The sequence below is a fragment of the Streptomyces sp. SUK 48 genome (assembly GCF_009650765.1).
Classification (GTDB): Bacteria; Actinomycetota; Actinomycetes; order Streptomycetales; family Streptomycetaceae; genus Streptomyces.
This window is the reverse complement of record NZ_CP045740.1, coordinates 2,810,612-2,868,004: the sequence shown is the minus strand read 5'-3', so window position 1 is coordinate 2,868,004 and position 57,393 is coordinate 2,810,612. Positions and strand designations below refer to the sequence as shown.

General features: G+C 68.9%; 52 protein-coding genes, 2 tRNA genes and 1 pseudogene (2 of these 55 only partly in view). 41 read left to right on the top strand and 14 right to left on the bottom strand.

Going from position 1 to position 57,393, the window contains the following annotated elements:
• The 9 genes from GHR20_RS12020 to GHR20_RS11980 all read left to right on the top strand — a co-directional run.
• Positions 1-165 carry the end of an MFS transporter gene (locus GHR20_RS12020; protein ID WP_153813165.1) on the top strand. The gene continues 1,074 nt to the left of window position 1, outside the view, so only the last 165 of its 1,239 coding nucleotides appear in the window; its start codon lies off the left edge, out of view; its stop codon occupies positions 163-165.
• Positions 166-213: 48 nt separating this feature from the next.
• Positions 214-1,290 (top strand): thioesterase domain-containing protein, encoded by a 1,077-nt coding sequence (locus GHR20_RS12015; protein WP_153813164.1) that lies wholly within the window; start codon positions 214-216, stop codon positions 1,288-1,290.
• A gap of 26 nt (positions 1,291-1,316) precedes the next feature.
• Complete coding sequence (locus GHR20_RS12010) at positions 1,317-1,811, top strand: SAM-dependent methyltransferase (RefSeq protein ID WP_111584678.1); 495 nt, start codon at positions 1,317-1,319, stop codon at positions 1,809-1,811.
• A gap of 81 nt (positions 1,812-1,892) precedes the next feature.
• Positions 1,893-3,359, top strand: a complete 1,467-nt coding sequence (locus GHR20_RS12005; protein ID WP_111584677.1) for a radical SAM protein — start codon at positions 1,893-1,895, stop codon at positions 3,357-3,359.
• Between the two features lie 2 nt (positions 3,360-3,361).
• On the top strand, positions 3,362-4,423 hold the full coding sequence (locus GHR20_RS12000; protein ID WP_243878331.1) for a PLP-dependent transferase: 1,062 nt from the start codon (positions 3,362-3,364) through the stop codon (positions 4,421-4,423).
• Positions 4,417-5,469, top strand: a complete 1,053-nt coding sequence (locus tag GHR20_RS11995) for a hypothetical protein (RefSeq protein ID WP_153813162.1) — start codon at positions 4,417-4,419, stop codon at positions 5,467-5,469. The genes GHR20_RS12000 and GHR20_RS11995 overlap by 7 nt, the downstream gene beginning before the upstream one ends.
• Positions 5,459-6,223: a class I SAM-dependent methyltransferase gene (locus tag GHR20_RS11990; RefSeq protein WP_111584674.1), complete on the top strand. Its 765-nt coding sequence runs from the start codon at positions 5,459-5,461 to the stop codon at positions 6,221-6,223. Before GHR20_RS11995 ends, GHR20_RS11990 begins: the two co-directional genes overlap by 11 nt.
• A gap of 11 nt (positions 6,224-6,234) precedes the next feature.
• On the top strand, positions 6,235-7,560 hold the full coding sequence (locus tag GHR20_RS11985) for an ATP-grasp domain-containing protein (RefSeq protein WP_153813161.1): 1,326 nt from the start codon (positions 6,235-6,237) through the stop codon (positions 7,558-7,560).
• A gap of 16 nt (positions 7,561-7,576) precedes the next feature.
• Complete coding sequence (locus tag GHR20_RS11980; protein WP_153813160.1) at positions 7,577-8,059, top strand: SAM-dependent methyltransferase; 483 nt, start codon at positions 7,577-7,579, stop codon at positions 8,057-8,059.
• Positions 8,060-8,087: 28 nt separating this feature from the next.
• Here GHR20_RS11980 and GHR20_RS11975 read toward each other — a convergent pair whose 3' ends face one another.
• Positions 8,088-9,818 carry an aminotransferase class I/II-fold pyridoxal phosphate-dependent enzyme gene (locus GHR20_RS11975; RefSeq protein ID WP_153813159.1) on the bottom strand — a complete coding sequence of 577 codons (1,731 nt, stop codon included), beginning with the start codon at positions 9,816-9,818 and terminating at the stop codon, positions 8,088-8,090.
• Positions 9,819-10,375: 557 nt separating this feature from the next.
• Here GHR20_RS11975 and GHR20_RS37480 point away from each other — a divergent pair.
• Positions 10,376-10,504 (top strand): annotated as a pseudogene (locus GHR20_RS37480) (TerD family protein); the annotation flags it as partial.
• A 340-nt stretch (positions 10,505-10,844) separates the two neighbouring features.
• Here GHR20_RS37480 and GHR20_RS11970 read toward each other — a convergent pair.
• The 6 genes from GHR20_RS11970 to GHR20_RS11945 form a co-directional block, all read right to left on the bottom strand.
• Positions 10,845-10,903 (bottom strand) — tRNA-Ser (locus GHR20_RS11970).
• A 228-nt stretch (positions 10,904-11,131) separates the two neighbouring features.
• Positions 11,132-14,248, bottom strand: coding sequence for a type I restriction endonuclease subunit R (locus GHR20_RS11965; RefSeq protein WP_153813158.1), 3,117 nt, complete (start codon positions 14,246-14,248; stop codon positions 11,132-11,134).
• The gene (locus GHR20_RS11960) at positions 14,245-15,417 is read right to left on the bottom strand and encodes a restriction endonuclease subunit S (RefSeq protein WP_208446846.1); all 1,173 of its coding nucleotides are present in this window, start codon (positions 15,415-15,417) and stop codon (positions 14,245-14,247) included. Before GHR20_RS11960 ends, GHR20_RS11965 begins: the two co-directional genes overlap by 4 nt.
• Positions 15,414-16,223 carry a hypothetical protein gene (locus GHR20_RS11955; RefSeq protein WP_153813157.1) on the bottom strand — a complete coding sequence of 270 codons (810 nt, stop codon included), beginning with the start codon at positions 16,221-16,223 and terminating at the stop codon, positions 15,414-15,416. Before GHR20_RS11955 ends, GHR20_RS11960 begins: the two co-directional genes overlap by 4 nt.
• The gene (locus tag GHR20_RS11950) at positions 16,210-17,790 is read right to left on the bottom strand and encodes a type I restriction-modification system subunit M (protein WP_153813156.1); all 1,581 of its coding nucleotides are present in this window, start codon (positions 17,788-17,790) and stop codon (positions 16,210-16,212) included. Before GHR20_RS11950 ends, GHR20_RS11955 begins: the two co-directional genes overlap by 14 nt.
• A 181-nt stretch (positions 17,791-17,971) precedes the next feature.
• Entirely contained in the window at positions 17,972-18,520 is a 549-nt protein-coding gene (locus GHR20_RS11945; protein ID WP_153813155.1) for a hypothetical protein, read from the bottom strand.
• A gap of 145 nt (positions 18,521-18,665) precedes the next feature.
• Here GHR20_RS11945 and GHR20_RS11940 point away from each other — a divergent pair, with 145 nt between their 5' ends.
• On the top strand, positions 18,666-19,904 hold the full coding sequence (locus GHR20_RS11940; protein ID WP_153815939.1) for an IS701 family transposase: 1,239 nt from the start codon (positions 18,666-18,668) through the stop codon (positions 19,902-19,904).
• 21 nt (positions 19,905-19,925) lie between these two features.
• Here the strand turns inward: GHR20_RS11940 and GHR20_RS11935 are convergent, their stop codons facing one another.
• The 3 genes from GHR20_RS11935 to GHR20_RS11925 all read right to left on the bottom strand — a co-directional run bounded on the left by GHR20_RS11935 (position 19,926) and on the right by GHR20_RS11925 (position 21,028).
• Positions 19,926-20,264, bottom strand: coding sequence for a type II toxin-antitoxin system PemK/MazF family toxin (locus GHR20_RS11935; RefSeq protein WP_153813154.1), 339 nt, complete (start codon positions 20,262-20,264; stop codon positions 19,926-19,928).
• Positions 20,258-20,587 (bottom strand): hypothetical protein, encoded by a 330-nt coding sequence (locus GHR20_RS37110; RefSeq protein WP_243878007.1) that lies wholly within the window; start codon positions 20,585-20,587, stop codon positions 20,258-20,260. The genes GHR20_RS11935 and GHR20_RS37110 overlap by 7 nt, the downstream gene beginning before the upstream one ends.
• Before the next feature lie 369 nt (positions 20,588-20,956).
• A tRNA-Arg gene (locus GHR20_RS11925) sits at positions 20,957-21,028 on the bottom strand.
• 156 nt (positions 21,029-21,184) lie between these two features.
• Here GHR20_RS11925 and GHR20_RS11920 point away from each other — a divergent pair.
• From GHR20_RS11920 to GHR20_RS11800, 25 genes are all read left to right on the top strand, one after another.
• Complete coding sequence (locus GHR20_RS11920; RefSeq protein ID WP_243878006.1) at positions 21,185-21,685, top strand: response regulator; 501 nt, start codon at positions 21,185-21,187, stop codon at positions 21,683-21,685.
• 225 nt (positions 21,686-21,910) lie between these two features.
• A complete protein-coding gene (gene nrtL / locus GHR20_RS11915; RefSeq protein WP_153813151.1) occupies positions 21,911-23,149 on the top strand; it encodes an ArgS-related anticodon-binding protein NrtL in 1,239 nt (412 codons plus the stop codon).
• A gap of 57 nt (positions 23,150-23,206) precedes the next feature.
• Positions 23,207-24,598 (top strand): diaminopimelate decarboxylase, encoded by a 1,392-nt coding sequence (lysA, locus tag GHR20_RS11910; protein WP_111584664.1) that lies wholly within the window; start codon positions 23,207-23,209, stop codon positions 24,596-24,598.
• 161 nt (positions 24,599-24,759) lie between these two features.
• Entirely contained in the window at positions 24,760-26,049 is a 1,290-nt protein-coding gene (locus GHR20_RS11905) for a homoserine dehydrogenase (RefSeq protein ID WP_111584852.1), read from the top strand.
• A gap of 6 nt (positions 26,050-26,055) precedes the next feature.
• On the top strand, positions 26,056-27,114 hold the full coding sequence (thrC, locus tag GHR20_RS11900; RefSeq protein WP_148023570.1) for a threonine synthase: 1,059 nt from the start codon (positions 26,056-26,058) through the stop codon (positions 27,112-27,114).
• Positions 27,115-27,395: 281 nt separating this feature from the next.
• Positions 27,396-28,313, top strand: coding sequence for a homoserine kinase (thrB, locus tag GHR20_RS11895; protein ID WP_148023571.1), 918 nt, complete (start codon positions 27,396-27,398; stop codon positions 28,311-28,313).
• Positions 28,314-28,717: 404 nt separating this feature from the next.
• Entirely contained in the window at positions 28,718-30,763 is a 2,046-nt protein-coding gene (gene rho / locus GHR20_RS11890; protein WP_153813150.1) for a transcription termination factor Rho, read from the top strand.
• A 321-nt stretch (positions 30,764-31,084) separates the two neighbouring features.
• Positions 31,085-32,215 carry an LCP family protein gene (locus GHR20_RS11885; protein ID WP_111584660.1) on the top strand — a complete coding sequence of 377 codons (1,131 nt, stop codon included), beginning with the start codon at positions 31,085-31,087 and terminating at the stop codon, positions 32,213-32,215.
• A gap of 218 nt (positions 32,216-32,433) precedes the next feature.
• Positions 32,434-32,655: a 50S ribosomal protein L31 gene (gene rpmE / locus GHR20_RS11880; RefSeq protein WP_030042685.1), complete on the top strand. Its 222-nt coding sequence runs from the start codon at positions 32,434-32,436 to the stop codon at positions 32,653-32,655.
• 109 nt (positions 32,656-32,764) lie between these two features.
• A complete protein-coding gene (gene prfA / locus GHR20_RS11875; protein WP_085566571.1) occupies positions 32,765-33,832 on the top strand; it encodes a peptide chain release factor 1 in 1,068 nt (355 codons plus the stop codon).
• 37 nt (positions 33,833-33,869) lie between these two features.
• A complete protein-coding gene (prmC, locus tag GHR20_RS11870) occupies positions 33,870-34,715 on the top strand; it encodes a peptide chain release factor N(5)-glutamine methyltransferase (RefSeq protein WP_153813149.1) in 846 nt (281 codons plus the stop codon).
• Positions 34,716-34,765: 50 nt separating this feature from the next.
• A complete protein-coding gene (locus GHR20_RS11865) occupies positions 34,766-35,413 on the top strand; it encodes an L-threonylcarbamoyladenylate synthase (RefSeq protein ID WP_153813148.1) in 648 nt (215 codons plus the stop codon).
• The gene (locus tag GHR20_RS11860; RefSeq protein ID WP_111584657.1) at positions 35,410-36,087 is read left to right on the top strand and encodes a protein-tyrosine-phosphatase; all 678 of its coding nucleotides are present in this window, start codon (positions 35,410-35,412) and stop codon (positions 36,085-36,087) included. The genes GHR20_RS11865 and GHR20_RS11860 overlap by 4 nt, the downstream gene beginning before the upstream one ends.
• 93 nt (positions 36,088-36,180) lie before the next feature.
• The gene (glyA, locus tag GHR20_RS11855) at positions 36,181-37,419 is read left to right on the top strand and encodes a serine hydroxymethyltransferase (RefSeq protein ID WP_153813147.1); all 1,239 of its coding nucleotides are present in this window, start codon (positions 36,181-36,183) and stop codon (positions 37,417-37,419) included.
• Positions 37,420-37,605: 186 nt separating this feature from the next.
• Complete coding sequence (locus GHR20_RS11850) at positions 37,606-38,934, top strand: MraY family glycosyltransferase (RefSeq protein WP_153813146.1); 1,329 nt, start codon at positions 37,606-37,608, stop codon at positions 38,932-38,934.
• 301 nt (positions 38,935-39,235) lie between these two features.
• Positions 39,236-39,676: a hypothetical protein gene (locus tag GHR20_RS11845; RefSeq protein ID WP_111584654.1), complete on the top strand. Its 441-nt coding sequence runs from the start codon at positions 39,236-39,238 to the stop codon at positions 39,674-39,676.
• A 210-nt stretch (positions 39,677-39,886) separates the two neighbouring features.
• Positions 39,887-40,726 carry a F0F1 ATP synthase subunit A gene (gene atpB / locus GHR20_RS11840; protein WP_153813145.1) on the top strand — a complete coding sequence of 280 codons (840 nt, stop codon included), beginning with the start codon at positions 39,887-39,889 and terminating at the stop codon, positions 40,724-40,726.
• Positions 40,727-40,801: 75 nt separating this feature from the next.
• Positions 40,802-41,029, top strand: coding sequence for an ATP synthase F0 subunit C (atpE, locus tag GHR20_RS11835; RefSeq protein ID WP_037656501.1), 228 nt, complete (start codon positions 40,802-40,804; stop codon positions 41,027-41,029).
• 41 nt (positions 41,030-41,070) lie between these two features.
• Entirely contained in the window at positions 41,071-41,616 is a 546-nt protein-coding gene (locus GHR20_RS11830) for a F0F1 ATP synthase subunit B (protein WP_037656500.1), read from the top strand.
• Positions 41,613-42,428 (top strand): F0F1 ATP synthase subunit delta, encoded by an 816-nt coding sequence (locus GHR20_RS11825; RefSeq protein WP_153813144.1) that lies wholly within the window; start codon positions 41,613-41,615, stop codon positions 42,426-42,428. The genes GHR20_RS11830 and GHR20_RS11825 overlap by 4 nt, the downstream gene beginning before the upstream one ends.
• Positions 42,429-42,587: 159 nt before the next feature.
• A complete protein-coding gene (gene atpA / locus GHR20_RS11820; RefSeq protein WP_111584650.1) occupies positions 42,588-44,180 on the top strand; it encodes a F0F1 ATP synthase subunit alpha in 1,593 nt (530 codons plus the stop codon).
• A gap of 21 nt (positions 44,181-44,201) precedes the next feature.
• The gene (locus GHR20_RS11815) at positions 44,202-45,119 is read left to right on the top strand and encodes a F0F1 ATP synthase subunit gamma (RefSeq protein ID WP_153813143.1); all 918 of its coding nucleotides are present in this window, start codon (positions 44,202-44,204) and stop codon (positions 45,117-45,119) included.
• Positions 45,120-46,556, top strand: a complete 1,437-nt coding sequence (gene atpD / locus GHR20_RS11810) for a F0F1 ATP synthase subunit beta (protein WP_153813142.1) — start codon at positions 45,120-45,122, stop codon at positions 46,554-46,556. It abuts the gene before it with no gap.
• 110 nt (positions 46,557-46,666) lie between these two features.
• Entirely contained in the window at positions 46,667-47,041 is a 375-nt protein-coding gene (locus tag GHR20_RS11805) for a F0F1 ATP synthase subunit epsilon (protein ID WP_037656493.1), read from the top strand.
• 153 nt (positions 47,042-47,194) lie between these two features.
• On the top strand, positions 47,195-47,641 hold the full coding sequence (locus tag GHR20_RS11800) for a DUF2550 domain-containing protein (RefSeq protein ID WP_111584647.1): 447 nt from the start codon (positions 47,195-47,197) through the stop codon (positions 47,639-47,641).
• A 40-nt stretch (positions 47,642-47,681) separates the two neighbouring features.
• On the opposite strand, the gene GHR20_RS11795 is transcribed toward GHR20_RS11800, so the two are convergent.
• The gene (locus tag GHR20_RS11795) at positions 47,682-49,517 is read right to left on the bottom strand and encodes a glycoside hydrolase family 18 chitinase (RefSeq protein ID WP_111584646.1); all 1,836 of its coding nucleotides are present in this window, start codon (positions 49,515-49,517) and stop codon (positions 47,682-47,684) included.
• Positions 49,518-49,747: 230 nt separating this feature from the next.
• On the opposite strand from GHR20_RS11795, the gene GHR20_RS11790 reads away from it, so the two are divergent.
• Positions 49,748-50,476: a DUF4097 family beta strand repeat-containing protein gene (locus GHR20_RS11790; RefSeq protein ID WP_153813141.1), complete on the top strand. Its 729-nt coding sequence runs from the start codon at positions 49,748-49,750 to the stop codon at positions 50,474-50,476.
• Here the strand turns inward: GHR20_RS11790 and GHR20_RS11785 are convergent.
• The 3 genes from GHR20_RS11785 to GHR20_RS11775 are packed head-to-tail and all read right to left on the bottom strand — an operon-like array spanning position 50,473 to position 52,613.
• Positions 50,473-51,045, bottom strand: a complete 573-nt coding sequence (locus tag GHR20_RS11785) for a cob(I)yrinic acid a,c-diamide adenosyltransferase (RefSeq protein WP_148023579.1) — start codon at positions 51,043-51,045, stop codon at positions 50,473-50,475. The genes GHR20_RS11790 and GHR20_RS11785 overlap by 4 nt on opposite strands.
• 13 nt (positions 51,046-51,058) lie before the next feature.
• Complete coding sequence (locus GHR20_RS11780; protein WP_153813140.1) at positions 51,059-51,808, bottom strand: ABC transporter permease; 750 nt, start codon at positions 51,806-51,808, stop codon at positions 51,059-51,061.
• 19 nt (positions 51,809-51,827) lie between these two features.
• A complete protein-coding gene (locus tag GHR20_RS11775) occupies positions 51,828-52,613 on the bottom strand; it encodes an ATP-binding cassette domain-containing protein (protein ID WP_153813139.1) in 786 nt (261 codons plus the stop codon).
• Between the two features lie 81 nt (positions 52,614-52,694).
• Here GHR20_RS11775 and GHR20_RS11770 point away from each other — a divergent pair, with 81 nt between their 5' ends.
• The 4 genes from GHR20_RS11770 to GHR20_RS11755 all read left to right on the top strand — a co-directional run.
• Positions 52,695-53,330 (top strand): TetR/AcrR family transcriptional regulator, encoded by a 636-nt coding sequence (locus GHR20_RS11770; RefSeq protein WP_111584851.1) that lies wholly within the window; start codon positions 52,695-52,697, stop codon positions 53,328-53,330.
• Between the two features lie 267 nt (positions 53,331-53,597).
• Positions 53,598-54,446: a 3-hydroxyacyl-CoA dehydrogenase family protein gene (locus GHR20_RS11765; protein ID WP_153813138.1), complete on the top strand. Its 849-nt coding sequence runs from the start codon at positions 53,598-53,600 to the stop codon at positions 54,444-54,446.
• Between the two features lie 170 nt (positions 54,447-54,616).
• Positions 54,617-54,940 (top strand): STAS domain-containing protein, encoded by a 324-nt coding sequence (locus GHR20_RS11760; protein ID WP_148023583.1) that lies wholly within the window; start codon positions 54,617-54,619, stop codon positions 54,938-54,940.
• Positions 54,941-55,186: 246 nt separating this feature from the next.
• Positions 55,187-57,393: the 5' portion of an ATP-binding protein gene (locus GHR20_RS11755; protein WP_153813137.1), read on the top strand. 235 nt of this gene lie beyond the right edge of the window; 2,207 of the gene's 2,442 nt are visible here — the first part of the coding sequence; it begins with the start codon at positions 55,187-55,189; the stop codon falls past the right edge of the window.

Below are 57,393 nucleotides of genomic sequence, written 5' to 3'. Positions count from 1 at the left end.
GTCTCCCTGACCCTGCTCCTCATCGACTGGGGCACCCCCGGCTGGCTGACCCTGGGCGCGGTCTTCCTCGCCGGCGGACTGGCCATGGCACCGGCCGTGCGCTGGGCCGAGCGCCGCCGGGCCGGGTCCGCGGCAGCCGCCCCCGCGCCGGCCACCGCCGCCTGACCGCCCTCCCGCATCACATCCCCTACGACACACCGGACGAGGGAGACGATGACTCACCCCCACCCGACCACGGACCCCGGGCGCGACGGAGTGGAACTTCAACTGGCCGATGTGTGGCGCCGGTTGCTGGGCCGCGACGACGTCGGCATCCACGACGACTTCTTCTCGCTCGGCGGCCACTCGCTGCTCGCCATCAAGCTGACCGTCGAGGTGCGCAGGCTCTTCCAGGTCGACCTGACCGCCGCCGACCTGCTCGCCGCGGCCACCGTCGCCGAGCTCGCGGAGATCGTCCGCCGGGGCACGGCCGACCGGCAGGGCCAGCTGGTCCGCATCCAGCAGGGCACGGGCGGCAGCCCGGTGTACGCCCTGCCGCCGGTGTCCGGAACCGTGCTGCTCTACCCGCCCATCGCCCGCGCCATGGGCCTCGACCAGCCCTTCTGGGCCGTCCAGTCGCTCGGACTGCTGCCCGGCGAGGAGCCGCTCACCTCGATCGAGGAGATCTGCGAGCACGTCATCGAGCAGCTGCGCGCCGTCCACCCCGAGGGCGCCGAGTGGAACCTGATGGGCTACTCGATGGGCGGACTGCTCGCCTACGAGACCGCCCGCCGCCTCAGGGAACGCGGCGAACGCGTCGGGCTCGTCGGCCTGCTCGACACCCGCATCACCGTCGAGCCCAGCGCCGACCCGGACTTCGCGCTGCGCGCCCTGCTGTGGCGCGGACTCAAACTGGAGCTGGACATCGACTGGCTGCGCGGCCTTGGCCCGGACGCCCGGGCGAAGGCCCTGGTGGAACGGGCCGTCGAGGCCGGCACCATGCCCGCCGACTTCGACGCGGACCGGCTGCGCCGCATGATCGACATGTACCAGTTCAACCTGGACGCCCTCGCGGCCTACGAGATCGAGCCGTACGACGGCCCGGTCACCGTCTTCCGCGTCACCGACCGCTCGATGGAGGGCGGGACGCTCCCCGAGGACCTGGGCTGGAGCGAGGTCGCCGAGCGCGCCGTCGTCGTCGACGTCCCCGGCGACCACTTCACGATGGTCGAGCCCGGCCAGGTCGAGGTCCTCGGCCGCCGACTGCGCGAACAGCTCGACCTGGCGTCCGCGCCCGCCGTCGCCTCCTGACCCCCGCGACCCGCAGAGGAGTACCCGTGCAGGAGCCGAACGGCACCGCACCCTCGTACGTCTTCCAGCCCATCGGCGTCGTCCGCTCGCCCCGCCGGGTGCCCGAGCACGACCACTGGGGCGAGGTCACCTCCGTCATCGAGCTGGACCCGGAGCGGCTGCGGCCCGAGGCCGTGACCGGCCTGGAGCGGTTCTCGCACCTGGAGATCGTCTTCCACTTCCATCTGATCCCCGAGACGGCGGCCGTCACCGGCGACCGCCACCCCCGGGACCGCACGGACCTGCCCCGCCTCGGCATCCTCGCCCAGCGGCTGAAGGAACGCCCGAACCGGCTCGGCGTCTCGCGCTGCGAACTGGTCCGGGTCGACGGCCTGACCCTGCACGTCCGGGCGCTCGACGCGCTGGACGGCACCCCGGTCCTCGACGTCAAGCCGTACCAGAAGCTCTTCGCGCCGCCGCCGGAGACGGTCCGCGAACCGGACTGGCTGCACGAGGCCATGTCCCGGTACTACGCCCCCTGACGCACAGCACGCTCCTCGCGCCCTTTCGCACCGCCCGGCGCGGTCACAAGCCACCCGGGCCCCCAACAGCCAAGGAGTCCCATGTCTGTCACCACCACCGACGGCACCCCGGTCGATCTGGAGCTCAACCTCGGCCGCCTCCTCGACCGCAACCCCCAGCTCCAGATCCCCCGCGACGAGTACAACATCAACGTCACCTCGAACGAGGGCGACCGGCTCGGCGCCGACGAACTCGCCGCCGAGTACGGCCGGTTCCCGGGCGCCGGACACCCGGCCCACCTGTACTTCCACCTCCCGCTGTGCAACTACATCTGTCACTTCTGCAACTACGTCAAGCGCCTGGTGCCGCGCGGCAAGGAGGACGGCGCCCTGCGGCTGTGGTCCGACCTCCTCATCGAGGAGTCCCGCCGCTACCTGGAGCGCTACGACTGGATACCCCGGGCCCGCATCGAGTCGTTCTACATCGGCGGCGGCACCGCGGCCCTGCTGCTCAACAGCCCCGAGTACATCCGGCCGCTGGTCGAGCACGTCCGGGAGAACTACGAGCTCTCCGACGAGATCGAGTTCAACATCGAGGGCAACCCGGAGAACTTCCAGGAGCACCACCTGGAGACCGCGCGGGAGCTGGGCTTCAACCGGTTCAGCCTCGGCGTGCAGTCGCTCCAGGACGAGGTGAACGACTTCACCAAGCGCCGCCACTCCACGGCCCAGTCGATCGAGGCCATCAAGAACCTGCTCGCGACCGGCTGCCCCTTCAACGTCGACATGATGTTCGGACTGCCGTACCAGACCCCGGAGTCGGTGCGCCGCGACATGGAGATCCTCACCGGTCTCGGCGTCCCCACCATCACCATCTACCGGCTGCGCAACGCCGACCGCGAGGAGATGGGCATCGGCAACCGCGCGGTCTGGAACAACCCCGCGGTGCGCGAACGGCTCATCAGCGAGGGCCGGTTCCCCGAGCTGGACTCGACCTACGCGATGCGCCAGGAGGCCGTGGAGGTCCTGCTGGAGCAGGGCTACTACCCGAGCCCCTGCGGCTGGTGGAGCCGGCCCGGCACCTACGAGGGCGGCAACATCCCGCAGACCTCGAAGAACAAGTGGGAGCACTACAACACCATGATCGCGTACGGTCCCGGTGCCTACGGCTGGCTCACCGGCGACCAGGAGGAGTTCCTCCAGACGCACAACATCACCGACATCAGCAAGTACGTGTCGTTCATGCAGAACAACGAGGGCCTGCCGCTCAACTTCGGCCGCCGGCTCAGCGGCCACAAGGCCATCGGCACCGCCCTCGGCTTCAACTTCAAGGCCAACCAGCCGATCGACCTCGCCCGCTACCAGGAGCGCTTCGGCGCCGATCTGCTGGAGACGGAGCCCTTCGCCTCCGCCTTCGGCGAGCTGATCGAGCGCGGACTGGTCGAGAAGGTCAACGACGGCGCCGCCCTCAAGCCGACCCTGGACGGCGAGGCGCTGCACGAGGAGATCATCTTCCACTACTTCCACCAGCGCATCGGCCTGTCCGACGCGCCCGTGTGCCGGCGGTGACCATGCGCCCCTTCGCACCCCCGACCGCCGCCGCGACGGCGTCCCCGGCCCCGGCCCACGCGCCGGCCCGCCGCGTCGAGGACGCCTTCGCCGCCCTGCACGGCGCCGACACCGCGCTGCTGGTGCCCGGCGTGGTCGCCGCCACCACGGCCACGCTGCTCGCGCTCACCAACCCGGGCGGCCACATCGTCGCCTCCGACCAGACCCCCGACCCGCTGCGCGGCGTCCTCACCCAGGAACTCGCCGGGCTCGGCCGCACGGTGAGCTTCGTCGACAGCACCGACGCGGACGCCGTCCTGGCCGCCGTACGGCCCGAGACCCAGGTCGTCCACACGCAGTCCCTCAGCGACCCGCTGATGCGCCCGGCCCCGCTCAACGAGATCGCCATCCACGCCCAGATGAACGACCTGCTGCTCGTGGTGGACAACACCGCGCTGTCCCCGGCCGAACTGCGGCCCCTGGAGACCGGCGCCGTGATCGTCGTCGAGGACACGGCGCCCTACCTCGACGGCTGGGGCGACGTCGGCGCCGCCCTCGTCACCGGCCTGGACCGGTACCTGCCGAGGATCGCCGAGCAATGCGCACGGCTCGGCGGCGAGGTGCCCGACTGGTCCGCGCATCTGCTCGAACGCGCCCTGTCCACCCTCCCGTTGCGGCTGACCGCGCAGCGCGACGGCGCCGAACGGGTCGCCGGGATGCTGCGCGCCCACCCCGCCGTACGGGCCGTACACCGGCCGACGTTCGACGAGGCGCCCTGGGCGCTGGAGACCCACCGGGGCTTCGGCGGCCTGCTGTCCTTCGAGGTCGTACCGGAGATCCACGACCTCACCGGCATCCTGGCCGCCTGCGACGACGGCCGCACCCCCCTCGGCAGCACCGCCCGGCTGCCCGCCCGCACCAGCCACGCCCACCTCAGCGAACGGGTCCGCCGGGAGCGGGGCATCACCCGCCACCTGGTCCGCCTCGCGGTGGGCGTCACCGGCGCGGACGCCCTGTCCGGCCGGCTCCGGCGGGCCCTGGACACCGCCCTCGCACAGGGCGACGGAGGTGACGAGTCATGCTGAACGGCGTCGACCTGCGCGCCCGGCACTCCCTCGCCGAGCAGATCGGGGAGGACTCCTGGGAGGCCCAGCTGAGCATCGGCGTGGCGGCCCAGCCGGCGGCGGCCGGCCGCTGCCGGGTACGCACCGAACCGATGCGCCTCGGCTCCACCCGTGTGGCCCGCGCCTTCGGCATCGACCAGCGGTTCGGGCCCGGCGCCGCCGACTGCCTCGACCCGGTCGGCTCCCTGCTGGTGGCGCTCGGCGCCTCCGTCGCGGACAGCGTCGTCACCGAGCTGTCCGGCGCGGGCTGCGGCCCGGCGCTCCTGGAGGTGCTGCCGTGCGCCGAGTTCGCGGCGGACGGCGCCGCCAGGCTCTCGTACGAGATACGGCTCGACGGCGAGGTCCCGGCCGAGCAGGCCCGGCGGGCGGTGGCCGCGGCCCGCGCCCGGGGCAACGCCCACCGCACCCTGGAGGAGCCCAACGAGATCAAGGCCGTGGTGCAGAGCGCGAAGGACGTGCACCTCGCCAGCCCGCCCGCCGCCCGCGCCACCGCGGAGCTGACCGTCGCCGGACGGCGCACGGCCCGGGTGATGTGGGAGATCGGCACCCATGTCCTCGCCGAGGTCGACGGCGTGCGCGCCGAGTCCGACCAGCCCAAGCAGCTGTTCGGCGCCGACCTCGCGCCGAGCGCCCAGGAGTACTTCCTGGCCGCGCTCGCCGCCGAGGCCCTCGGCTTCGCCGACCCGCGCGCCGCCGCACCCGGCGAACCGGCCGTCTCCGTGCACGCCTCCGGCCGGATCGACCTGCGCGGCCCCTACTCCACCCAGGACGCCCCCGCCGGCCTGCGCAACATCCTCGTCCAGCTGCTGCCCGCCGACCCGACCCGGTCGGGCGAGGCCGCACCGGACGCCGTACGCCGCTGGTTCGCCGAGGGCGACGCCCTGCGGCTGGTGCGGGACCCGCACCCGATCGAGGTCCGGCTGGTCCTCGACGGCACCCCGGTCCCCGTACCGCACCCCGAGAACGACCGCTCCACCGACACGAAGGAACCTCACCGTGCCCCGTGAATGGGACGCCAAGACGTACGACTCGCTGCCCCTGCCGCACCAGCAGTGGGGCAAGCGCACCCTCGGCAGGCTGAACCTCAAGGGCGGCGAGACCGTCCTGGACGCCGGCTGCGGCACCGGCCGGGACACCGCCGCGCTGCTCGACCTGGTCCCCGACGGCCGGGTGATCGGCGTCGACGGCTCCAGCCGGATGCTCGACCAGCTGCGCGCCAAGCTGGCCGGCCGGCTGGACCGGCTGGAGATCGTCCAGGCCGACCTGACCAAGCCGCTGCCGGTCTCCGGCCAGGTCGACGCGATCACCAGCGTGGCCACCTTCCACTGGATCACCGACCACGCGGCGCTCTTCGCCAACCTGGCCGGACAGCTGCGGCCCGGCGGCCAGTTCGTCGCCGAGTGCGGCGGCCAGGGCAATGTGGCCCTGATCAACGCGGCCGTCGGCGAGGTGCTCGGCAAGAAGTCCGAGGACGAGCCCGAGGGCAAGGACAAGGTCTGGTACTTCGCCGGCGTCGAGGAGACCACCGAGCGGCTGCGGGCCGCCGGGTTCACCGACATCGACGTCGACCTGCTGCCCGACCCGGCGCGGCTGGAGCCCGGCGAGCAGCTGTGGAGCTACCTGGCCACCGTGGTCCTCGGCTCCCACCTCGACAAGCTCCCCGAGTCCGACCACGAGGAGTTCGTGCGCGCGGTCGCCGCCCGCCTGCCCGAACCCGTCGTCGACTACGTCCGGCTCAACATCACCGCCCGCCGGGCCTGACGGAGGAACCCATGGCACACTCCGCGCTCCCCGCCCTCCTGGTCGTCCACGACCGGGGCTCCGCCACCGCCTGGCGCATCGTCTCGGCGGCCCGCGGACTGTGCCGGGTGATCTTCCTGTGCGAGCCGGAGAACCCGGCGTACCAGGCCGAGTTGGCGCAGATCGGGAAGCACGCCGAGATCGCCGACCTCACCGGGCTCGGGGAGGCGGAGGTGTGCCGGCTCGCCGAGAGCCTCGATCCCGCGGGCGTCCTCACCTTCAGCGAGCACCGGCTGCGCCTGACGGCGGCGATCGCCGAGCACTGCGGACTGCGCTTCCACTCCCGCGCCACCGCGGCGGCCCTCACCGACAAGTACCGGCAACGGCGGGCCCTTTCGCAGGCGGGCGTCCAGCACACCGGATGCGTCCTGGTCCGCGACCCGGACCAGGCGGCCGCCGCGCTCGCCCGGGTGGGCACCCCCGCGGTCCTCAAACCGCGGCACGGCGCCGGCAGCGTGGACACCTGCCTGATCACCTCCGCGGCCGAACTCCGCGCCCGCCTGGCGGAGTTCGCCGCCGGAGCCGACCGCGATTTCGTCCTGGAGGAGTTCCTGCCCGCGGACCCCACCCGGACCGGCCCCGGCTGGGCCGACTTCGTCTCCGTGGAGTCCCTGGTCGTCGACGGCGAACCGCGCACCGCCGCGATCAACGGAAAACCGCCGCTGGTCCCGCCGTTCCGCGAGACCGGCCATGTGCTGCCGGCCCCGGTGACGGCCGACGTCGCCGCCGAGGTCGAACGGCTGGCCGAGGCGGCGGTGCGGGCCCTCGGCATCCGGCACGGCATCACCCACACCGAGGTCAAGTTCACTCCGCGGGGCCCGAGGGTCATCGAGGTCAACGGGCGGCTCGGCGGGTTCATCGCGGAGATCGTGCAGCGCCGCACCGGTTACGACATGGTGGCCGCCGCCCTGCGCCTCGCCCTGGGCCTGCCCGTCACCGCACCGGACCCCGCCCGGCTGCACGGCGACCGGGTGACCTTCCAGTACCTGCTGCTGCCGCCCACCGGTCCGCTGCGGCCCGGCCCGCGCTCGCTCCTCGACGACCTCGGGGACCTGCCCGGCGTCGACCTGGTCGACGTCTCCCCGCCCGCCGACTGGCACACCGACTGGCGCCGGGGCACCATCGGCGCGATCGGCACGGTCTACGGATCGGCCGCCGACCACACCGAGCTGAGGGCGCTGATCAGCCAACTCACCGACCGCGTGGACCAGTTCTGGAGCGATCCGGACCTCCCGCGTACCGGCGCGCCGCAGCTGATCGATACGGTGGACCACTCGATCGACGTATCGACTCTTTGAACGAAAGGCGCTACTCATGCCCGAGAACAGCACTCCCGCCGAGGTGGTCTTGGTCCCGGTGGGCCGGGTGGTAGGCGGGCGCGCGGAGGTCCGCGACGACGACTGGGGCAGCGAGACGGCGGTCATCCGCCTGGACGCCGGCCAGTACGGCGCCGACGCGGTGGCCGGCCTGGACTCCTTCTCCCACCTGGAGATCGTCTTCCACTTCGACCGCGTGCCCGTGGCGAAGATCGAGACCGGGGCCCGGCACCCGCGCGGCAACACCGGCTGGCCGCGCGTCGGCATCTTCGCCCAGCGCGGCAAGAACCGCCCGAACCGGATCGGCGTCTCCCGCTGCCGCCTGCTCAAGACCGACGGCCTCGACCTCCACGTCGAGGGCCTGGACGCCGTCGACGGCACCCCGGTCCTCGACATCAAGCCCTACATGAGCGAGTTCGGCCCCCAGGGCGACACCACTCAGCCCGAGTGGGCCACCACCATCATGCGCGACTACTACTGACCGGTACCACCGACCGTACGGCGGCCTCCTACAAGGGCTGGAGGCCGAGCGCGACGCGGGTGAGTTCCGCCTTGTTGCCGATACCGAACTTGGATCGCACCCGCTTCACGTACGTGTCCACGGTGTGCTGGCTGATGCCGATGCGCCGGGCCACCTGGCCATGGGTCATCCCCGACGCGATGAACCGGAGCACCTGCTCCTCGCGCGGCGACAGCCCGGCCGGCGCCCGGTCGCCCGCGGCGGCGGGCGCCCGCCGCTCCACGGCCTCACGCACCTGCCGCAGCACCTGGTCCGGGGTCGCGTCGGCCCGCACCACGACGACGTCCGGCGCGCTCCCGCACCACAGCGCCCGCTCCGGCACGTCCTGCGCGAGGGTGTCCTCGACCAGCAGCACATCGATCCCGGGCCCGGGCTCCGGGAAGCCGTCGGCCGAGGCGAAGACGACCTCGCAGGGCGACTGCGTGGTCAGCAGATGCGTGAGTCCCACGAGCACGAGCGGCCGCACCCCGCAGATCGCCGTTCTCGTCCCCTGACCGTCGCCCGTCACCGTCGCTTGCGGGCGTTCGAGCGTGACCGTCTCAGTGCTCATCGGCGCCTTCCCCGTAGACCTTGTTGATGCGTTGAATCGCCTCGGCCACCCGCTGCGGTGGCGCGGCGGTGAAGCAGAGGCGGGCCCAACCGCCGCAGTGCGCGCCGAAGTCCCGCCCCGGCGCCAGACCGACACCGTGCTCGGCGCACCGCCGCACGAACCGCTCGCCGTCCCCCAGGCCCGCAGATCGAGAAACGTGTACAGGCCGCCGGACACCTCCGTGTGCGGCACCTCCAGCGTCGAGTCCGCGAGCCACCAGGCCGCCGCGGCACGGTCCCGGCGCCGGTCCAGCTCCGCACGCGGGGTGCGCAGCGCCTCGTACGCGGCGAACTGCGCCGCGGTGGGCACGGCCCCACCCGTGTACCGCGCCCAGGAGACCGCCGTCGCCGCCGCCCCGGGCGGGCAGACCAGATACCCCACCCGGTTCCCGGGCATCGCGTACGTCGTCCCACAGCCGTGCACCGAGAACGTCCGCTCCGCCGCCGCGCCGATCCCCGCGATGTCCGAAAACCCCTCCCGGGTGAAGTCGTACCCGTCGTAGGTGTTGTCGGCGATGAGCCACAGATCGTGCCGCTCGGCCAGCTCCACGAGCAGTGCGAGCCGCCGCCGATCGAGCCGGTACCCGGTCGGATTGTTGGGACTGTTGAAGTAGACGGCCCGCGTCCTGCGGGTCACCGCCCCTTCCAAGGCCCCCACCAGGTCGAATCCAAAACCGCCGGCCCCGAGCCCCAGGAAGACCGGCACCTCCCGCACCACCCCGCCCACGGCCCGGACCACCCCGGTGACCTCCGGCCAGTGCGGCGAGAGCACCAGCACCTCGTCGCCCGCGCGGAGTACGGCACGTAACGCGAGGGAGAGGGCGTGCGTGGCCCCACCGGTGACCAGCACCCGCTCGGCCGGCACGTGCCCACCCCGCCGGCCACTCGCCTCCTTGGCGAACGCCGCCCGCAGCTCGGCCACCCCACCGACCGGCGCCTCCTCGTCCGGCCCGGCCCCGAACTCCCCCTCGCCCCACTCCCGAGGCCGCGCACAGGCACCGAACACGGTCCTGCCCCGATGCAACGGAACGCTCTCCCCGTCCCCGGAACCACGCAGCAACGCGTCGACCCGATCGCCGTACTCGCCGCGGGAACCGCCGAGTTCACCGAGAGCGCGGGGGAGGGAGGGCATGGGAGAGGGGCTCCTGACGGTGGCGTCGAAAGGGTGCGGGGGGCGATGAGTCAGCTACTGCTACTGCTACTGCTACTGCTGTCGCCGAGGGAAACCGGAACACTGTCGTGAACGGCACCCCAGTGGGTGTCCCCGGGCTCCGCGCCGACGACGGCGGCCGGAGCGATGCCCCAGTGCGTGTCCCCGGGCGCAGCCGCGGCGACGACGACCGGGGTCCCACCCCAGTGCGTATCCCCGGGCTCGGCCGCGACGGCCCGCGCCGACCCCCCGACCACCAACACGGCCACCAGCCCCACCACGGACCGTCCCACACCCTTAGCCTTGACCATCACTGTCTCCCCCGTCCCCAGAACACCCCTCCGCCGGGGCCACCCCCCGAACAACCCCCATCCCACCCCGACCCCCTTTCGAACGCCCTTCCATCCCCCAACCTGCCTGCCGGCAGCATCGAAAGCAGATCAGAAGAAAACGAGAAGGAGTGCCTGCCGGTGTGCGGCCGGGACAACACCCCGAGGTCATCGCCATGGATGGCACATAAATTCCGCACCGACTCCTTTATGTGCGAAATAGACATGGGCTCGAATGTGTCTCTTGCGGCTCTGAGCGAGAACGCCGATTCGGTGATCGTCCGTCTGGGCTGGGAAAGCCCGGCCGGCGAAGGGGACGCCGATGTGTCCGTACTGCTGTCGGCGCCGCATGCCGAACCATTCGAAGCGCACCCCCGATGGCCGCCACGCGAGGGTCCGTGATGGTCTTTGCCCTCGCCGCGTTGCATCTGGGCCGGGCGCTTCACTGACTGGGTTGCTCCCGTGGGCAGCCAGCTGGGCCGTCATCTTCGCTGCGGTCACCTGGTACACGCGGTGGTTCTACAGTGACTCGCCGAAGGTTCTCATGCTGCGGGCGAGGGCCTAGGCGAAAACTCCAGCGCCGGCGGCCAGTGAGTCCTGCGCGACACGCCCATGAGCGCGAAGACCCCGTCATCAGCGTCTCCACTAATGGCGGGGCCTTCGGGCACCAAATACAAGGTGCCCCCGGCAGGATTCGAACCTGCGCACACGGCTCCGGAGGCCGCTCCGGTCCCTGGCGTATGCACAGGTCAGCGCTACCACGCAGCGCGGTGGGTCGGAACTCGTCCACAGATAGTCCACGATCTCTGGATGCGGACGAGTTTGACGACAAGTGCAGCTGTCATGTGTTGGGTGCGCCTGAAGAGGTAAAAGCCAACGGTTTGCCCCTTGATCGCGACGGTCTGGCCAGAGGACATGAACTTGTCGCGGCTCTTCTGCCCCTGCTCGACGAAGAGGAAAGAACCGTTACTGGTAGTCGTTTCCTCCAGCACCCAGCCCAAAGAACCGCTCGAAGAACCGTGTCAATGTTTCGATCACGCGCTTCTTCTTGTCGCTGTGGCCGCCATCGCGACTGAAACGAGAGACGGGGCGAAGGATCTTCGTAATCTCCGTACCAGTCGTACGGATCTGCCCGTCCTGGAACGCGGTCGTGATGAACGCCCGGGTCTGCTCGGGCTTGAGTTTTTGCTCTTCGATGATCGCCGAGAGTTCAGCATCTCGCTTCGCCTCCACGTACGCCTGCCACTGTTCATCGACAGGGCCGTGTACAGACAGCGAGTTCACGAACTCTTCAACTAGGTCGCGCTTGCTCCGCAGGCTCGGGCTAGCGTCGACCGCACGCGAGATCTGGGCGCGAATCTCCTTGTCCTCACCGTCCCCGCGCTCGGCCCGCATCTTCTCAACGAGCATCAAAATGTAGTCGACGTTGATCTCGACCTGCTTGACCAGTTCGATCTCGAAGACGACATCCTCGTTTATGCGCTCCTTCTCCGTGGCGGTCTCTGCACGGAACTCGGCGTACAAGTTGAGGTAGACACTGCGGTAGTCCTGGTGCTGGCGTTCTGTCAACAGGTCCTGGCCGGCGAAGTCGTCAAACTCGGTCAGAATGTTGTGCAGCCGCAGTACGGCACCGAAAAGGTTGATGAACGCCTTCTGGGCCTGCTCCCCGATGATAGGGGCGCCAAGCGGGAAGGTCTGTAGCAGCTCGGTGACCTTCTCTACGTACTCGCTGTAGTACTCGCTGTAGGACGGCACGATGACGATGCCCTTGGCGTCCTTGTTCCCGAACAGCTCGAGCGCCGCGTTCGTCTCCTGTTCAAGGTCACGGAAGACGACGATATTCCCGTGGCGTTTGACTGAATTGAGGATCCGATTGGTGCGCGAGTATGCCTGGATCAAACCATGCATCTTTAGGTTCTTGTCGACGAACAGTGTGTTCAGCGTGGTCGCGTCGAAGCCGGTGAGGAACATATTCACCACGATGACCAAGTCGATCTCGCGGTTCTTCATTCGCTGCGACAGGTCCCTGTAATAGTTCTGGAACTTGTCGGCGCTGGTGTCGTAGCTGGTGCCGAACATCGCGTTGTAGTCCCGGATCGCATCTTCCAGGAACGTGCGCGCGTCTCCGCTCAGGGCGTCGGTGTCGAACGCCTCGTCGTCAAGAATCCCGTCATCGGTGGCCTCGTTCGCGCCGTAGGAGAAGATGATGCCCACCTTCAGCCGCTGATCCGAGGTGAGCGCCTCCTGCTGATGCTTGAACTGCAAGTAATAGCGCTGCGCTGCCTCGATTGAGGCGGTGGCGAGCAGGGCGTTGAAGCCGCGGACTCGCTTCTTCTCACAAAGCGCCTCTACCTGACGCCTCGTCCGGGTCGATTCCACAACATTTGCGACAACCGCGTGCTCATAGCTCGTCTGCCGCTTCGTCTTTTGATCGAATTGGGCCAGGATGTACGTCGTGATCTCGCGGAGTCGGCGCACATCCAACAGGGCGCGCTCCCGATCGATCGCCGAGACCTGCTTATCGTCTGGGTTGCCGACCTTGACCGTGTTGATGTAGTCGATTCGGAACGGCAGGACATTCCTGTCCGTGATCGCGTCTATGATCGTGTACGTGTGCAGCTTGTCGCCGAAAGCCTGCTCAGTGGTCTTCAGCAGCGGGTTACCGCCGCTCGAGGAGTTGACCGGGAAGATCGGGGTACCGGTGAATCCGAACAGGTTGTACCGCTTGAAGGCTCGCGTGATGTCGGTGTGCATGTCGCCGAACTGCGACCGGTGACACTCGTCGAAGATGATCACAGAGTGACCCGAGAACACCTCGTGTCCTCGGTTCGCCTTGATGAACGTCGACAGCTTCTGGATCGTCGTGATGATGATGCTTGCGTTCGGATCCTCCAGCTGCTTCTTCAAGATCGCCGTGGACGCGTTCGAGTTGGCGGCGCCTTTCTCGAAGCGGTCGTACTCGCGCATCGTCTGGTAGTCGAGGTCCTTGCGGTCGACGACGAACAACACCTTCGCGACATCGGGTAGCTTCGATGCCAGCTGCGCAGCCTTGAACGACGTCAGCGTCTTGCCCGACCCGGTCGTATGCCAGACGTACCCGCCCGCCTCGACGGTGCCGAGCGTCCTGCGGTTCGTCGAGCACTCGATCTTCCGCAAGATCCGCTCCGTCGCCACGATCTGGTACGGCCGCATCACCAGCAGGTCACGGTCGGCTGTCAGCACGCAGTATTTCGTCAGCACGTTCAACAGTGAGTGCTTGGCGAAAAACGTCTTGACGAACGCGGTCAGCTCCGCGATCGGCTTGTTCTGCGCGTCCGCCCACCACGACGTGAACTCGAACGAGTTGCTTGACTTCTTGCCCTTACCCGCGCCGGCAGCCTTCTGGTTGTCCTTGAGGTGCTTCGAGCGGGTGCTGTTGGAATAGTACTTCGTCAGCGTGCCGTTGCTGATCACGAACAACTGCACATACTCGAACAACCCAGAGCCTGCCCAGAAGCTATCGCGCTGGTACCGGTTGATCTGGTTGAACGCCTCACGGATGTCCACCCCACGGCGCTTGAGCTCGATATGCACCATCGGTAGACCGTTGACTAGCACCGTCACGTCGTACCGGTTCGCGAAGCTCGTACCGCCCTCGCCTCGGTCAACCTCGTATTGGTTGATGACCTGCAGACGATTGTTGTGGACGTTCTTCTTGTCGATGAGATTGATGTTTTTCGTCGAACCATCGTCACGCTTGAGAATCTGAACGTGGTCTTCCTGGACCCGCACCGTTTTCTCGACTATGCCCTCGTTCTGTCCGGCAATCCTAGTAGAGAAGAACGACTCCCACTCGGAATCCGAGAACGACACGTGGTTCAGCGCCTCAAGCTGGACCCGCAGGTTAGCGACAAGCTGCACCTCCGATGTGATTGGAAGGTACTCATATGCCTGCGATTCCAGCAGGCGGATCATCTCCCGTTCAAGTGCCGCCTCCGATTGGTATGCCGCGGCTCCAGAGGCATCGGGGACGTACTCAGCAACGACGGTACTTTCAGCCGAGACGGCGACCGGATCGTACCTACGTGCCTGCGCTTCCCTCATGCCGCGGCCTCCTTGAACGTCAACAGCCGATCGCGGTAGTGCTCATACTGCTTGCGGCGCAATGAGATCTCAGCGGGTAGCCCGAAATTGCTGTCATTGACGAGAGCATCAAAATTTCCGAGCGTCTCGACGATCCTCTCCTGAACAGTCAGATTCGGGACTGGGATCTTGATATCGGCGAGCCCAGCCGCTGAGAGCCTCTTCACCTTGGCCCGCGACACATGGCGTTCCTTTTGGCGATGAAACTCCTTTGTCTGCACCGCATAAGCAACATACTTAGGGTTCAGTGGGGAGGTGAAAACAAATGTATCGTCGTGCGTCGCCACTGGCTCGTTTCCTAGCCATGCAACAGCTTTACCCACGTCTGCAACCGTCTCGCCAACACCGGCGAATACTACGCTTCCAGGCTGCGCATATCGGAGTTGATCGCGAAGCTCTGCACGGACCTGCCTAACGGCCTCGTTAGTGAAGGTTCCGTATTCGGTATAAATCTCACCGTAGTGAATACTTGGAATTCCAGAATCGACCACATCGTCCTTGGTGAAACGACGTCCACGTACAAAGGAACCAACGTCACCGAGGCGAAGATACTCCGCCCCGATAGCCTCGCTCACCAGCTTGTCTCGGTAGTACTGATACTGGTGGTGGCGCGCCTCCAGCTCCGCCTCCAGTTCAACCTCCAGCTGACTGAAATGATCCAGCACTCTCACGATCTCCCGCTGAACCTCGAGAGGCGGCACGGGGATATGGAAATGGGAGTACTTTCCAATCCAGTGCCGGGCGTGGTCTTGAGGCTCGTATCTAATGCACTGCATCGCAAAGTAGACATAGCGAAGGAGTGCGGGAGCATTGGATCTAGTGGTCAGCATCTTCATCGCCGACGACTTCGCTTTAAATGGGAAGTCAACCCACCGGAACGCTGTCGTGAAGTCGTCAAAGATCAGGACCGGATGCTCAGTGGAAGCTGGATAGATGCCGTCCACTTCGTTTGTGTATCCAAGAATGAACGTCTGACCTGCCGTCAGTACCGGCGTCTCGTGGTCATTTTGATAGTCAGTCGAGGAGACCAGGTACTTTCCTGGCTGCTCGTAGTCGAGCAGCCCCCCAAGAGCCATCGTGGCGACCCCGTCCGGGCACAGCTCCTGAAGCATTTCATCGATACGACTCACGCGACGCCCCCTCCTGTGATCTCACTAATATTCTCGACGTTCCAGCCCAACTCTTCGATCGCTCGCGCGTATTCGTTGTCGCGACTTACTTCGTCAACGACACCTAGGACCAACTGGAGGCAGGGCTTGTATTTCTGGAGCGCCTCTTCTTCGCTTGACTCGCCATGGATAATATTGCTGAGCTCACGAAATAGTTGATATCCATCACTTGAGAAGCGTCGCGGGATAATATTGCGAACTTCATTCACTTGCTGGAGCACCAGAGCAAAGGGCTGATTATTCCCGTTATTCTTCTTTGTCTCGATCTCGGCAATCTCGGCCACTCCGAACGTGACGAGCTCGAAGATTTTGCGAAGGTAGACGATCGATCCGGCACCAAGTTGGTTCTCATATGCGAGCTGCGCTCGCTTGACCAGATCCGAGAACGGCCCACGATGACTGTCAATCCGGTCAGCGCGGTCGCGAAGGTTCTCTGTGTAGCGCTCGATACGCACTTCTGGTGCGACACCAGAAATATCACCATTGCTGCCGATGAGGAACCATATCTCCACGGATGACTGGCATTCGATACATTGCAGCGTGGCATCGATACTGATTTGATTGTCGCCGAGGCCCAAACATGACAGCTCATCTCCAGACACGAAGGTTCGCTGAGTGTCACAGGTGCGGCACTGAAAATTGCGGAGGACCTTCCCTACTTTGATCCTCTTGTGCTTGCCCCACTTTAATGCGCGCCCATCGAGAAAACCATCCACTTGCATGGTTGCCGCTGCTGGAGCATCGGAGAGGAGTTTAGACAGGCGCATTTCCCCCCGCTTCCAGATCGGAAACGATCGCGTTGATCGACGTGCGCAGCTCCGCCTGCCGCGCCACGATGCGGGCGATCTCGACGTTCAACTTGACGATGTCGACCTCCGTGCGAATGTCCTCTGACTCTACATAAGAGGACACAGCGATGTTGTAGTCGTTCGTCGCGATGTCCTCGATTCCGACAAGCGTAGCGAAGTGATCTTCCGGCTCACGCGTGGTGAATGCATTAAGGATCCTCGCCTGGTGCTCCTTGAGCAGCATGTTCTTGGTTCCGACACGCTTGTACTCGGCTGAAGCGTCGATAAAGAGTACATCGCTGGTTTTTTTTGACCTCTTCAGCACGAGGATGCACGTGGCGATCGTGGTTCCGAAGAACAGGTCGGCAGGCAACTGGATGACCGCGTCGACGTAGTTGTTGTCGATCAGGTACTTCCGGATCTTTTTTTCCGCACCCCCGCGGTATAGCACCCCAGGGAACTCTACGATTGCGGCCGTGCCGTTGACGGCGAGCCAGCTGAGCATGTGCATCGTGAAGGCCAGGTCGGCCTTCGACTTCGGCGCCAGCACGCCCGCCGGCGCAAACCGTTCATCGTTGATCAGTAGCGGGTTCGCGTCACCTTCCCACTTGATCGAGTAGGGCGGGTTGGAGACGATCGCCTCGAACGGTTCATCGTCCCAGTGCGCCGGGTCGATGAGAGTGTCGCCGTGCGCGAGGTTGAAGTCGGAGTAGTTCACGTCGTGTAGGAACATATTGATCCGGGCAAGGTTGTACGTGGTCAGATTGATCTCCTGACCGTAGAAACCCCGGCGAACATTGTTCTTGCCGAGTACCTTGTCGAATTTCAGCAGCAGCGAGCCCGACCCGACCGCCGGGTCGTAGACCTTGTTAACCTGCTTCTTGCCGACGACTGTGATGCGCGCCAGCAGTTCAGAGACCTCCTGCGGCGTGTAGTACTCGCCACCGGACTTGCCCGCGTTGGCCGCGTACATCTGCATCAGGTATTCGTAGGCATCGCCGAACAGGTCGATCGAGTTGTTCTCAAACCGCCCCAGCGGCAGATCGCCGATGGCGTCAAGCAGCTTCACGAGTTTCTGGTTGCGCTTGGCGACCGTTCCTCCGAGCTTGTTGCTGTTGACGTCAAGATCGTCAAACAGTCCCTTTAGAGCGTCCTCGCTGTCGGTTCCCAGCGCCGAGCCCTCGATGTTCTTGAAGACCCGAGCGAGCGTTTCGTTGAGGTTCTCGTCCCGCGCGGCACGCTCGCGGACGTTGGCGAACAGTTCCGACGGAAGAATGTAGAAGCCCTTCTCTGCCACGACCTCCTCACGAGCGAACTCGGCCTGCGCGTCGGGAAGCACCTTGTAGTCGAACGACTCATCTCCAGCTTCATGTTCGCCGCGGTTGATGTATGCCGTCAGATTCTCGGAGATGAAGCGGTAGAAGAGCATGCCAAGCACGTAGCTCTTGAAGTCCCAGCCGTCGACACTGCCGCGCAGGTCGTTCGCGATACGCCAGATCGTCTTGTGCAGCTCTGCCCGCTGGCCTTCTTTGGTGGTCGGTGCCATGTTGCAGTTATTCTCCTCCGCGCCACGGCGCGATCACGTTGCCTCGAAGTGCGCACCTAGGATACCGGCGACACAGTCACGGCAGCTGTGGTTCCGATCATGATGGGGGTGCCCTGCAGTTACGGGTGACAGGTTCGGGGGCCTAGTACTCCAGCTGTAGATCACTCTTGGCTGATGGCGCCTATGTTCTGCGCGGTTTGCGTGGCCTGCTCCAGCTGCCGTGCGGCCGGTTTCGTTCCTGGGCCAGCGTCGCGGCGTCGAACTGGGCCTTGCTGGTCACTTCTCGTGGTTGAGGCACGAGCGTGGTCGCAGTCGATCGCCACGGGATGGCCGAGGCCCACCCGACCAGGGGCATGGTCTCCTCGTAGTGCGGAGCGAACTGCGCGACGGTGATGGTGGGCATCCGGTAGTTCAGGCTGCGGACGTGTTCGATGAACGCGTCGGGCAGCGAAACATGGTGCGTTTCCACGTAGTGCGGGAAGTCCTGGCGCCACAGCCAGGAACCGTCGGTCATCAGGGAAGAGCATCCCGGAGAGTGCCGGTGGGCGCTCCCGGTGATGACATCATGTCCGCCTTCCATGACGTCAATGAGGACGTGGCCGGCGTCCAGGTACGCCACCAGGTCCATCTCATCCGGCTCGCCAGCAGGCTGGACGGCATCGTGTATTGATCCGCTCGGCTGGCCGGAGCAGTTGTCCAGTTCGTCGTAGAAGCCCAGCAGTCCCAGCACGGCGTCTCCTTCAACGAGCCTTTCCACACTGGCACTCGTAGACGCGGCCACCGTTGATCATCGGTGTGTGAAGACAAACGATCACGCGGTGGCCGCCGGGCACAGCGTAGACGCTACCCACTGGCAGGAAGCGTTCGAGGGTCTGATGGACCGCATCGCAGGCAGGTTCGCCCGGGTCGAACCCCGTCGCCGAATACGGCACCTGGTGCTGGGAGTGCTCGCGGACCTGCCGCGGAAGAACTGCTGGACCATCGCCGAATGGGCCGGGGAGGCGACCCCCGACGCCATGCAGCACCTGCTGAGCCGTGCCAAGTGGGACGCCGATGCTGTGCGTGACGACCTGCGCGTCTACGTGGTCGAGCACCTGCACGACGAACAGGCAGTACTCGTGGTCGACGAGGCCGGCGACGTGAAAAAGGGCAGCCACACCGTCGGCGTCCAGCGCCAGTACACCGGTACCGCGGGCCGGATCGAGAACTCCCAGGTCGCCGTCTACCTCGCCTACGCAGGCCAGCGCGGACACGCCGCACTGGACCGCGAGCTGTACCTCCCGCGCTCGTGGACCGACCAGCCCGACCGCTGCCAGGCGGCCGGGCTCAACCCGGACACCGCGTTCGCCACCAAGCCCGAACTGGCCGTCCGCATGATCACCCACTTCCTGGACTCCGGCCACTACGCCCCCTGGGTGGCCGGAGACGAGGTCTACGGCGGCAACCCCGCACTGCGCGCCGCCCTGGAGGAGCGCGCCACCGGATACGTCCTCGCGGTGGCCCGCACCCACGAGGTCACCACCGGGGCCGGGAAATTCCGCGCGGACACCTTGGTCAACAAGCTCCCCAAGCGCGCCTGGCAGAAGCTGTCCGCCGGAGCCGGAGCCGAGGGGCACCGCTTCTACGACTGGGCCCACATCGACTTGCCCAGCACCGCATCCGGCCACCGCCACCTGCTGATCCGCCGCAACCGCACCACTGGCGAACTCGCCTACTACCGTTGCTACTCACCCCAACCGGTACCCCTGGCAGCCCTGGTGCGGGTCGCGGGATCCAGATGGAGGGTCGAAGAGACGTTCCAGTCCGGAAAGGGCCTGGCCGGCCTGGACGAGCACCAGCTCCGCCGCTATACGTCCTGGTCCCGCTGGGTCACCCTCGCCATGCTCGCCCATGCCTTCTTGGCCGTCGTCCGCGCCGACGAGCACCGACTCCGCCCCGGGCCTGACGACCTGATACCGCTGACGTGCAACGAAATTCAGCGACTCTTCATAGCTCTCGTCGCCGGACCCGTCCACGAGGCCGGCCACTGGCTTCACTGGTCCCACTGGAGGCGTCGTCATCAAGCCCGTTCCCAGCTCAGCCACTACAAACGCCAAGCGGCGGCCCAAGCATGATCGTGATCTACAGCTGGAGTACTAGGACAGTCCTAGGATCACGCGGACGCGGTCTTCAAGGTGCTTCATCTCGGCCGGATCTAGCAGTCCGAGACGCTTCCGGAGCCTGGACTTGTCGACTGTGTGCAGGTCGGTGCAGTTGACGTAGGACTCGTCGTACTTGGTGACGCCGCATTCAGGACCAATGGGCACGTGAGTAGCGGCCGGTCCAGACGTTCCCGTGACTACGGCAACCGTCACTGCTGACAGGGGCTCGGCAATGCGATTGACCGTGAGAACGACTACGGGATGTGCGCCAATAGGGTTTGGTAGAACACATCCCCAGACCTCGCCACGCAATGCAGAGCCGGGGTTCACCATTCGATTTCGTCCCCTGCTGCCAGCTCCTCAGCAGTGGCAGGCAGCACACCGGCGGGAGCCGGCGCAGTAGCTCCCTGGTAGAAGGATCGAATCTCCTCAGAGGCTGCCAACTCTGCTGCCTCACGCGAGAGCAAGCGGAGTCCTTCGCGAAGTGCATCCGAGACCGACGCCAGATTGAGAGACTGCATCACCAGCCGTAGGTCTGCCATCTCATCAGGCCTGAGGCGGACTTGAGCCACTTCAGTAGAGCGGGAATAGCTGCCTTGTTGGAGCAGGCCACGGTACTGATCAGACTTCGTTGTTTTCGTGGTCTTGCTGATCACAGGGGTCCTTGTGGTCCTGCTACGCGTAACGCTCGCCTCGCCTCGCTTCGTGCGGGATGAGGCTGGCTCGACCTTCTTACCTCGGGTTTTAGGGGTCATCGTTCCTCCTTCCCTAGCTGCGTAGTACAGATGTCATACACCAAGTGTCAGGGGTGCGACCCGGCTGGTCAAGGCAACATGGTTGGACTGGTCAGCGGTGCTGGTGGCGTCCTGCCTGAAGCGTGTCGGGGGTGTGTCGCGTGTATCGCAGATGGTGCGTGAACAGTGAGAGACAACGAGAAAGAGCGGGAGTCAGTGAGACTGACTCCCGCTCTCTCATGTCGGCATCCGCCCAGCTCAGCGCGTGATTCTTGCTGGCTGTGTGGCGAGTGCCCCCGGCAGGATTCGAACCTGCGCACACGGCTCCGGAGGCCGTTGCTCTATCCCCTGAGCTACGGGGGCGTGTCGGTTGCGGAGCGTTGTGCTCGCGGCGACGGGTAGAACACTAGCAGGTCCGGTGGGGTGATCAGGAACCCGTTTGTGGGGTGGGGTCCCCTGTACGGGGCGGAAGTGGGGAAAACCCGGACGCGGTGGCCCGGGCGGTCCTACTCTCGAGTTGTGGCGGGCGCGTCGGGCCGGGTGCTTGTTGTCGACGACAACAAGGTCATCCGGCAGCTGATCAGGGTCAATCTCGAGCTGGAAGGGCTCGAGGTCGTGACCGCGGCCGATGGTGCCGAGTGTCTGGACGTGGTGCACCAAGTGCGGCCCGATCTCGTGACGCTCGACGTCGTCATGCCGCGGCTGGACGGGCTGCGCACCGCCGCCCGGCTCCGTGCCGACCCCCGTACGACCCATCTGCCCCTCGCCATCATCAGCGCCTGCACCCAGTACGAGATCGAGACCGGTCTCGATGTCGGTGTCGACGCCTTCCTCTCCAAGCCCTTCGAACCCGCCGAACTCGTGCGCCTCGTCAAGCAGCTGCTCCAGGGCCGCGCCGGGCGTGGGGGAGTGGGCGGTGGAGAAGGAGGGGGAGAGGGAGGGGGCGGAGGGGACGGCGGTGGTGATGACGATGATGACGGGCTCGCGGACGGGGTGGCCGGTGGAGTCTCCATCGGGTGAGGCGGGCGCCTCTGCGTTCGACCGCTCCGACGGTTCCGACGGTTCCGGCTGATCCGACCGGTCCGGTGGGTCCCACAGGACCAGCGGGTCTGACCAGTCCGGCGGATCCGAGGGGACCGGTTCGTAGAGTTTCCCGGTTCGCAGGCGGCGAAGGATGCGGCCTTCCCCGTCTCACCAGGGAAACCGGCTCGCCCTCCCACCCCCCTCCTCCCCTACCCTTGTCCCGTGACCCCCGTCGAGCTCTCCCGCACCGTGCTGCACGCGGTGCGTCGTGCTGTTGACGAGGGGCAGCTCAGCGTCGCCGTGCCCGAGCGGGTCGTGGTGAGTGAGCCGGGGGCCGGCGGATGCGGGGAGTACGCGACCAACGTCGCGCTCCAGCTCGCCCGCGCCGCCGGCAAGCCGCCGCTCGCGGTCGCCGAGATCCTGCGGCCCCGGCTCGTCGCGGCCGACGGCGTCGAGGACGTCGTCGTCACCGGCCCCGGATTCCTCAACTTCCGGCTGGATCGGCGGGCCGATCCGCTCCAGGACCTCGTCCGGGAGATCCGCGCCCAGGGGCAGCGGTACGGCCACGGGGACGCCCTCGCCGGGCAGGTGCTCGCGCTGCGGGTGCCGTACGAGGTGCGGGCCGAGGTCGTCGCCGACGCCGTCGTAAGGATCGTCGCCACCCAGGGCGGCCGGGCCACCGTCGAGCACCAAGGCGGCCGGGTCACCGTCGAGCACCAGGGCGGGCGCGCCACCGCGGAGCACCAAGCCGGACAGGCCACCGTGGAGCACCAGGGCAGTCGCGCCACCGTGGAGCACCAGGGCGGCCGGGCCACCGTCGAGCACCAAGGCGGCCGGCGACCCACCGCAGCGCACGCCGAGCCCATCGATCTGCGCCCCGTTCCCGCTCCCGAGGACCCCGCGCCGCTCGGGCCCGACGCCGCCCGGTGGGCGCTGCTCCATCCCGCCCCGCGCGACCGCCCCCGCATCACCGCCGACCATCTCGTCCAGCGCGAGAGCAATCCGCTGTTCCGGGTCCGGTACGCCCACGCCCGCGTCCGCTCCCTCAGCCGTAACGCCGCCCGCCTGGGCTTCACCGCCGAGCCGGGCCCCCTGGACACCGCCAAGGCCCGCACCGCGGTCACCCCGGCCCCGGACACCGTCAACGCCCGCGCCGCGGTCACCCCCGCCCCGGACACCGCCAACGCCCGCACCCCGGTCACCCCCGCCCTGCACACCCCCCTCGCCGACTACCCCCGCATCCTCACCGCGGCCGCCACCCACCGTGCCCCGGACCGGCTGGCCCGGCATCTCGTCACCGTCGCGGATGCCGTGCTGCCCTTTCTGACCTGTGTGCTTCCGATCGGCGAGGAGAAACCCTCGGCCGCCCACCGGGCCCGGCTCGCGCTTGCCGAAGCGGCCGGGACGGTGCTGGCCGGCGGCCTGTCCCTGCTCGGCATCGACGCACCCGAACATCTCTGAGGGGACCGAGACACCGATGTCCCCCGGAGAGAGACAGAGAGTCTGAGAGCCACCGTCATGAGCCGTTCCGCCCATCCCGCCGGGCCCCGTCACGCCGACGTCCTCACCGAGGGGCACTACTCCGCGCCGCCCACCGACCTCAACGTGCTCGACCACAAGGTCTGGGCGCAGACCGTCGGCCGCGGCGAGGACGGGGTCGTCACCGTCGGCGGGGTCCCCGTGACCCGGCTCGCCGAGGAGTTCGGCACGCCCGCGTACATCATGGACGAGGCCGACTTCCGGGCGCGGGCACGCGCCTGGCGCACCGCCTTCGGGTCCGACGCCGACGTGTTCTACGCGGGGAAGGCGTTCCTCTCGCGTGCCGTCGTGCGATGGCTGGAAGAGGAAGGGCTGAATCTCGACGTCTGCTCCGGGGGCGAGCTCGCGACGGCGCTCTCCGCCGGGATGGACCCCGAGCGCATCGCCTTCCACGGGAACAACAAGTCCGTCGCGGAGATCACCCGCGCCGTGGAGGCCGGCGTCGGGCGGATCGTGCTCGACTCCTTCCAGGAGATCGCGCGGGTCGCGCATATCGCGCAGTCCCTGGGCAAGCGGCAGAAGGCCCAGATCCGGATCACCGTCGGCGTCGAGGCCCACACCCACGAGTTCATCGCCACCGCCCACGAGGACCAGAAGTTCGGCATCCCGCTCGCCGGCGGCCAGGCCGCCGAGGCCGTGCGGCGCGCGCTGCACCTGGACGGGCTCGAACTGACCGGCATCCACTCGCACATCGGCTCGCAGATCTTCGACATGTCCGGGTTCGAGGTCGCCGCCCACCGCGTCGTCGGACTGCTCAAGGACATCCGCGACGAGCACGGCGTCGAACTGCCCGAGATCGACCTCGGCGGCGGCCTCGGCATCGCCTACACCAGCGACGACGACCCGCGCGAGCCCCACGAGATCGCCAAGGCGCTCGGCGAGATCGTCAGCCGCGAGTGCGAGGCGGCGCGGCTGCGCACGCCCCGGATCTCGGTGGAGCCCGGACGCGCCGTCGTCGGCCCGACCGCGTTCACGCTCTACGAGGTCGGCACCGTGAAGCCGCTGGACGGGCTGCGCACGTACGTCTCCGTCGACGGCGGCATGTCCGACAACATCCGGACCGCGCTGTACGACGCCGAGTACAGCGTCGCCCTCGTCTCGCGGGCCAGCGATGCCGAGCCGCTGCTCGTCCGGGTCGTCGGCAAGCACTGCGAGAGCGGGGACATCGTGGTCAAGGACGCGTTCCTGCCCGCCGATATCGCGCCGGGCGACCTCATCGCCGTACCGGCCACGGGGGCGTACTGCCGGTCGATGGCCAGCAACTACAACCATGTGCTCCGGCCGCCCGTCGTCGCGGTGCGCGACGGCGAGGCCCGGGTGATCGTCCGGCGGGAGACGGAGGACGATCTCCTGCGTCTCGACGTCGGGTGAGTCCGCAAAACGCGGGGCGGACGACGCGGAGTGGAAGATCTGCGGTCCGCACCCCGCGAAAATGAAATAAACGTCTCAGGATCCGGACGAAGGGTAGAAACTCCCGTCCGGTGAGTGAGACTGGTCCAACCGTCTACGGTAAGAGGAAACGAGGTCGGATGATGCGTACGCGTCCGCTGAAGGTGGCGCTGCTGGGCTGTGGGGTTGTCGGCTCAGAGGTGGCGCGCATCATGACGACGCACGCCGACGACCTCGCCCAGAGGATCGGCGCCCCGGTGGAGCTCGCCGGGGTCGCCGTACGACGCCCGAGCAAGGTGCGCGAGGGCATCGACCCGGCCCTGGTCACCACGGACGCCACCGCGCTCGTCAAACGCGGCGACATCGACGTCGTCGTCGAGGTGATCGGCGGGATCGAGCCCGCCCGGTCGCTCATCACCACCGCGTTCGAGCACGGCGCGTCCGTCGTCTCCGCGAACAAGGCCCTGCTGGCCCAGGACGGGGCCGCCCTGCACGCCGCCGCGGAGGAGCACGGCCGGGACCTCTACTACGAGGCAGCCGTCGCCGGCGCCATCCCGCTGATCCGCCCGCTGCGCGAGTCCCTGGCCGGCGACAAGGTCAACCGGGTGCTCGGCATCGTCAACGGCACCACCAACTTCATCCTCGACAAGATGGACTCCACGGGCGCCGGCTACCAGGAGGCCCTGGACGAGGCCACCGCGCTCGGGTACGCCGAGGCCGATCCGACCGCCGACGTCGAGGGCTTCGACGCCGCCGCCAAGGCCGCCATCCTGGCCGGCATCGCCTTCCACACGCGGGTGCGCCTGGACGACGTCCACCGCGAGGGGATGACCGAGGTCACCGCCGCCGACTTCCGCTCGGCCAGGCAGATGGGCTGCACCATCAAGCTGCTCGCCATCTGCGAGCGGGCGGCGGACGGCGCGTCCGTCACGGCGCGCGTGCACCCCGCCATGATCCCGCTGAGCCACCCCCTCGCCTCCGTGCGCGGCGCGTACAACGCCGTCTTCGTGGAGAGCGACGCGGCCGGCCAGCTGATGTTCTACGGCCCCGGCGCCGGCGGTTCCCCGACCGCCTCCGCCGTGCTCGGCGACCTCGTCGCCGTCTGCCGCAACAAGCTCAACGGCACCAAGGGGCCCGGCGAGTCGGCGTACGCCGCGCTGCCGGTCTCCCCGATGGGCGATGTCGTCACGCGGTACCACATCAGCCTGGACGTGGCCGACAAACCGGGTGTCCTCGCCCAGGTCGCCACGGTCTTCGCCGAGCACGGGGTGTCCATCGACACCGTTCGGCAGTCGGGCAAGGACGGCGAGGCGTCCCTCGTCGTCGTCACCCACCGAGCCCTGGACGCCGCCCTCACCGGTACCGTCGAGGCGCTGCGCAAGCTCGACACCGTGCGGGGTGTCGCCAGCATCATGCGGGTTGAAGGAGAGTAACGAGCAATGACCCACCAGTGGCGCGGAATCATCGAGGAGTACCGGGACCGGCTGCCGGTTTCCGACACCACGCCGGTCGTGACGCTCCGAGAGGGCGGCACGCCCCTCGTGCCCGCGCAGGTGCTCTCCGAGCGCACCGGCTGCGAGGTCCACCTCAAGGTGGAGGGCGCGAACCCGACCGGGTCCTTCAAGGACCGCGGCATGACGATGGCCATCTCCAGGGCGAAGGAGGAGGGGGCCAAGGCCGTCATCTGCGCGTCCACCGGCAACACCTCCGCCTCCGCCGCGGCGTACGCCGTGCGTGCCGGCATGGTCTCGGCCGTGCTCGTGCCGCAGGGCAAGATCGCGCTCGGCAAGATGGGCCAGGCCCTGGTGCACGGCGCGAAGATCCTTCAGGTCGACGGCAACTTCGACGACTGCCTCACCCTCGCCCGCGCGCTGAGCGAGAACTACCCGGTGGCGCTGGTCAATTCGGTCAACCCGGTGCGGATCGAGGGCCAGAAGACGGCCGCCTTCGAGATCGTGGACATGCTCGGCGACGCGCCCGACATCCACGTCCTGCCGGTCGGCAACGCGGGCAACATCACGGCGTACTGGAAGGGCTACCAGGAGTACGCCGCCGACGAGATCGCCACCCGCACGCCCCGCATGTGGGGCTTCCAGGCCGCCGGCAGCGCCCCGATCGTGCGCGGCGAGGTCGTCAAGGACCCGTCGACCATCGCCACCGCCATCCGCATCGGCAACCCGGCCTCCTGGCAGTACGCGCTCGCGGCCCGGGACGAGTCAGGCGGCGCCATCGACGAGGTGACGGACCGTGAAATCCTGCGCGCCTACCGGCTGTTGGCCGCGCAGGAGGGCGTCTTCGTGGAGCCCGCCTCCGCCGCCTCGGTCGCCGGTCTGCTCAAGGCCGCCGAGCAGGGCAAGGTCGACCCGGGCCAGCGCATCGTCTGCACCGTGACCGGCAACGGCCTGAAGGACCCCGACTGGGCCGTCGCCGGCGCGCCGCAGCCGGTCACCGTCCCGGTCGACGCGGCCACCGCGGCCGAGCGCCTCGGCCTCGCCTGAGCGACCGGGCACACCGGGGTCCTCCCGACGGGGCCCGACCGGGGCTTGCGAGCGCCCGGCCGGGCCCTGTCAGGGTGCACAAGGGGCCTACGACACGCATCGTGCGCCTCCTGTGCGCCCTATGTCGCTACTGAACCTTCCTTCGATACGCTGTACCGAACCCGCTCGTTGCATATGCACTGCGCATAGGGGCAACGCCGCGCCGTCTGCGCGGCCGAGGGTCTCCACGTACGTATCGAATGTCTTTGACAGTCACGCAGCTCAAGGAGAGTCTTCGAGCGATGGCCGGTCCAGCCTTCCGTGCCGCCGCCGTCCGGGTGCGCACCCCTGCCACCAGCGCCAATCTCGGTCCGGGCTTCGACGCCCTGGGCCTCGCGCTGGGGCTCTACGACGACGTCGTCGTCCGGGTGGCCGACTCCGGGCTGCACATCGACATCGCGGGTGAGGGCAGCGAGAACCTGCCACGCGACGAGCGCCACCTCCTCGTCCGCTCCCTGCGCACCGCCTTCGACCTGCTGGGCGGCCAGCCCCGGGGCCTGGAGATCGTCTGCGCCAACCGCATCCCGCACGGCCGGGGCCTCGGCTCCTCCTCCGCCGCCATCTGCGCCGGCATCGTGGCCGCCCGCGCCGTGACCATAGGCGGCGAGGCCCGGCTGGACGACGCGGCCCTGCTGGCGCTGGCCACCGAGATCGAGGGCCACCCCGACAATGTGGCCGCCTGTCTGCTCGGCGGATTCACGCTCTCCTGGATGGAATCCGGCGCCGCCCGCGCGATCAGAATGGAACCCGACGATTCCATCGTTCCGGTGGTTTTCGTGCCCGGAAAGCCGGTCCTGACGGAAACCGCCCGCGGACTGCTGCCGCGCACCGTGCCGCATGTCGACGCCGCCGCCAACGCGGGCCGCGCGGGCCTGCTCGTGGAGGCCCTGACCCGGCGCCCCGAACTGCTGCTGCCCGCCACCGAGGACCGCCTCCACCAGGAGTACCGCGCCCCGGCCATGCCGGAGAGCGCCGCGCTGGTGGAGCGGCTGCGGGCGGACGGCATCCCCGCCGTCATCTCCGGCGCCGGACCCACCGTCATGGCCCTGACCGACGCCGGCACCGCCGACAAGGTCTCCCACCTCGCCGGTGCGGGCTGGGCCGCCAACCGGCTGGACCTGGATATGCGGGGAGCGAGCGTGCTTCCGCTTGCGCCCTGACACACGGTTGCCGGATTTGGAGAGGGGGAATGTTTGTTGGATCCGGTAGTGTTAATCTCAAGTCTGCACCCGACCCCACCATGGCGAGGTGCCACGTGTCCCCGTCCGGGACAGACATTCTTCCGGGAGCCCCCCACGCCACTCCGTGTTCCGCGCGCCGTACCTGGGCAGTACGTCGTATGCGAGCACTGAGCCGGCCGCAGGGCATGCTCCGGAACAGGTGCTACCACGCCACGTGACACCGGGTGTCACGGCTCGCGGAAGCGCCGTCACCGCACATTTCTCTTCCGCCGCGTTGGCGGACCACCGCCCCGGCACGGTTCACGAAGACAGGACCGTAGTCGGACAGCACAACCGGTCGCCGAGCCAGACAGGCCGACGTCCGCTCCAGGGAAGGACCCTTCGTGAGCGACACCACCGATCTGATGGGCGCACGTGTCGAGGAGACCGCTGCCGCGCCCGCCACGGACGCCTCCGCGCCTGCCACCGGTGCCGGCTCCCGGCGGCGCCGGGGTACCGGCCTTGAGGGCATGGTGCTGGCCGAGCTGCAGCAGGTCGCCTCGGGCCTCGGTATCAGGGGCACCGCGCGGATGCGCAAGAGCCAGCTGATCGAGGTCATCAAGGAGGCGCAGGCCCAGGGCAGCGCCCCCAAGGCCGAGGCCGCCGCCGAGACCAAGCCGAAGCGCCGGGCCACCTCCAAGGCCCGCACCGGCGAGAGCGCCGACGGCGCGCAGAAGGCGGCCAAGTCCGAGGCCCCCGCCGAGAAGGCGCAGCAGCAGATCGAGATTCCCGGCCAGCCTGCCAGCGAGGACGCGCCGACCGAGCGCCGTCGCCGCCGTGCCACCGCCGAGGCCGGCAGCCCCGCCGAGCCGGCCGCCGCCGAGGCGAAGACCGAGGCCCGTACGGACGCGAAGAGCGACTCCAAGGCCGACGCGTCCGCCCAGCAGCCGCAGCAGCAGGGCGAGTCCGCGAAGAACGACGCCGGTGACGGCGAGGGCCGCGGCCGCCGCGACCGCCGTGAGCGCGGCCGTGAGCGCGGGGACCGCAGTGAGCGGGGCGAGCGCGGTGAGCGTGGCGACCGTAGTGAGCGCGGCGAGCGCGGTGACCGTGGCGACCGCCGCAACAAGGGCGACGACCAGCAGGGCGGCGGCCAGCGCCAGCAGCCGCAGCAGCAGGGCGGCCGTCAGGACCGGCAGCAGCAGGACGACGACGACTTCGAGGGCGGCCGGCGCGGCCGGCGCGGGCGCTACCGCGACCGCCGTGGTCGTCGTGGCCGCGACGAGATCGCCGAGCCGCAGGTCACCGACGACGACGTCCTGATCCCCGTCGCGGGCATCCTGGACATCCTCGACAACTACGCCTTCATCCGGACCTCCGGCTACCTGCCGGGCCCGAACGACGTGTACGTCTCCCTCGCCCAGGTCCGCAAGAACGGCCTGCGCAAGGGTGACCACCTCACCGGTGCGGTCCGCCAGCCGAAGGACGGGGAGCGCCGCGAGAAGTTCAACGCGCTCGTCCGCCTCGACTCCGTCAACGGCATGGCGCCCGAACACGGCCGCGGCCGCCCGGAGTTCAACAAGCTGACGCCGCTGTACCCGCAGGACCGCCTCCGCCTGGAGACGGACCCGGGCGTGCTGACGACCCGGATCATCGACCTCGTGTCGCCGATCGGCAAGGGCCAGCGCGGTCTGATCGTGGCCCCGCCGAAGACCGGCAAGACCATGATCATGCAGGCGATCGCCAACGCGATCACGCACAACAACCCCGAGTGCCACCTGATGGTCGTCCTGGTCGACGAGCGTCCGGAAGAGGTCACCGACATGCAGCGGTCGGTCAAGGGCGAGGTCATCTCCTCGACCTTCGACCGCCCGGCCGAGGACCACACCACGGTCGCCGAGCTCGCCATCGAGCGCGCCAAGCGCCTGGTGGAGCTGGGCCACGACGTGGTCGTGCTGCTGGACTCCATCACGCGTCTGGGCCGTGCCTACAACCTCGCGGCGCCGGCCTCCGGCCGCATCCTGTCCGGTGGTGTCGACTCGACCGCGCTGTACCCGCCGAAGCGCTTCTTCGGCGCCGCGCGCAACATCGAGGACGGCGGCTCGCTCACCATCCTGGCGACGGCCCTCGTGGACACCGGCTCCCGCATGGACGAGGTGATCTTCGAGGAGTTCAAGGGCACCGGCAACATGGAGCTCAAGCTCGACCGCAAGCTCGCCGACAAGCGCATCTTCCCGGCGGTGGACGTGGACGCGTCCGGTACCCGTAAGGAAGAGATCCTGCTGGGCGCCGAGGAGCTGGGCATCGTCTGGAAGCTGCGCCGGGTGCTGCACGCCCTGGACCAGCAGCAGGCGATCGAGCTGCTGCTGGACAAGATGAAGCAGACCAAGTCGAACATCGAGTTCCTGATGCAGATCCAGAAGACGACGCCGACCCCCGGGAACGGCGACTAGAAGTCACCGGATCCAGCTGACCGAGGCCGTCCCCGCGGGGGCGGCCTCCGTCGTGTGCGGAGCGAGACCTTTGCCACAAGGGTCACGTTCCGCACCTGATCGGAAACATACGACAACCGACGACAAAGCCGCAGGTGAGCGCCGTAACCCCGGCGCGGCCGACTACACACGGTGCCCATCGCCCCACGCGGTGGGCACTCTGCGTTGTGCAACGCTGTCCCGAGTTTCTCCGTCCTACCGCACGGGGGGACGATGGAGCGGTGATGACCGCGCCTGACCCTGACAGCAGGGGGTAACCGATCGACGAGACCTAGGAGTGCCGTGTCCGCCGAGAGCATGCCGGAACCGATACCCCAGCCCGGCGCCCAGCCGCCCGGCCGCGGCGGCCGGGGGCGACGCCGCAAGCCCCGCAGCGCCGGCCGCAAGGCCCTGCTGGCGACGGCCTGGACGGCCGCGGGCGTCCTGGTGCTCGGCGGCGCCGGAGCCGGGTTCCTGTACTTCAAGCTCAACGGCAACCTGCACAGCGTCGACATCGACCAGGTCCTCGGCAAGAACCGCCCCACGAAGATCGACAACGGCTCCGAGAACATCCTGGTCCTCGGCTCCGACACCCGCTCCGGCTCCAACAAGAAGCTCGGCGGCGGCACGGACGACGGCAGCGCCCGCTCCGACACCGCGATGATCGTGCACGTCTACCAGGGCCACAAGAAGGCCAGCGTGGTCTCCATACCCCGGGACACCCTGGTGGACCGCCCCGCGTGCACCGACACCAAGGGCACCACGCACCCGGCCGCGAGCGCCGTGATGTTCAACGAGGCGTACTCCACCGGCGGCGCGGCCTGCGCCGTGAAGTCCGTCGAGTCCCTCACCGGTATCCGCATGGACCACTACCTGGAGGTCGACTTCGCGGGCTTCCAGAGGCTCATCGACGACCTCGGCGGCGTCCCGGTGACCACCACCAAGGCCATCGCCGACCCGCAGAGCCACCTGGACCTCAAGGCCGGCACGCACACCCTCGACGGGCAGCAGGCCCTCGGCCTGGTCCGCACCCGGCACGGCGTCGGCGACGGCTCCGACCTCGGCCGCATCCAGCTCCAGCAGGCATTCGTCAAGGCACTGCTCGGCCAGGTCAAGAGCGTCGGCGTCTTCAGCGACCCGAAGAAGCTGTACGACCTCGCCGACACCGCCACCAAGGCCGTCACCACCGACTCCGACCTCGGCTCGGTCAACTCCCTCGTCGACTTCGCCGACGGCCTCAAGGGCATCGACTCCCGGCACATGACCATGGTCACCATGCCTGTCCAGTACGACCCGGCCGACCCCAACCGCGTCCTGCTGGAGAAGTCGAAGGCCCACCTGGTGTGGGACGCGCTGAAGAACGACCGCCCGATCCCGAGGTCGGCCACGAAGGGCACGGCCACGGGCGAGGCCGACGGCGTGGTCAGCGGCTGACGTACGGCCGTCGAGGCGCCCGGGAAGAGCGCCGGACCACCCGGCGAAGCCCGCCGGACCGCGACGCGAAGCCCGCCGGACCACCGGCGGAATAGAACAGGCGCACCCCCGGTTTTGGGGGATGGCCCCAGTCCTGGCAGACTGGTACGTCGGCCCCGGTTCACGTCCCCGCAGCCCGCGGCGGCGACCCGGAGCCCTCCCGAAACCTAGGAGAAACCTTGAAGCGCGACATCCACCCCGAGTACGTCGAGACCCAGGTCAGCTGCACCTGTGGCGCGTCGTTCACCACTCGTAGCACCATCGACTCCGGCACCATCCGTGCCGAGGTCTGCTCCGAGTGCCACCCGTTCTACACGGGCAAGCAGAAGATCCTCGACACCGGTGGCCGTGTGGCCCGCTTCGAGGCCCGCTTCGGCAAGGCCGCCGGCTCCAAGAAGTAGCGAGCCCCCATTCGCCGGTCCACGGCCGTACGCCCACGCGGGCGTGCGTCCGGGACCGGCGTTTTTGGTCGCCCGCCCCTTCCCTTCACCGCAGTACAGGAGCCGAAAGATGTTCGAGGCAGTCGAGGACCTCGTCGCCGAGCACGCCGACCTCGAGACGAAGCTCGCCGACCCGTCGGTCCACGCCGACCAGGCGAACGCGCGCAAGCTGAACAAGCGCTATGCCGAGCTGACCCCGATCGTCGGCACGTACGGCTCCTGGAAGCAGGCCGGCGACGACATCGAGACCGCGCGCGAACTGGCCGCCGACGACCCGGACTTCGCCGCCGAGGTCAAGGAGCTGGAGCAGCAGCGCGAGGAGCTCACCGAGAAGCTGCGCCTGCTGCTCGTCCCGCGTGACCCCAGTGACGAGAAGGACGTCATCCTGGAGATCAAGGCGGGCGCGGGCGGCGACGAGTCGGCGCTGTTCGCCGGCGACCTGCTGCGCATGTACCTGCGTTACGCGGAGCGCGTCGGCTGGAAGACCGAGATCATCGACGCCACCGAGTCCGAGCTGGGCGGCTACAAGGACGTCCAGGTCGCGGTGAAGACCCGCGGGCAGACCGAGCCCGGCCAGGGCGTGTGGGCGCGGCTGAAGTACGAGGGCGGTGTGCACCGCGTGCAGCGCGTGCCGGCCACCGAGTCCCAGGGTCGTATCCACACCTCCGCCGCCGGTGTCCTCGTCACCCCCGAGGCCGAGGAGGTGGACGTGGAGATCAACCCGAACGACCTCCGCATCGACGTCTACCGCTCCTCCGGTCCCGGCGGCCAGTCCGTCAACACCACGGACTCCGCGGTGCGCATCACCCACCTGCCCACGGGTGTCGTCGCCTCCTGCCAGAACGAGAAGAGCCAGCTCCAGAACAAGGAGCAGGCCCTGCGTATCCTGCGCTCCAGGCTGCTCGCCGCGGCCCAGGAAGAGGCGGAGCGGGAGGCCGCGGACGCCCGCCGCAGCCAGGTCCGCACCGTCGACCGCTCCGAGAAGATCCGTACGTACAACTTCCCGGAGAACCGCATCTCCGACCACCGTGTCGGCTTCAAGGCGTACAACCTGGACCAGGTCCTGGACGGCGAGCTCGACGCGGTCATCCAGGCGTGTGTCGACGCCGACTCCGCGGCGAAGCTCGCGGCCGCGTAAGGAACCACGAGGATTTGCTGACTTCCGGAGGACTCGCGTGAACCTGCTGCTATCGGAGGTGGCCCAGGCCACCCAGCGGCTGGCCGACGCCGGCGTGCCCTCGCCGCGCACCGACGCGGAGGAGCTCGCCGCGTTCGTGCACGGCGTCAAGCGCGGCGAACTGCACTCCGTGAAGGACGCGGACTTCGACGCCCGGTACTGGGAGGCCATCGCCCGGCGCGAGCAGCGCGAGCCGCTCCAGCACATCACCGGGCGGGCCTACTTCCGCTACCTGGAACTCCAGGTCGGGCCGGGCGTGTTCGTGCCCCGGCCGGAGACCGAGTCGGTGGTCGGCTGGGCCATAGACGCGGTGCGCGCCATGGACGTGGTGGAGCCGTGCATCGTCGACCTGTGCACCGGCTCCGGGGCCATCGCGCTCGCCCTCGCCCAGGAGGTGCCGCGGTCCCGGGTGCACGCCGTGGAGCTGTCCGAGGACGCGCTGCGCTGGACCCGCAAGAACGTGGAGGGGTCCAGGGTCGACCTGCGCCAGGGCGACGCCCTGAGCGCGTTCCCCGACCTGGACGGCCAGGTCGACCTGGTCATCTCCAACCCGCCGTACATCCCGCTCACCGAATGGGAGTACGTCGCCCCCGAAGCCCGCGACTACGACCCCGAACTCGCGTTGTTCTCGGGGGAGGACGGGCTCGACCTGATCCGCGGCATCGAGCGCACCGCGCACCGGCTGCTGCGGCCCGGCGGGGTCGTCGTCATCGAGCATGCCGACACCCAGGGCGGACAGGTGCCGTGGATCTTCACCGAGGAGCGGGGCTGGGCCGACGCGGCCGATCACCCCGACCTCAACAACCGGCCGCGGTTCGCCACCGCCCGCAAGGCGCTGCCGTGAGCAGCACCGAGACTTCACCCCCGCAGTCTGTGTACGAGGAGGCCCGTTAAATGGCACGGCGATACGACACCAACGACGCGACCGACCGCGCCACGGGTCTGCGCGAAGCCGCGTCCGCCGTCCGCCGGGGCGAGCTGGTGGTGCTGCCGACCGACACGGTCTACGGCATCGGCGCCGACGCGTTCTCCTCCGAGGCCGTCGCCGATCTGCTCGCCGCCAAGGGCCGGGGCCGCACCATGCCCACCCCCGTGCTCATCGGCTCCCCGAACACCCTGCACGGCCTGGTCACCAACTTCTCCGAGATGGCCTGGGAACTGGTCGACGCGTTCTGGCCGGGCGCCCTGACGCTGGTCGCCAAGCACCAGCCGTCCCTCCAGTGGGACCTCGGCGACACCCGGGGCACGGTCGCCGTACGCATGCCGCTGCACCCGGTCGCCATCGAGCTGCTCACCGAGGTCGGCCCGATGGCCGTGTCCTCCGCCAACCTCACCGGGCACCTGTCGCCGGAGACCTGTGACGCCGCCCAGGACATGCTCGGCGACTCCGTCTCCGTCTACCTCGACGGCGGCCCGACCCCGGGCAACGTGCCCTCGTCCATCGTGGACGTCTCCCGCGACGTGCCGGTGCTGCTGCGCGAGGGCGCCATCTCGGTGGACGAGCTGCGCAAGGTCGTACCCGACCTCGAGGTGGCGAATTGACGGCCCCTGCGGCGGGGCGTGGCATAGGCATCGGGGAGCGCCTCGCGGAGGAGACGACGACGTTCGGGTTTCCGCGCGACAGCTTCCGCATCCTCCACGTCAGTACCGGCAATGTGTGCCGCTCGCCCATCACCGAGCGGCTGACCCGGCATTTCGTCGCCGAGCGCCTCGGGGTGCTCGGCGGCGGGCTGATCGTGGAGAGCGCGGGCACCTGGGGCCATGAGGGCGCGCCCATGGAGACCAACGCGGAGACCGTGCTGGCCGAGTTCGGCGCGGACGCCTCCGGCTTCATGGGCCGGGAACTGCTCGACGAGCACGTCATCCGGGCCGACCTGGTCCTGACCGCGACCCGCGACCACCGCGCCCAGGTCATCTCCATGGGGCACTCGGCGGGCCTGCGCACCTTCACGCTCAAGGAGTTCACGCGCCTGGTCCGCGCGATCGACCCCGCGACGCTGCCGCCCCTGGAGGACGGCCTCGTCATGCGCGCCCGCGCCCTGGTCCGCGCCGCCGCCGCCCTGCGCGGCTGGCTCCTGGCCCCCACGGCCGAGGCCGACGAGGTCTACGACCCCTACGGCGCGCCCCTGCCGTTCTTCCGCTCCATCGGCGACGAGATACGGGACGCGCTGGACCCGGTCGTCACGGCGCTCACCGGAGTGCCGGCCCGGATGTAGGGCCGGGCACCGGCCCGGCGCCGCACGCCGCGCCGGTCGGCGGACCCCGGCCTACATTGGGGATACGTCACCGTCGACCGCCCGGAGCCCGTCATGTCGGTCATCACCCTGCACGAGGCCGATGTCCTGCGGGAACAGGACCCGGAGGTGGCCGAGATCCTGATGGGGGAGCTGCGCCGGCAGTCGACGTCGCTCCAGCTCATCGCGGCGGAGAACTTCACCTCCCGCGCCGTGCTCGCCGCCCTCGGGTCGCCGCTGGCGAACAAGTACGCCGAGGGCTACCCCGGCGCCCGCCACCACGGCGGCTGCGAGATCGTGGACATGGCCGAGCGGCTGGCCGCGGAGCGGGCGTGCGCGCTGTTCGGGGCCCGGCACGCGAACGTACAGGCCCACTCCGGCTCCTCCGCCGTCCTCGCGGCGTACGCCGCCCTGCTGCGCCCCGGTGACACCGTCCTCGCCCTGGGCCTGCCGTACGGCGGTCACCTCACCCATGGCTCCCCGGCCAACTTCTCCGGCCGCTGGTTCGACTTCGTCGGCTACGGCGTCGACGCGGAGACCGGGCTGATCGACCACGACCAGGTACGCCACCTGGCCCGCAACCGCCGCCCCAAGGCGATCGTGTGCGGCTCCATCGCCTACCCCCGGCACCTCGACTACGCCTTCTTCCGCGAGGTCGCCGACGAGGTGGGCGCCTATCTGATCGCGGACGCCGCCCACCCCATCGGCCTCGTCGCGGGCGGCGCCGCCCCGAACCCGGTGCCGTACGCCGACATCGTCTGCGCCACCACGCACAAGGTGCTGCGCGGTCCGCGCGGCGGCATGATCCTGTGCGGCGCCGAACTGGCCGAGCGGGTGGACCGGGCGGTGTTCCCGTTCACCCAGGGCGGGGCGCAGATGCACACCATCGCCGCGAAGGCCGTCGCGTTCGGCGAGGCCGCGACCCCGGCGTTCGCGACGTACGCGCACCAGGTGGTCGCCAACGCCCGCACCCTGGCCGGCCGCCTCGCCGAGGAGGGGCTCACCGTCACCACCGGCGGCACGGACACCCATCTGATCACCGCCGACACGGCGCCGCTCGGCGTGGAGGGCCGCACCGCCCGCGGCCGGCTCGCCGCCGCCGGGATCGTCCTGGACTGCTGCGCGCTGCCGCACGGCGACGGCCGGGGCCTGCGCCTGGGAACCGCCGCGGTGACCACCCAGGGCATGGGCGAGCCGGAGATGGAGCGGATCGCGAAACTGCTCGCCGCGGTGGTGCGCGGACACCCGGAACCGGCCGGGGCGCGGGCCGAGGTGCGCGAGCTGACCGGGGCGTTCCCGCCGTATCCGGGCTGATCAGGGGCGGTCGCACCGACATCGGGGGCAGTCGTGCCAACGGGGACGGTCCGGACACGGCGAGGGTTCACAGCGAGGGTCACAGGGAGGTCTGCAACCATCCTGGCTACCCGTAAGTCCTCATCCGTATACGCCCGCCGCTAGGCTGTGGGGCTGTGATGGCCAGCGAGACCTGTGGGGAAGCCCGTGCGTGAATACCTGCTGACGCTCTGCATCACGGCCGCGGTGACGTACCTGCTGACAGGGCCGGTGCGGAAGTTCGCGATCGTGGCGGGGGCGATGCCGGAGATCCGGGCCCGGGACGTGCACCGGGAACCCACTCCGCGCCTCGGCGGGATCGCGATGTTCTTCGGACTGTGCGCGGGCCTGCTGGTCGCCGACCACCTGACCAGCCTCAACTGGGTGTTCGAGAAGTCCAACGAGCCGCGGGCGCTGCTCTCCGGCGCCGCCCTGATCTGGCTGATCGGCGTCCTGGACGACAAGTTCGAGATCGACGCCCTGATCAAGCTCGGCGGCCAGATGATCGCCGCCGGCGTCATGGTGATGCAGGGTCTGACGATCCTGTGGCTGCCCATCCCCGGCGTCGGCAATGTGGCGCTGACCCAGTGGCAGGGCACCCTGCTGACCGTGGCGCTCGTCGTCATCACGATCAACGCCGTGAACTTCGTGGACGGCCTCGACGGCCTCGCGGCCGGCATGGTGTGCATCGCGACGGTGGCGTTCTTCCTGTACGCGTACCGCGTCTGGGTGTCGTACGGCATCGAGGCCGCGGCCCCCGCCACCCTGTTCGCGTCGATCCTGATGGGCATGTGCCTGGGCTTCCTGCCGCACAACATGCACCCGGCGCGCATCTTCATGGGCGACTCCGGCTCCATGCTGATCGGCCTGGTGCTGGCGGCGGGCGCCATCTCCATCACGGGTCAGGTGGACCCGGACGTGATGAACCTGTTCTCCGGTTCCGAGCGCGCCACCGTGCACCAGATGGTGCCGGTCTACATCCCGCTGCTGATGCCGCTGACGATCATCGCGATCCCCGCCGCCGACCTGGTGCTGGCCATCGTGCGCCGCACCTGGCGCGGGCAGTCGCCGTTCGCCGCGGACCGCGGGCATCTGCACCACCGGCTGCTGGAGATCGGCCACTCGCACAGCCGCGCGGTGCTGATCATGTACTTCTGGTCGGCGCTGATCGCCTTCGGCGCGCTGGCCTACTCGGTCAACTCGGCGTCCATGTGGATCGTGCTCGGCGTCGTCTTCCTCAGCGCCGTGGGCCTCGTCCTGCTGCTCCTGCCGCGCTTCACGCCGCGGGTGCCGGTGTGGGCCCAGCGCTTCGTGCCGCCGCGCTACCGGCGTCGGCGGGCGGCCGCGGCGGAAGCGGAACTCGCCGTGGAGGCGGCCGCGCGGGACGGCGCGGACGAGCCGGAGACCGAGGAGCGCGCGCCCGTCACGGCCGGTGTGTCCGGCGTCAACGGGGCGACCGCAATCGGCACTCGCGGGCGATTTCCTGATCGTTCCTAGGACGGTCAAGGTAAGAATCTGACTAGAGCATTGCCAAGTCGTGGGGGAGCAAAGATCCCCAATACCAGACAAAGAGGCTTGGTTTCTGATCAGACGTGCAGAGTCACTCTCATGTGTGACAGCAAGCACACCTACCAGGTAAAGACCTCATCAAATAGTTTGTGATACTGTTCACGAGAACCCGGGATAGAACCGACGGACCGTAGTGCGACGGTCCTTTGGTGTGAGATCTCGATCGCTCAGCCCGGGACTACGCTCGTCCATGACGACACCTGCCCCCTGTGAAAGCGGAGTTGCCGCCATGCCGTCTTCTGACGCCCGGATCCTTGCCCAGGCCGCCGTACCCACGGCTGTCGTCGGCGCGCTCGCCGCCGTCGTCAGTGGTGTGGTCGCGGGCGGCAAGGGAGCGATCGGGGCAGTCGTCGGGACGCTGGTCGTGATCGTGTTCATGGGGCTCGGTCTGTACGTGCTCCAGCGCACCGCCAAGTCTTTTCCGCAGCTGTTCCAGATGATGGGCCTGATGCTCTACGCGGCCCAGCTGCTTCTGCTGGTCATCTTCGTCGCACTGTTCAAGAACACCACGCTCTTCAACCCGCGTGCCTTCGCCATCACGCTCGTGGTCGCCACCCTCGCGTGGATCACCGCACAGACGCGTGCGCACATGAAGGCCAAGACCCTCTACGTCGATCCGGACGCCTCGTCCTCGGGTGACAAGCCCGAAAAGACAGGGCGTTCGTCGTGAGAGGTAGGGCCGGGATAAAGGCGCAGCACGCTTGCTGCTATCGTCCGGTGCCAACTGCGGCATCGCGGGCGCGGGCATCTGAGCTGACGCCTGTTCGATCGCGAGGCGAGATGCCCCCCAGCCGCCCCCACATCCGTCACACCAGTCCCGTGCCGACCCGCGGCCGCACGCCGCGCCGACACAACGAGGTTGCCGTACCTATGCGCCACGATGAAGGAGCCCGCGGTGAGTGCTGATCCGACGCAGACGCTCGCTTTCGACTCGAGCTGCCACCTGTTCAGCGGGTGCGGCTTCGGGACCGTCGCTCCGGGCCTGCATTCGTTCCTCTTCGAGCCGATCTGGGGGGACACGAACGGCCTGTACTTCAACAAGCCGATGCTCCTCGCCCTGCTCGGCTCCATCATCGTCGTGGGCTTCTTCTGGGCCGCCTTCGGCAAGGCCAAGGTCGTTCCGGGCAAGCTCCAGATGGTCGGCGAGGCCGGCTACGACTTCGTGCGCCGCGGTGTCGTCTACGAGACCATCGGCAAGAAGGAAGGAGAGAAGTACGTACCTCTGATCGTCTCTCTCTTCTTCTTCGTCTGGATGATGAACATCTGGTCGATCATCCCGGTCGCCCAGTTCCCGGTGACGGCGATCATCGCCTACCCGGCAGCGCTGGCCGCGATCGTCTACGTCCTCTGGGTCTCGCTCACCTTCAAGCGGCACGGTTTCGTCGGCGCCTTCAAGAACTTCACGGGCTACGACAAGTCGCTCGGCGCGGTGCTGCCGCTGGCCATGGTCATCGAGCTGTTCTCGAACCTGCTGGTCCGCCCCTTCACCCACGCCGTCCGACTGTTCGCGAACATGTTCGCCGGCCACACGCTGATCGTGCTCTTCACGATCGCGAGCTGGTACATGCTGAACGGCATCGGTATCGCCTACGCCGGCGTCTCGTTCGTGATGACGATCGTCATGACCGCCTTCGAGCTGTTCATCCAGGCCGTCCAGGCGTACGTCTTCGTCCTGCTGACCTGCTCCTACATCCAGGGCGCGCTCGCCGAGCACCACTGAGCCACTCCGCCCCGAAACCCCTGGTCGTCCGGTGGCCAACCCCCCACCGGTCCGTAAAGAAAAGGAAGAACTGGCATGTCCCAGACCCTTGCCGCTGTCACTGGTTCGCTCAGCTCCGTCGGTTACGGCCTTTCGGCCATCGGCCCCGGCGTCGGCGTCGGCATCATCTTCGGTAACGGCACGCAGGCTCTCGCGCGTCAGCCCGAGGCTGCGGGCCTGATCCGCTCCAACCAGATCCTCGGCTTCGCGTTCTGTGAGGCGCTGGCCCTCATCGGCCTCGTCATGCCGTTCGTCTACTCCTGAGTCGAACGACAGCGACAGCCCATTCGACGAAAGGCACTGAGATGACCCACTCATGGGTTCAGTTTGCGGCGGAGAAGGAGAACCCTCTCATTCCGCCGTGGCCGGAGCTCGTCATCGGCCTGATCGCCTTCGTCATCGTCTTCGGCTTCCTCGCCAAGAAGCTCCTCCCGAACATCAACAAGGTTCTGGAAGAGCGTCGCGAGGCCATCGAGGGCGGTATCGAAAAGGCCGAGGCCGCGCAGACCGAGGCCCAGAGCGTCCTTGAGCAGTACAAGGCCCAGCTGGCCGAGGCACGGCACGAGGCCGCGCGACTGCGCCAGGAGGCGCAGGAGCAGGGTGCCACGCTCATCGCGGAGATGCGGGCCGAGGGTCAGCGGCAGCGCGAGGAGATCGTCGCCGCCGGTCACACCCAGATCGAGGCCGACCGCAAGGCCGCCGCGTCCACGCTGCGTCAGGACGTCGGCAAGCTCGCCACCGACCTGGCCGGCAAGCTCGTCGGCGAGTCCCTCGAGGACCACGCCCGGCAGAGCCGTGTGATCGACCGCTTCCTCGACGAGCTCGAGGAGAAGGCCGAGGCCGCGCGATGAACGGAGCGAGCCGCGAGGCCCTGGCAGCCGCACGGGAGCGTCTCGACGCGCTGACGGACTTCATGTCCGTGGACGCGGCCGCGCTCGCCGACGAGCTGGCGGCCGTCACCGCGCTGCTCGACCGCGAGGCCGGCCTGCGCCGGGTTCTCACCGACCCGGCGCAGTCCGGAGAGGCCAAGGCGGCCCTCGTCCAGCGCCTGCTCGGCGCCCAGGTCAGCGGCGTGGCCGTCGACCTGGTGGCCGGGATGGCCCGCGCCCGCTGGTCGCAGCCCCGCGACCTGGTGGACGCGACGGAGCAGCTGGCGGACATCGCCGACCTCACCGCCGCGGAGAAGCGTGGCAACCTCGACGAGGTGGAGGACGAGCTGTTCCGGTTCGGCCGGATCGTCTCCTCCAGCACCGAGCTGCGCGCCGCCCTGACCGACCGCACCGCGGGTGCCGCGGCCAAGACCGAGCTGCTGAACCGGCTGCTGGGCGGACGGGCCAAGCCCGCCACCGAGCGACTGGTCGTGCGCCTCGTGGCCGCGCCGCGTGGTCGTAGCCTGGAAGCGGGACTGGAGTCCCTGTCCAAGCTGGCCGCGGAGCGCCGGGACCGTCTGGTCGCCGTCGTCACCTCGGCGGTACCGCTGAGCGACACCCAGAAGCAGCGCCTCGGCGCCGCTCTCGGCAAGCTCTACGGCCGCCGGATCCACCTCAACCTGGACGTGGACCCCGACGTCGTCGGCGGTATGCGGGTACAGGTCGGTGACGAGGTCATCAACGGTTCGCTCGCGGACCGCCTGGACGAGGCCGCCCGCCGCATGGCGAGCTAGCGGCGACGCGACAGCGACGCAGCACCTCGACACACCAGAAATAGCAGTACGTACATACGGCCCTGGTTGGGCCGTGCAGAGGATTCACCTCCTGTTGGGGGGAGTCCCCATCCCCCCAAAGTGAAACTTCGGGCCCAACAAGGAGAGCAGGGAACCCAGATGGCGGAGCTCACGATCCGGCCGGAGGAGATCCGGGACGCGCTGGAGAACTTCGTCCAGTCGTACAAGCCGGACGCGGCCTCGCGCGAGGAAGTCGGTACGGTCACCCTTGCCGGCGACGGCATCGCGAAGATCGAGGGTCTTCCCTCGGCCATGGCCAACGAACTGCTGAAGTTCGAGGACGGCACCCTCGGCCTCGCCCTCAACCTCGAGGAGCGCGAGATCGGTGCCATCGTCCTCGGCGAGTTCAGTGGCGTCGAGGAGGGCCAGCCGGTCACGCGTACCGGCGAGGTGCTCTCCGTCGCGGTCGGCGAGGGCTACCTCGGCCGTGTTGTCGACCCGCTCGGCAACCCGATCGACGGCCTCGGCGAGATCGAGACGTCCGGCCGCCGCGCCCTTGAGCTGCAGGCCCCCACGGTCATGCAGCGCAAGTCGGTGCACGAGCCGATGGAGACCGGCTACAAGGCCGTCGACGCGATGACCCCGATCGGCCGTGGTCAGCGTCAGCTGATCATCGGTGACCGCCAGACCGGCAAGACCGCCCTGGCCGTCGACACCATCATCAACCAGCGCGACAACTGGCGCACCGGCGACCCGAAGAAGCAGGTCCGCTGCATCTACGTCGCCATCGGCCAGAAGGGCTCCACCATCGCGGGCGTTCGCCGCTCGCTGGAGGAGAACGGCGCGCTGGAGTACACGACCATCGTCGCCGCCCCGGCGTCCGACCCGGCCGGCTTCAAGTACCTGGCGCCGTACACCGGTTCGGCCATCGGCCAGCAGTGGATGTACGAGGGCAAGCACGTCCTCATCATCTTCGACGACCTCTCGAAGCAGGCCGACGCCTACCGCGCCGTGTCCCTGCTGCTGCGCCGCCCGCCGGGCCGTGAGGCTTACCCGGGCGACGTCTTCTACCTGCACTCGCGTCTGCTGGAGCGCTGCGCCAAGCTCTCCGACGAGATGGGTGCCGGTTCGATGACCGGTCTGCCGATCGTCGAGACCAAGGCCAACGACGTCTCGGCGTTCATCCCGACCAACGTCATCTCCATCACCGACGGCCAGTGCTTCCTGGAGTCGGACCTGTTCAACGCCGGTCAGCGTCCCGCGCTGAACGTCGGTATCTCGGTCTCCCGAGTCGGTGGCTCCGCCCAGCACAAGGCGATGCGCCAGGTCTCCGGCCGGCTGCGCGTGGACCTCGCCCAGTTCCGTGAGCTGGAGGCGTTCGCCGCCTTCGGTTCCGACCTGGACGCGGCCTCCAAGTCGCAGCTGGAGCGCGGTCAGCGCATGGTCGAGCTGCTGAAGCAGGACCAGTACCAGCCGATGGCCACCGAGGACCAGGTCGTTTCCGTGTGGGCCGGCACCAACGGCCGCATGGACGAGGTCCCGGTCGTCGACATCCGCCGCTTCGAGCGGGAGCTGCTGGACTTCCTGCACCGCAAGCACCAGGGCCTGATGACCTCCATCAAGGAGGGCGCCAAGATGTCGAACGACACCATTCAGGCGATCGACGACGCGGTGGCCGAGTTCAAGAAGCAGTTCGAGACCTCGGACGGCAAGCTGCTCGGCGAGGACACTCCTGCCGCTGCCGCCAAGTGACGTAAGGAAGGGACCTGACTCATGGGAGCCCAGCTCCGGGTCTACAAGCGTCGCATCCGATCCGTCAGCGCGACCAAGAAGATCACCAAGGCGATGGAGATGATCGCCGCCTCGCGCGTCGTCAAGGCGCAGCGCAAGGTGGCGGCCTCCACGCCGTACGCGACCGAGCTGACGCGCGCGGTCACGGCGGTCGGTACGGGGTCGAACACCAAGCACCCGCTCACCACGGAGGCGGAGAACCCGACCCGTGCCGCGATCCTGCTCCTCACGAGCGACCGCGGTCTGGCCGGCGCCTTCAACTCCAACGCCATCAAGGCGGCGGAGAAGCTGACCGAGCGCCTGGAGCGCGAGGGCAAGCAGGTCGACGCGTACATCGTCGGCCGGCGCGGTGTCGCCCACTACAACTTCCGCGAGCGCAAGATCGCGGAGTCGTGGACGGGCTTCACCGACGAGCCGTCGTACGCCGACGCGAAGAAGGTCGCGGCACCCCTGATCGAGGCCATCGAGAAGGACACGGCCGAGGGCGGCGTGGATGAACTCCACATCGTCTACACCGAGTTCGTCTCGATGATGACGCAGACCGCGCTCGACGCACGGCTGCTTCCGCTGCGCCTCGAAGAGGTCGCCGAGGAGACGAAGTCCGAGGGCGAGATCCTGCCGCTCTACGACTTCGAGCCCTCGGCGGAGGACGTCCTCGACGCCCTGCTGCCGCGCTACGTGGAGAGCCGTATCTACAACGCGCTGCTCCAGTCGGCCGCTTCCAAGCACGCCGCCACGCGGCGCGCGATGAAGTCGGCCACCGACAACGCGGGCGAGCTGATCAACACGCTGTCCCGTCTTGCCAACGCGGCCCGCCAGGCCGAAATCACCCAGGAAATCAGCGAGATCGTCGGTGGCGCCAGCGCCCTGGCCGACGCGACCGCGGGGAGTGACCGATAAATGACCACCACTGTTGAGACCGCGACGGCTACGGGCCGCGTCGCCCGGGTCATCGGCCCGGTCGTCGACGTGGAGTTCCCCGTCGACGCGATGCCGGACATCTACCAGGCGCTGCACGTCGAGGTCTCCGACCCGGCCAACGCCGGCGAGAAGAAGACGCTGACCCTGGAGGTCGCCCAGCACCTGGGTGACGGTCTGGTCCGCACCATCTCCATGCAGCCGACCGACGGTCTGGTCCGCCAGGCCGCGGTCACCGACACCGGCGCGCCGATCTCGGTGCCGGTCGGCGACTTCACCAAGGGCAAGGTGTTCAACACCCTTGGCGAGGTGCTGAACGTCGACGAGCAGTACCAGGGCGAGCGCTGGCCGATCCACCGCAAGGCCCCGAACTTCGACGAGCTCGAGTCGAAGACCGAGATGTTCGAGACGGGCGTCAAGGTCATCGACCTGCTCACCCCGTACGTCAAGGGCGGCAAGATCGGCCTGTTCGGCGGTGCCGGCGTCGGCAAGACGGTGCTCATCCAGGAGATGATCTACCGTGTCGCCAACAACCACGACGGTGTCTCCGTGTTCGCCGGTGTCGGTGAGCGCACCCGTGAGGGCAACGACCTCATCGAGGAGATGACCGACTCGGGCGTCATCGACAAGACCGCCCTTGTCTTCGGTCAGATGGACGAGCCCCCGGGCACCCGTCTGCGCGTCGCGCTGGCCGGCCTCACCATGGCCGAGTACTTCCGTGACGTCCAGAAGCAGGACGTGCTGTTCTTCATCGACAACATCTTCCGCTTCACGCAGGCCGGTTCCGAGGTCTCCACGCTGCTCGGCCGTATGCCGTCCGCGGTGGGTTACCAGCCGAACCTGGCCGACGAGATGGGTCTCCTCCAGGAGCGCATCACGTCGACCCGCGGTCACTCGATCACCTCGATGCAGGCGATCTACGTCCCCGCGGACGACCTGACCGACCCGGCCCCGGCCACCACCTTCGCCCACCTCGACGCGACGACGGTGCTCTCCCGTCCGATCTCGGAGAAGGGCATCTACCCGGCCGTGGACCCGCTGGACTCGACGTCCCGCATCCTGGACCCGCGGTACATCGCCGCGGACCACTACAACGCGGCCATGCGTGTGAAGAACATCCTGCAGAAGTACAAGGACCTGCAGGACATCATCGCGATCCTCGGTATCGACGAGCTCGGCGAGGAGGACAAGCTCGTCGTCCACCGTGCCCGTCGCGTGGAGCGCTTCCTGTCCCAGAACACCCACGTCGCCAAGCAGTTCACCGGCGTGGACGGTTCGGACGTGCCGCTGGACGAGTCGATCGCCGCGTTCAACGCGATCTGCGACGGTGAGTACGACCACTTCCCGGAGCAGGCGTTCTTCATGTGCGGTGGCATCGAGGACCTCAAGGCCAACGCCAAGGAGCTCGGCGTCTCCTGAGCCTCGCGCTCTTGTGAGGGGGCGGGCGCGTCCCGCCCCCTCACCAACGCCCACTAGAATTGACCCCAACACCCGGCACCCCTGCCGGGTGGTGACCCGAGGAGCCACTCTTGGCTGCTGAGCTGCACGTCGAGCTGGTCGCCGCGGACCGCCAGGTCTGGTCCGGCGAGGCCACCCTGGTCGTCGCGCGCACCACCTCCGGCGACATCGGCGTCATGCCCGGTCACCAGCCGCTGCTCGGTGTGCTGGAGTCGGGCCCGGTGACCATCCGTACGAGTGATGGCGGAACGGTCGTCGCCGCGGTGCACGGCGGTTTCGTCTCGTTCGCGGACAACAAGCTGTCCCTGCTGGCCGAGATCGCCGAGCTGTCGGACGAGATCGACGTCCAGCGCACGGAGCGGGAACTCGAGCGCGCGAAGGCGGAGGGCGACGCCGCCGCCGAGCGCCGCGCGGACGTCCGACTTCGTGCGGCGACCGCGCGCTGAACCAGCCGCGCGGTACGTTGACATCACTCAGCCGCGGCCGGCCCGGAGCAATCCGGTGCCGGTCGCGGCTGAGGCAGATGTAGGTGTTTTTTCCGTTTCATTACTCAGTAGTAGAAGCAGTTCCCTACTTAGGAGACGAGGAGGTCGGTGCCGATGGTCCTCGCTCTGACTGTGTGCGGGATCGTGGTCGCGCTCGTGGTGGCCGGGCTGTTCCTGTTCGGCCTCCGCCGCCGGCTGATCCAGCGCTCGGGCGGGACCTTCGACTGCTCCCTGCGCTGGGACGTGGCCGAGAATCCGGACACCGGCGGCAAGGGCTGGAGCTACGGCGTCGCCCGCTACAACGGCGACCGCATCGAGTGGTACCGGGTCTTCTCCTACGCCATCCGCCCCCGCCGCGTCCTGGAACGCGCCCAGATCGAGGTGGCCGGCCGCCGGCTGCCCGAGGGCGAGGAGGAACTGGCGCTGCTGTCCGACGCGGTGATCCTCGCCTGCGTCCACCGGGGCACGCGCCTCGAACTCGCGATGAGCGAGGACGCGCTGACCGGTTTTCTCGCGTGGCTGGAAGCGGCCCCACCCGGACAGCGGGTGAACGTGGCGTAACCACGTCCACCCGCTGGAGCGATGCTTCTTTCGGGGCTTCTTACAGGTTGCTGCTGATGGCGTTCACCAGTTCGCCGTCGCTGGTGTCGCCGCTGAACTCCCAGAAGAACGCGCCGCCCAGGCCCTGGGTCTTGGCCCAGCTCATCTTCCCGGCGATGGTCGACGGGGTGTCGTACGACCACCAGTTGCTGCCGCAGTGGGCGTACGCGGTGCCCGCGACGGTGCCGGTGACCGGGCAGGAGGACTTGAGGACCTTGTAGTCCTCGATGCCCTGCTCATAGGTGCCGGCCGCCGGGCCGGTGGCGGTGCCGCCCGGGGCGTCCTGGGTGACGCCGGTCCAGCCGCGGCCGTAGAAGCCGATGCCGATGAGCAGCTTGGCCGCGGGAACACCGGCCGCCTTGTACTTGGCGATCGCGTCGGCGGTGGTGAAGCCGGCCTTCGGGATGCCGCTGTACGAGGTGAGCGGGGAGTGCGGGGCGGTGGGGCCCTTCGCGTCCCAGGCGCCGAAGAAGTCGTACGTCATCACGTTGTACCAGTCGACGTACTGGGAGGCGCCGGAGTAGTCGGCGGAGTCGATCTTGCCGCCGTTCGAGCCGTCGGCGGAGACCGCGGCGGTGACCAGCTTGCCGGAGCCGAACTTGGCGCGCAGCGCGGCCATCACGTTCTTGAACGCCTCGGGCCCGCTGGTGTCACAGGTCAGACCGCAGTTGTTGGGGTACTCCCAGTCGATGTCGATGCCGTCGAACACATCGGCCCAGCGCGGGTCGTTGACGAGGTTGTAGCAGGACTGGGCGAAGCCGGCCGGGTCCTTGGCCGCGTCGGCGAAGCCGCCGGACCAGGTCCAGCCGCCGAAGGACCAGATGACCTTGAGGTTCGGGTACTTGGCCTTCAGCTCGCGCAGCTGGTTGAAGTTGCCGCGCAGCGGCTGGTCCCAGGTGTCGGCGGTGCCGTTGACGGCCTGGTCGGCGGTGAACGCCTTGTCGTAGTCGGCGTAGGAGTCGCCGATGGCGCACTTGCCGCCGGTGATGTTGCCGAAGGCGTAGTTGATGTGGGTGATCTTGGCGGCGGAGCCGGAGGTCACCAGGTTCTTCACGTTGTAGTTGCGGGCGTAGATGCCCCAGTCGGTGAAGTAGCCGAGCTTGACCTTGCCGCCGGCCGGCGGGGGAGTGGTGGAGCCGCCGCCGGTGGTGTGCACGGCGACCGCCGCGCTGGCCGGACCGGTCTGCCCCGCGGTGTCGCGGGCCTGCACGGAGTAGGAGTAGTCGCTGCCCGCGGTGAGCCCGGTGTCGGTGTACGACGTGGTGGTCACGGTGGCGACGACCTTGCCGTCGCGCAGCACGTCGTAGTTCTTGATGCCCTTGTCGTCGGTGGCCGCGCTCCAGGAGAGCTTCACCGAGGTGTCGCCGACGCCGGAGGCGGTCGGGGTGCCGGGGGCGCTCGGGGCGGAGTCGCCGGGGGCCGTCGTGCCGTCGCAGCTGCTGCCGTTGAGCGTGCAGTTGCTCGGGTTTCCGGAGCCGGCGCCGTTGAAGCCGAAGCTGACGGAGGCACCGGGGGCGAGGGTGCCGTTGTAGGACTTGTTCTTCGCCGTCCAGTGGTTGGCGGAGTTGGTGACGTCGGCGTCCCAGGCGGACGTCACGGACGTGCCGGAGGGGAAGTCCCATTCGACGGTCCATGAACTGACGGCGGCCGTACCGGCGTTCTTGATGGTCCACTGGCCGCCGAAGCCGGTGCCCCAGTCGCTGGACTTGGTGAAGCTCGCGGTGACGCCGGCCGCCTGGGCGCTCGCGGCCGGTGCGGGACTCGCGAGTCCGACCAGTCCGGCCAGGGGGAGTACCAGGGTCGCGAGCCCTGCCGCGACCTTGTGTCTGAAGCGCATCGAGCGCCTCCCTCGGTAGTGGGGGTGACGGGGGCATGACTGAGCCTTCATGCCCACGGTGCTGCGAGGGTAGAAAGGTCTGGACCACGGGTCAATAGGTCTGGACCATTCCAACTCCTGTACGCCCCCTGTGCATTGGGGGGTTTTCCCCAGCGAAGTGCAGGCGGTGGGGTGCGTACGATCGATGGGACCGATCAACGATCCGATGCGCTGTATACGGGGGACTCTTCATGCGACGCGCGCGCTTCCTCGCTGCCGTGGCCCTGGCCGCACTCACCGTCGGCGGCCTGTCCGCGTGCTCGGTCGCCGACCAGAAGACCTTCAAGGACGACGCCGAGGTGTCCCAGAAGGTGACGTCGATCCGTCTCGACAGCGGGAACGGCAATGTGCGGACGCGGACATCGGCGGACGCCTCCGCGATCTCCGTCCACCGCAAGGTCTTCTACCGCGGCGACAAGCCCACCGGCACGAGCTTCCATGTCGACCACGGCGTCCTGACCCTCGCCGGCTGCGGCCACCGGTGCTCCGTCGACTACGACGTGACGGTGCCCGCCGCCCTCCCGGTGACCGGCGGCACCAGCAACGGCGACCTCGTGCTGAACGGCGTCGGCGCGGTCGACGTGCACACCAGCAACGGCGACGTCGTGGTGAACGGAGCGGCGGGCGCGGTGAAACTGCGCTCCGCCAACGGCGACGTCACCGTGAAGAACACCAAGGCCGGCATCGCCGCGCAGACGTCGAACGGCGATGTGACGGTCCAGGTGCCCACCCCGCAGAACGTGCGGGCCCACAGCTCCAGCGGAGATCTCACGCTCACCCTGCCATCCGCCCGCTACCGGATATCGGCGGCCACCACCAACGGCGACAAGAAAGTGGCCTTCCGGGACGACCCGTCGGGCCGTTACACCCTGGACCTGACGACCACGAACGGCGACCTGACGGTGAAGCCGGCGGGCTAGCGCTCGCCGCCCGGTACCCACAGGACGTCGCCGGTGGCCTTGTTGGCGACGCGGGCCAGGATGAAGAGCAGGTCGGAGAGGCGGTTGAGGTAGGTGGCGGTGAGGGGGTTCATGGCGTCGCCGTGCACCTCCAGGGCCGCCCAGGTGGAGCGCTCGGCGCGGCGGACGACCGTGCACGCCTGGTGCAGCAGGGCCGCGCCCGGGGTGCCGCCGGGGAGGATGAAGGAGCGCAGCTTCTCCAACTGCTCGTTGAAGCGGTCGCAGTCCGCCTCCAGGCGGTCGATGTAGAACTGCTCGACCCGCAGCGGGGGGTACTCGGGGTTCTCCGTCACCGGGGTCGACAGGTCCGCGCCCACGTCGAACAGGTCGTTCTGCACGCGGGTGAGGACCGTGACGACCTCCTCGGCCAGGCCGCCCAGGGCGATCGCGGTGCCGATGACCGCGTTGGCCTCGTTGGAGTCCGCGTACGCGGAGATCCTCAGGTCCGTCTTGGGTACCCGGCTCATGTCGCCGAGGTGCGTGGTGCCCTTGTCGCCGGTGCGGGTGTAGATACGCGTCAGATTGACCATGGGCCCAGCGTAATTACGCCCCGGCCGTCCGGAACACCCGTGTGCCCGTCGTCACGGACACCACCGCGAAACCGACGGCCACGAGGACGCCGTAGAGCATGTGGGCGGTGGCGTAGTGGCCCACGTAGGCGTCGCGCACCGCGTCCACCAGATAGCGGAACGGCACGAGGTGCGAGAGCACGTCCAGCCAGGTGGGCGCCAGGGACATCGGGAGCATCAGGCCGGACAGCAGCATGGAGGGCATCGACACCGCGTTGATCAGCGGGCCGAACTCCTGCGGGGTGCGGACCTTCATCCCCGTCGCGTACGACAGGGAGGCCAGGGAGAGGGTGAGCAGGGCGACGAACCCGAAGCCGATGAGGATGCCCGCCAGGGGTGCGCGCAGGCCCATCGCCAGGGCGGCCAGCACCAGGAGGACCGCCTGGACCACGAACATCGTGGCGTCGCGCAGCACCCGGCCGAGCAGCAGGGCGAGCCGGCTGACCGGGGTGACCCGCATCCGGTCCACCACCCCCTGGGCGCCCTCCATGATGATCATGAATCCGGCGAACAGGGCTCCGAAGAGGCCGAGTTGGAGCAGCAGGCCCGGTACCAGGATCTGCCAGGAACTACCCGTCCGGCCGAGCGGCAGACCCGTGAGCAGGGGGCCGAAGAAGAGCAGGTAGAGCAGCGGGGTGAGGGCGCCGAAGAGCATGGCGAAGGGGGAGCGGAGGGACTGGCGGAGGTAGCGGCCGTAGACGAGGGCCGTGTCGTGCAGCAGCATGCCGGTGGACTCCAGGGGGCTACAGGGCGACGGGGGCGTCGTCGACGGGGGCGGGGGCGCGACCGGTGACGGCCAGGAAGGTGTCCTGGAGGGTGGCGTCCAGGGAGCCGCCGTACCGCAGCTTGAGCGCGCCCGGTGTGCCCTCGGCGGCGACCGTGCCGCCGTCCACGATCACCAGGCGGTCGGCGAGGGCGTCGGCCTCGTCCAGGTAGTGGGTGGTCAGGAAGACGGTCGTGCCGTGCTCGTCGCGCAGCCGGCGCACCAGGTCCCACAGGTCGGCGCGGCTGCCGGGGTCGAGGCCGGTCGTCGGCTCGTCCAGGAACAGCACCTCGGGGCGGTGGGTCAGGGCCATCGCGATGTCCAGGCGGCGGCGCTGACCGCCGGAGAGCGCGGCCGTCCTGCGGTCGAGGAGGCCGCTCAGGTCGAGTTCGCGGGCGAGTTCCCCGACGCGGGCGACGGCGTCGCTCTTGGACAGCCGGTAGAACCGCGCCTGGGTGACCAGCTCCTCCCGGACGCTGATCGCCGGGTCGACGCCGCCGGACTGGGCCACGTACCCGGAGACCCGGCGCACTCCGGCCGGGTCGGTGACCAGGTCGTGCCCGGCGACGGTGGCGGTGCCGCCGGTCGGCTTCAGAAGGGTGGTGAGCATGCGCAGGGTGGTCGTCTTGCCGGCGCCGTTGGGGCCGAGGAAGCCGAGGATCTCGCCCTCGTGGACGGTGAGGTCGACACCGCGTACGGCGTCGACGGGACCGGCTTTCGTCCGGAAGGTGCGGGCGAGGTTCGCCGCGCTGATGACTTCTGCCATGCCCCACAGAAAAACAGAGCCCCTGCAAAATTACAATGGCTCCAACTTTTAAGAAGGTGCAGCGAAGCTAGGATGGCGGGCATGGCTGAGGGGCTCAGGGAGCGGAAGAAGCGGCAGACCCGGCAGTACATCTCCGATGTCGCCACCGGGCTGTTCCTCGAGCGCGGCTTCGACGCGGTGACGGTCGCGGAGATCGCCGACGCGGCGAACGTCTCCGTGAACACGGTCTACAACTACTTCCCCGCCAAGGAGGACCTGTTCCTCGACCGCTCCGCAGGGATGGTCGACCGCCTCGCCCGCTGGGTCCGGGGCCGTGCCGAGGGCGAGTCCGCGGCGGCGGCGGTGCTGCGCGAACTGCGGGACGAGATCCGGGCGGTGTCCCCCCGCGTCGGCCTGCTCGCGGGCTACGCCGACTTCATGCGCGTGATCCAGGAGGCGCCGGCCCTGCGCTCCCGGCTCTGGGCGCTCGCCCAGGAGGTGGAGGCCGGCCTGGAGCAGGTGCTGCGCGAGGAGACCGGGGCGGCCGAGGGCGACGAGCTGCCGAGCCTGATGGCCGGTCAGATCAGCTGGATCCACAGCACGGCCATCCGGGTCATCGGCCGCGAGATGCTCAAGCGGCGCGAGCCGGGCGAGGTCTCACGGGAGGTGCTGGCGCTGCTGGACGACATCGAGGAGCTGCTGAGCGAGCGGGTGCTCGGTTATGCGGTGCGCGGCTAGCCCAAGAGGGTGGTGCCGACGGGGTGGTGTCAACAGGGCGCCGCCCGGGGCCTTTTCGCCCGGCGCGGGCGTAGTGCCGCGAACACGCACCGTGTCGGCCGCCGTTCGGGCGCTGTTCGGATCGCGGAGGAAGCCGTCCCGATGTGACGTCCGTCAAATGAGACGTGACGCGCATTACTTACTGGTCACACGGCCGCTTCGGAGCGCTATCGTCCGCCGAAGGCACACAGGTCCATAGCGGGTATCAGCGGGAAGAGGGAGTCGGACGTGGCAGGGAAGCTCGCCGTCATCGGGGCCGGTCTCATGGGGTCCGGTATCGCTCAGGTCGCCGCGCAGGCGGGCTGGGAGGTCGTCCTCCGCGATGTCACCGACGAGGCGCTGGCGCGCGGCACCGACGGCATCAAGGCGTCGTACGACAAGTTCGTGAGCAAGGGCAAGCTGGACGCGGCCGACGCCGAGACCGCCCTCGGCCGCATCACCCCGACCACCGACCTGGACGCCGCAGCGGACGCGGACATCGTCGTGGAGGCCGTGTTCGAGAAGCTGGAGGTCAAGCACGAGATCTTCCGCGCGCTCGACAAGATCGTGCGCCCGGACGCCGTGCTCGCCTCCAACACCTCCGCCATCCCGATCACCAAGATCGCGGCGGCCACCGAGCACCCCGAGCGGGTCGTCGGCGTCCACTTCTTCTCGCCGGTGCCGATGATGAAGCTGGTCGAGCTGGTGCGCGGCTACAAGACGAGCGACGAAGCGCTCGCCACCGCACGGGAGTTCGCCGAGTCCGTCGGCAAGACCTGCATCGTCGTCAACCGCGATGTCGCCGGGTTCGTCACCACCCGCCTCATCTCCGCGCTCGTCGTGGAGGCCGTCAAGCTCTACGAGTCGGGCGTGGCGACCGCCGAGGACATCGACCTCGCCTGCAAGCTGGGCTTCGGGCACGCCATGGGCCCGCTCGCCACCACCGACCTGACCGGCGTGGACATCCTGCTGCACGCCACCGGGAACATCTACACCGAGTCCCAGGACGAGAAGTTCGCCCCGCCGGAGCTGATGCGCCGGATGGTGGATGCCGGTGACATCGGCCGCAAGAGCGGGCAGGGCTTCTACACGTACTGATCGGCGTACTGACGCGTCCCGGTACCGAGTTCACTCCCGAAGCATCACCCTCAGGGGTGAATTCGGTATCGGTTCGCTTACAAGCAGCAACCGCACCGCCACGCATTCAGTCAGACGGTGCACACCATTGATACGGAGTTGGCCACAACCGCACTCGACGGGGAGCGCATATGTACATCAGGGGCGACCACGCCGAGCTGGTCGTCGGGGGCCGCCTCGACGTCCGCAGCGCGGCGGACGCCCGTACGGCCCTGCACCTGGCCGTCGACGACGGCGCCGGCGACCTGGTGCTCGACCTGTCCGAACTGGACTCCTGGGACGCCACCGGGCTCGGTGTGATCATGGGGGCCCACCGGCGGGCCGGCCGCTGCGGGCGCCGCCTGGTGCTGCGCGCCGTACCGCCGCAGATGCAGCGCCTGTTGGTGGCCACCCGGCTGCACCGCATCCTCGCGATCGAGGGCGGCATCGGGGTGGAGTCGCTGCCCCGGGTGTGACCCGGCGCCCACGGCGCGAGAAGGGGCGCAAGCGCACCGGACGGTCAATCCGCGGCGGACCGTGACGTCTCGGACCACCGGGCACCCCGGCCTGTCGTGGATACTGGGCAAAGGTTTAGTGTTCGGTCGCCCGCCCGACTCGCAACCCTCGACCGCGCGGGCCCGGACCGGAGCGACAGTGCGACGTGCGGCAGGCCGGGAGGGGCCGTAACACGAGCACACGACGCTTATGGGGGGCTTGAACCCATGGACCCGATCACCCCTGGGCCTGAGGAGTACGGACACACGGGCGCCCGACGCCCGCCCCGGGACCCCCTCACCGCCGACTTCGGCCCGAGCACGCCCGCGCCCGCCCGTACGGCGCACCTGGTCACCGGCGATCTGCTGCTGACCGTCAACCCCGTGGACGGCAGCGAGATCGAGCCCTGCCCGCCGGCCCGGCGCCCGGGCAGCCCCCGCAAGCGCGGCGCCGCCGAGCGGGCCGAGGCCGAACGCGCGGCCCGGCCCCCGGTGCCGCCGGGCCCCGCCCAGCACCCGCTGCCCCTGCTGGAGCGCCAGGAAGTACGCGAGCGGCTGGTACGGCTGCTCGCGCGCGGCCGCACCGTACGGCTCACCGGCCCCGGCGGGTCCGGCCGCAGTGCCCTGCTCGACCTGGTCGCCGACGACTGCCACGACCTCGCGCCCGACGGCGTGGTGCGCCTGTGCGGCATCCACCGCACCGCCGAGGACCTGCTCCACGACCTCTTCCACACCGTCCACGACGCCCCCGGCCACCGCCCCGAGCGCCTCGATCTGCGGGCGCCGCTCGCGGAGATCGGCGCGGTCGTCGTGGTGGACGACATCGAGTTCGGCGGCGCCGAGCTGGACGAGCTGCTGGAGGCGACGCCCGAGTGCGCCTTCCTGTTCTCCGCCACCCCGGACGTGCCCGCGCCGACCGCCGAGGCCGATGTCGAGGAGGTCTTCCTCGGCGGGCTCGACCGGGCCGGCGGGGTGGACATCCTGGAACGCGCGGCCGGGCGGGTGCTCACCGAGGAGGAGGCCAACTGGGCGGGCGACCTGTGGTTCGAGTCCGAGGGGCTGCCGCTGCGGTTCGTCCAGGCGGGCGCGTTGCTGCGGCAGCGGGACCAACTCCGGGCCGACTCCGGGGCCGTGGACGAGTACGGCGTCTTCGAGGACGTACGGCCCGTGGTCAACCCGGTGCAGGAGTTCACCGACGAGAGTGGTCCGCTGCCCTCGCTCGGCGAGGCCGCCGCGCCCGCGCCGCTGCTCGCCTCCCGGCTCAGCGCCGCCGCCCGCGCCACCCTGCGCTTCGCGGTCGCCCTCGGCGGCGAGGTCCCGCACCAGGCCCATCTGCCCGCGCTGGTCGGCGACACCCACGCCGACGCGGCGCTCGGGGAGCTGGCGGGCTGCGGCCTGGTCTCCCCGGCGGGCTCCCGGTACCGGCTCGCGGCGGGCGTGCGCACCCAGCTGGAGGCCGCCGGGTACGGCGACGACGCGCCGGAGCGGGCCCGTACCGCCGCCCGGCACTATGCCTGGTGGGCAGGGCACCCCTCGGTCACCCCGGAGCGGGTGAGCGCGGAGGCCGACGCGGTGCTCGCGGCGCTGGCGGCCGTGGTGCCGCCGGTCGAGGGCGACGGCGGTGAGGCGGTACGGCTCGCCCGCACCGCCGCTCCCGCGTTCGCCGCCGCGCTGCGCTGGAGCGCCTGGGAGCGGGCGCTGCGCAGCGGTGCGCAGGCCGCGCTGCACTCCGGCGAGGTGCCCGAACAAGCCTATTTCCACCATGAGTTGGGGATTCTCGCGCTGTGCGGGGGACGGCTGGACCGGGCCCGCGCGGAGCTGGAGGCGTCGACCGGGCTGCGCGGCGCGCTCGCCGACAAGCGGGGCGCGGTCGCGGGGCGCCGGGCGCTGGCGCTGGTCGCGGACCGGGCGGGGGAACTGCCCGGCCTTCCGGTGCCGGTGGTCGTGGGGGAGCCCGCGACGGAGCCGGTGCCCGCGCTGCCGTCCGTGCTGTCGGTGCCCGCCGTGCCGGACACCCTGGTCTCCCCGCGGATCGTCGCCGCGCCCCCGGCGAAGGGGCTCGGCATACGGCGGATCGCGCGCCGCAACCTGGTGGCGGCCGGCTCCGGCGCGCTGCTCGCGGCGGTGCTGGGCACGGTGGTGACGCTCGGCATGACGTCCCACGACAGCGACGACAAGAACCCGGCGGGACGGGCCGACGACAACCCCGCCACGAGCCAGGACGCGGGCGACCCGGACACCGGTCAGGACCAGGCCCCGGCGCAGGACCCGGGCACGGCCTCGCGGCCGTCGACGGGCCACCGTGCGACACCGGCCCCGTCGGGCACGTACGCCGGGACGGACACTCCGGCGCGGCCGTCGACGAGCCCCACGGCGAATCCGACGGGCCCGACGGGTTCGGCTACGGGCGGCGCCGGCGGCGGGGGAGGAAGCGG

What these genes read in the sequence shown, in the direction of transcription:
- GHR20_RS12015 (WP_153813164.1), top strand. Translation starts at nt 214, where the DNA reads ATGACTCACCCCCACCCGACCACGGACCCCGGGCGCGACGGAGTGGAA.
- GHR20_RS12005 (WP_111584677.1), top strand. Translation starts at nt 1,893, where the DNA reads ATGTCTGTCACCACCACCGACGGCACCCCGGTCGATCTGGAGCTCAAC.
- GHR20_RS12000 (WP_243878331.1), top strand. Translation starts at nt 3,362, where the DNA reads ATGCGCCCCTTCGCACCCCCGACCGCCGCCGCGACGGCGTCCCCGGCC.
- GHR20_RS11995 (WP_153813162.1), top strand. Translation starts at nt 4,417, where the DNA reads ATGCTGAACGGCGTCGACCTGCGCGCCCGGCACTCCCTCGCCGAGCAG.
- GHR20_RS11985 (WP_153813161.1), top strand. Translation starts at nt 6,235, where the DNA reads ATGGCACACTCCGCGCTCCCCGCCCTCCTGGTCGTCCACGACCGGGGC.
- GHR20_RS11980 (WP_153813160.1), top strand. Translation starts at nt 7,577, where the DNA reads ATGCCCGAGAACAGCACTCCCGCCGAGGTGGTCTTGGTCCCGGTGGGC.
- GHR20_RS11975 (WP_153813159.1), bottom strand. Translation starts at nt 9,818, where the DNA reads ATGCCCTCCCTCCCCCGCGCTCTCGGTGAACTCGGCGGTTCCCGCGGC.
- GHR20_RS11965 (WP_153813158.1), bottom strand. Translation starts at nt 14,248, where the DNA reads ATGAGGGAAGCGCAGGCACGTAGGTACGATCCGGTCGCCGTCTCGGCT.
- GHR20_RS11955 (WP_153813157.1), bottom strand. Translation starts at nt 16,223, where the DNA reads ATGCGCCTGTCTAAACTCCTCTCCGATGCTCCAGCAGCGGCAACCATG.
- GHR20_RS11950 (WP_153813156.1), bottom strand. Translation starts at nt 17,790, where the DNA reads ATGGCACCGACCACCAAAGAAGGCCAGCGGGCAGAGCTGCACAAGACG.
- GHR20_RS11940 (WP_153815939.1), top strand. Translation starts at nt 18,666, where the DNA reads ATGGACCGCATCGCAGGCAGGTTCGCCCGGGTCGAACCCCGTCGCCGA.
- GHR20_RS11935 (WP_153813154.1), bottom strand. Translation starts at nt 20,264, where the DNA reads ATGGTGAACCCCGGCTCTGCATTGCGTGGCGAGGTCTGGGGATGTGTT.
- lysA (WP_111584664.1), top strand. Translation starts at nt 23,207, where the DNA reads ATGAGCCGTTCCGCCCATCCCGCCGGGCCCCGTCACGCCGACGTCCTC.
- GHR20_RS11905 (WP_111584852.1), top strand. Translation starts at nt 24,760, where the DNA reads ATGCGTACGCGTCCGCTGAAGGTGGCGCTGCTGGGCTGTGGGGTTGTC.
- thrC (WP_148023570.1), top strand. Translation starts at nt 26,056, where the DNA reads ATGACCCACCAGTGGCGCGGAATCATCGAGGAGTACCGGGACCGGCTG.
- thrB (WP_148023571.1), top strand. Translation starts at nt 27,396, where the DNA reads ATGGCCGGTCCAGCCTTCCGTGCCGCCGCCGTCCGGGTGCGCACCCCT.
- prfA (WP_085566571.1), top strand. Translation starts at nt 32,765, where the DNA reads ATGTTCGAGGCAGTCGAGGACCTCGTCGCCGAGCACGCCGACCTCGAG.
- GHR20_RS11865 (WP_153813148.1), top strand. Translation starts at nt 34,766, where the DNA reads ATGGCACGGCGATACGACACCAACGACGCGACCGACCGCGCCACGGGT.
- glyA (WP_153813147.1), top strand. Translation starts at nt 36,181, where the DNA reads ATGTCGGTCATCACCCTGCACGAGGCCGATGTCCTGCGGGAACAGGAC.
- GHR20_RS11845 (WP_111584654.1), top strand. Translation starts at nt 39,236, where the DNA reads ATGCCGTCTTCTGACGCCCGGATCCTTGCCCAGGCCGCCGTACCCACG.
- atpB (WP_153813145.1), top strand. Translation starts at nt 39,887, where the DNA reads ATGAAGGAGCCCGCGGTGAGTGCTGATCCGACGCAGACGCTCGCTTTC.
- atpE (WP_037656501.1), top strand. Translation starts at nt 40,802, where the DNA reads ATGTCCCAGACCCTTGCCGCTGTCACTGGTTCGCTCAGCTCCGTCGGT.
- GHR20_RS11830 (WP_037656500.1), top strand. Translation starts at nt 41,071, where the DNA reads ATGACCCACTCATGGGTTCAGTTTGCGGCGGAGAAGGAGAACCCTCTC.
- GHR20_RS11825 (WP_153813144.1), top strand. Translation starts at nt 41,613, where the DNA reads ATGAACGGAGCGAGCCGCGAGGCCCTGGCAGCCGCACGGGAGCGTCTC.
- atpA (WP_111584650.1), top strand. Translation starts at nt 42,588, where the DNA reads ATGGCGGAGCTCACGATCCGGCCGGAGGAGATCCGGGACGCGCTGGAG.
- GHR20_RS11815 (WP_153813143.1), top strand. Translation starts at nt 44,202, where the DNA reads ATGGGAGCCCAGCTCCGGGTCTACAAGCGTCGCATCCGATCCGTCAGC.
- atpD (WP_153813142.1), top strand. Translation starts at nt 45,120, where the DNA reads ATGACCACCACTGTTGAGACCGCGACGGCTACGGGCCGCGTCGCCCGG.
- GHR20_RS11800 (WP_111584647.1), top strand. Translation starts at nt 47,195, where the DNA reads ATGGTCCTCGCTCTGACTGTGTGCGGGATCGTGGTCGCGCTCGTGGTG.
- GHR20_RS11795 (WP_111584646.1), bottom strand. Translation starts at nt 49,517, where the DNA reads ATGCGCTTCAGACACAAGGTCGCGGCAGGGCTCGCGACCCTGGTACTC.
- GHR20_RS11790 (WP_153813141.1), top strand. Translation starts at nt 49,748, where the DNA reads ATGCGACGCGCGCGCTTCCTCGCTGCCGTGGCCCTGGCCGCACTCACC.
- GHR20_RS11785 (WP_148023579.1), bottom strand. Translation starts at nt 51,045, where the DNA reads ATGGTCAATCTGACGCGTATCTACACCCGCACCGGCGACAAGGGCACC.
- GHR20_RS11780 (WP_153813140.1), bottom strand. Translation starts at nt 51,808, where the DNA reads ATGCTGCTGCACGACACGGCCCTCGTCTACGGCCGCTACCTCCGCCAG.
- GHR20_RS11775 (WP_153813139.1), bottom strand. Translation starts at nt 52,613, where the DNA reads ATGGCAGAAGTCATCAGCGCGGCGAACCTCGCCCGCACCTTCCGGACG.
- GHR20_RS11770 (WP_111584851.1), top strand. Translation starts at nt 52,695, where the DNA reads ATGGCTGAGGGGCTCAGGGAGCGGAAGAAGCGGCAGACCCGGCAGTAC.
- GHR20_RS11760 (WP_148023583.1), top strand. Translation starts at nt 54,617, where the DNA reads ATGTACATCAGGGGCGACCACGCCGAGCTGGTCGTCGGGGGCCGCCTC.